Origin of the sequence: Micromonospora sp. CPCC 205558 (genome assembly GCF_036902955.1) — a bacterium.
Taxonomy (GTDB): domain Bacteria; phylum Actinomycetota; class Actinomycetes; order Mycobacteriales; family Micromonosporaceae; genus Micromonospora.
The window spans coordinates 55537-111906 of the sequence record NZ_JBAKHR010000013.1; the positions used below are offsets into that span (position 1 = coordinate 55537).

54 protein-coding genes (1 of these 54 only partly in view) are annotated in these 56370 nt (G+C 71.4%); 21 read left to right on the forward strand and 33 right to left on the reverse strand.

The window, feature by feature from the left end:
• Positions 1-293: 293 nt before the first annotated feature.
• Positions 294-854: an AMIN-like domain-containing (lipo)protein gene (locus tag V6U86_RS17295; RefSeq protein ID WP_334504480.1), complete on the forward strand. Its 561-nt coding sequence runs from the start codon at positions 294-296 to the stop codon at positions 852-854.
• 38 nt (positions 855-892) lie between these two features.
• Here the strand turns inward: V6U86_RS17295 and V6U86_RS17300 are convergent, their stop codons facing one another.
• On the reverse strand, positions 893-1240 hold the full coding sequence (locus V6U86_RS17300) for a hypothetical protein (RefSeq protein ID WP_334504483.1): 348 nt from the start codon (positions 1238-1240) through the stop codon (positions 893-895).
• A gap of 221 nt (positions 1241-1461) precedes the next feature.
• Entirely contained in the window at positions 1462-1776 is a 315-nt protein-coding gene (locus tag V6U86_RS17305) for an L-rhamnose mutarotase (protein WP_244236292.1), read from the reverse strand.
• 165 nt (positions 1777-1941) lie between these two features.
• On the opposite strand from V6U86_RS17305, the gene V6U86_RS17310 reads away from it, so the two are divergent.
• From V6U86_RS17310 to V6U86_RS17345, 8 genes are all read left to right on the forward strand, one after another.
• Positions 1942-2622 (forward strand): response regulator transcription factor, encoded by a 681-nt coding sequence (locus V6U86_RS17310; protein ID WP_334504488.1) that lies wholly within the window; start codon positions 1942-1944, stop codon positions 2620-2622.
• Positions 2623-2634: 12 nt separating this feature from the next.
• On the forward strand, positions 2635-4089 hold the full coding sequence (locus V6U86_RS17315; RefSeq protein WP_334504490.1) for a sensor histidine kinase: 1455 nt from the start codon (positions 2635-2637) through the stop codon (positions 4087-4089).
• Positions 4086-4985: a Gmad2 immunoglobulin-like domain-containing protein gene (locus V6U86_RS17320; protein ID WP_334504493.1), complete on the forward strand. Its 900-nt coding sequence runs from the start codon at positions 4086-4088 to the stop codon at positions 4983-4985. Before V6U86_RS17315 ends, V6U86_RS17320 begins: the two co-directional genes overlap by 4 nt.
• Before the next feature lie 373 nt (positions 4986-5358).
• Positions 5359-5541: a hypothetical protein gene (locus V6U86_RS17325; protein ID WP_334504495.1), complete on the forward strand. Its 183-nt coding sequence runs from the start codon at positions 5359-5361 to the stop codon at positions 5539-5541.
• Positions 5538-6884: a glycosyltransferase gene (locus V6U86_RS17330; protein ID WP_334504497.1), complete on the forward strand. Its 1347-nt coding sequence runs from the start codon at positions 5538-5540 to the stop codon at positions 6882-6884. Before V6U86_RS17325 ends, V6U86_RS17330 begins: the two co-directional genes overlap by 4 nt.
• Positions 6885-7012: 128 nt before the next feature.
• Positions 7013-7642, forward strand: coding sequence for a TetR/AcrR family transcriptional regulator (locus tag V6U86_RS17335; RefSeq protein ID WP_334504500.1), 630 nt, complete (start codon positions 7013-7015; stop codon positions 7640-7642).
• A 34-nt stretch (positions 7643-7676) separates the two neighbouring features.
• Complete coding sequence (locus tag V6U86_RS17340; RefSeq protein WP_334504503.1) at positions 7677-9170, forward strand: DHA2 family efflux MFS transporter permease subunit; 1494 nt, start codon at positions 7677-7679, stop codon at positions 9168-9170.
• Positions 9171-9279: 109 nt separating this feature from the next.
• On the forward strand, positions 9280-10071 hold the full coding sequence (locus V6U86_RS17345; RefSeq protein ID WP_334504505.1) for a maleylpyruvate isomerase family mycothiol-dependent enzyme: 792 nt from the start codon (positions 9280-9282) through the stop codon (positions 10069-10071).
• Between the two features lie 85 nt (positions 10072-10156).
• Here the strand turns inward: V6U86_RS17345 and V6U86_RS17350 are convergent, their stop codons facing one another.
• The 6 genes from V6U86_RS17350 to V6U86_RS17375 all read right to left on the reverse strand — a co-directional run bounded on the left by V6U86_RS17350 (position 10157) and on the right by V6U86_RS17375 (position 17647).
• The gene (locus tag V6U86_RS17350; RefSeq protein WP_334504507.1) at positions 10157-11356 is read right to left on the reverse strand and encodes an RtcB family protein; all 1200 of its coding nucleotides are present in this window, start codon (positions 11354-11356) and stop codon (positions 10157-10159) included.
• A gap of 391 nt (positions 11357-11747) precedes the next feature.
• Positions 11748-13748 carry a translation factor GTPase family protein gene (locus V6U86_RS17355; protein WP_334504510.1) on the reverse strand — a complete coding sequence of 667 codons (2001 nt, stop codon included), beginning with the start codon at positions 13746-13748 and terminating at the stop codon, positions 11748-11750.
• A 257-nt stretch (positions 13749-14005) separates the two neighbouring features.
• Positions 14006-15316: an RICIN domain-containing protein gene (locus V6U86_RS17360; RefSeq protein ID WP_334504512.1), complete on the reverse strand. Its 1311-nt coding sequence runs from the start codon at positions 15314-15316 to the stop codon at positions 14006-14008.
• A 175-nt stretch (positions 15317-15491) separates the two neighbouring features.
• Positions 15492-15998: a DinB family protein gene (locus tag V6U86_RS17365; protein ID WP_334504514.1), complete on the reverse strand. Its 507-nt coding sequence runs from the start codon at positions 15996-15998 to the stop codon at positions 15492-15494.
• 43 nt (positions 15999-16041) lie between these two features.
• Positions 16042-16884 carry a M15 family metallopeptidase gene (locus V6U86_RS17370; RefSeq protein ID WP_334504517.1) on the reverse strand — a complete coding sequence of 281 codons (843 nt, stop codon included), beginning with the start codon at positions 16882-16884 and terminating at the stop codon, positions 16042-16044.
• A 106-nt stretch (positions 16885-16990) separates the two neighbouring features.
• Entirely contained in the window at positions 16991-17647 is a 657-nt protein-coding gene (locus V6U86_RS17375; protein ID WP_334504519.1) for a TetR/AcrR family transcriptional regulator, read from the reverse strand.
• A 79-nt stretch (positions 17648-17726) separates the two neighbouring features.
• Between V6U86_RS17375 and V6U86_RS17380 the strand changes: the two genes are divergently transcribed.
• From V6U86_RS17380 to V6U86_RS17395, 4 genes are all read left to right on the forward strand, one after another.
• Positions 17727-18236, forward strand: a complete 510-nt coding sequence (locus V6U86_RS17380; protein WP_334504521.1) for a quercetin 2,3-dioxygenase — start codon at positions 17727-17729, stop codon at positions 18234-18236.
• The gene (locus tag V6U86_RS17385; RefSeq protein ID WP_334504523.1) at positions 18233-18760 is read left to right on the forward strand and encodes a DUF3558 family protein; all 528 of its coding nucleotides are present in this window, start codon (positions 18233-18235) and stop codon (positions 18758-18760) included. Before V6U86_RS17380 ends, V6U86_RS17385 begins: the two co-directional genes overlap by 4 nt.
• 150 nt (positions 18761-18910) lie before the next feature.
• On the forward strand, positions 18911-20395 hold the full coding sequence (locus V6U86_RS17390) for a hypothetical protein (protein ID WP_334504525.1): 1485 nt from the start codon (positions 18911-18913) through the stop codon (positions 20393-20395).
• A 319-nt stretch (positions 20396-20714) separates the two neighbouring features.
• Positions 20715-21752, forward strand: a complete 1038-nt coding sequence (locus V6U86_RS17395) for a LacI family DNA-binding transcriptional regulator (RefSeq protein WP_334504528.1) — start codon at positions 20715-20717, stop codon at positions 21750-21752.
• Between the two features lie 135 nt (positions 21753-21887).
• Here V6U86_RS17395 and V6U86_RS17400 read toward each other — a convergent pair whose 3' ends face one another.
• The 5 genes from V6U86_RS17400 to V6U86_RS17420 all read right to left on the reverse strand — a co-directional run bounded on the left by V6U86_RS17400 (position 21888) and on the right by V6U86_RS17420 (position 25947).
• Positions 21888-22736, reverse strand: coding sequence for a peptidylprolyl isomerase (locus tag V6U86_RS17400; protein ID WP_442934950.1), 849 nt, complete (start codon positions 22734-22736; stop codon positions 21888-21890).
• A 70-nt stretch (positions 22737-22806) separates the two neighbouring features.
• Complete coding sequence (locus V6U86_RS17405) at positions 22807-24015, reverse strand: D-alanyl-D-alanine carboxypeptidase family protein (protein WP_334504530.1); 1209 nt, start codon at positions 24013-24015, stop codon at positions 22807-22809.
• A gap of 47 nt (positions 24016-24062) precedes the next feature.
• On the reverse strand, positions 24063-24299 hold the full coding sequence (locus V6U86_RS17410) for a hypothetical protein (protein WP_334504532.1): 237 nt from the start codon (positions 24297-24299) through the stop codon (positions 24063-24065).
• Between the two features lie 167 nt (positions 24300-24466).
• Positions 24467-24886, reverse strand: a complete 420-nt coding sequence (locus tag V6U86_RS17415; RefSeq protein WP_334504535.1) for a protein-tyrosine phosphatase family protein — start codon at positions 24884-24886, stop codon at positions 24467-24469.
• A gap of 503 nt (positions 24887-25389) precedes the next feature.
• On the reverse strand, positions 25390-25947 hold the full coding sequence (locus V6U86_RS17420) for a hypothetical protein (RefSeq protein ID WP_334504537.1): 558 nt from the start codon (positions 25945-25947) through the stop codon (positions 25390-25392).
• An 805-nt stretch (positions 25948-26752) separates the two neighbouring features.
• Here V6U86_RS17420 and V6U86_RS17425 point away from each other — a divergent pair.
• Entirely contained in the window at positions 26753-27094 is a 342-nt protein-coding gene (locus tag V6U86_RS17425; protein WP_203149538.1) for a hypothetical protein, read from the forward strand.
• Positions 27091-27750, forward strand: a complete 660-nt coding sequence (locus V6U86_RS17430; protein ID WP_334504546.1) for a nucleotidyl transferase AbiEii/AbiGii toxin family protein — start codon at positions 27091-27093, stop codon at positions 27748-27750. The genes V6U86_RS17425 and V6U86_RS17430 overlap by 4 nt, the downstream gene beginning before the upstream one ends.
• A gap of 259 nt (positions 27751-28009) precedes the next feature.
• Here V6U86_RS17430 and V6U86_RS17435 read toward each other — a convergent pair whose 3' ends face one another.
• The gene (locus tag V6U86_RS17435; RefSeq protein ID WP_334504548.1) at positions 28010-28912 is read right to left on the reverse strand and encodes an SDR family oxidoreductase; all 903 of its coding nucleotides are present in this window, start codon (positions 28910-28912) and stop codon (positions 28010-28012) included.
• A 185-nt stretch (positions 28913-29097) separates the two neighbouring features.
• Here V6U86_RS17435 and V6U86_RS17440 point away from each other — a divergent pair, with 185 nt between their 5' ends.
• Entirely contained in the window at positions 29098-30888 is a 1791-nt protein-coding gene (locus V6U86_RS17440; RefSeq protein WP_334504550.1) for a bifunctional metallophosphatase/5'-nucleotidase, read from the forward strand.
• A 54-nt stretch (positions 30889-30942) separates the two neighbouring features.
• On the opposite strand, the gene V6U86_RS17445 is transcribed toward V6U86_RS17440, so the two are convergent.
• On the reverse strand, positions 30943-31116 hold the full coding sequence (locus V6U86_RS17445) for a hypothetical protein (RefSeq protein ID WP_334504553.1): 174 nt from the start codon (positions 31114-31116) through the stop codon (positions 30943-30945).
• 83 nt (positions 31117-31199) lie between these two features.
• Complete coding sequence (locus V6U86_RS17450) at positions 31200-32360, reverse strand: geranylgeranyl reductase family protein (protein WP_334504555.1); 1161 nt, start codon at positions 32358-32360, stop codon at positions 31200-31202.
• Positions 32361-32507: 147 nt separating this feature from the next.
• Here V6U86_RS17450 and V6U86_RS17455 point away from each other — a divergent pair, with 147 nt between their 5' ends.
• Positions 32508-32744: a hypothetical protein gene (locus V6U86_RS17455; protein WP_334504557.1), complete on the forward strand. Its 237-nt coding sequence runs from the start codon at positions 32508-32510 to the stop codon at positions 32742-32744.
• A gap of 85 nt (positions 32745-32829) precedes the next feature.
• Positions 32830-34269: an MFS transporter gene (locus V6U86_RS17460; protein WP_442934951.1), complete on the forward strand. Its 1440-nt coding sequence runs from the start codon at positions 32830-32832 to the stop codon at positions 34267-34269.
• 99 nt (positions 34270-34368) lie between these two features.
• On the opposite strand, the gene V6U86_RS17465 is transcribed toward V6U86_RS17460, so the two are convergent.
• The 4 genes from V6U86_RS17465 to V6U86_RS17480 form a co-directional block, all read right to left on the reverse strand.
• Positions 34369-34926 carry a hypothetical protein gene (locus V6U86_RS17465; protein ID WP_334504561.1) on the reverse strand — a complete coding sequence of 186 codons (558 nt, stop codon included), beginning with the start codon at positions 34924-34926 and terminating at the stop codon, positions 34369-34371.
• Between the two features lie 910 nt (positions 34927-35836).
• Positions 35837-36466: a hypothetical protein gene (locus V6U86_RS17470; RefSeq protein WP_334504563.1), complete on the reverse strand. Its 630-nt coding sequence runs from the start codon at positions 36464-36466 to the stop codon at positions 35837-35839.
• Positions 36467-36479: 13 nt separating this feature from the next.
• Positions 36480-38264, reverse strand: a complete 1785-nt coding sequence (locus V6U86_RS17475) for a DUF4012 domain-containing protein (RefSeq protein ID WP_334504565.1) — start codon at positions 38262-38264, stop codon at positions 36480-36482.
• Between the two features lie 98 nt (positions 38265-38362).
• The gene (locus V6U86_RS17480) at positions 38363-39610 is read right to left on the reverse strand and encodes a glycosyltransferase family 4 protein (RefSeq protein WP_334504568.1); all 1248 of its coding nucleotides are present in this window, start codon (positions 39608-39610) and stop codon (positions 38363-38365) included.
• Positions 39611-39778: 168 nt separating this feature from the next.
• Here V6U86_RS17480 and V6U86_RS17485 point away from each other — a divergent pair, with 168 nt between their 5' ends.
• Entirely contained in the window at positions 39779-40333 is a 555-nt protein-coding gene (locus tag V6U86_RS17485; RefSeq protein ID WP_334504570.1) for an arsenate reductase/protein-tyrosine-phosphatase family protein, read from the forward strand.
• On the opposite strand, the gene V6U86_RS17490 is transcribed toward V6U86_RS17485, so the two are convergent.
• Positions 40314-41777 carry a polysaccharide biosynthesis tyrosine autokinase gene (locus V6U86_RS17490; protein ID WP_334504572.1) on the reverse strand — a complete coding sequence of 488 codons (1464 nt, stop codon included), beginning with the start codon at positions 41775-41777 and terminating at the stop codon, positions 40314-40316. The two genes, V6U86_RS17485 and V6U86_RS17490, sit on opposite strands and share 20 nt — an antisense overlap.
• Before the next feature lie 337 nt (positions 41778-42114).
• Here V6U86_RS17490 and nhaA point away from each other — a divergent pair, with 337 nt between their 5' ends.
• Positions 42115-43473 carry a Na+/H+ antiporter NhaA gene (gene nhaA, locus V6U86_RS17495; RefSeq protein WP_334504575.1) on the forward strand — a complete coding sequence of 453 codons (1359 nt, stop codon included), beginning with the start codon at positions 42115-42117 and terminating at the stop codon, positions 43471-43473.
• A 143-nt stretch (positions 43474-43616) separates the two neighbouring features.
• On the opposite strand, the gene V6U86_RS17500 is transcribed toward nhaA, so the two are convergent.
• From V6U86_RS17500 to V6U86_RS17545, 10 genes are all read right to left on the reverse strand, one after another.
• Positions 43617-43814: a hypothetical protein gene (locus V6U86_RS17500; RefSeq protein ID WP_334504577.1), complete on the reverse strand. Its 198-nt coding sequence runs from the start codon at positions 43812-43814 to the stop codon at positions 43617-43619.
• Positions 43815-43818: 4 nt separating this feature from the next.
• Positions 43819-44142: a hypothetical protein gene (locus V6U86_RS17505; RefSeq protein ID WP_334504579.1), complete on the reverse strand. Its 324-nt coding sequence runs from the start codon at positions 44140-44142 to the stop codon at positions 43819-43821.
• On the reverse strand, positions 44139-44501 hold the full coding sequence (locus V6U86_RS17510; protein WP_334504581.1) for a DUF1622 domain-containing protein: 363 nt from the start codon (positions 44499-44501) through the stop codon (positions 44139-44141). The genes V6U86_RS17505 and V6U86_RS17510 overlap by 4 nt, the downstream gene beginning before the upstream one ends.
• A gap of 39 nt (positions 44502-44540) precedes the next feature.
• Positions 44541-45128 carry a TMEM165/GDT1 family protein gene (locus tag V6U86_RS17515; protein WP_334504583.1) on the reverse strand — a complete coding sequence of 196 codons (588 nt, stop codon included), beginning with the start codon at positions 45126-45128 and terminating at the stop codon, positions 44541-44543.
• 217 nt (positions 45129-45345) lie between these two features.
• Entirely contained in the window at positions 45346-46311 is a 966-nt protein-coding gene (gene egtD, locus V6U86_RS17520) for an L-histidine N(alpha)-methyltransferase (protein WP_334504586.1), read from the reverse strand.
• Between the two features lie 20 nt (positions 46312-46331).
• The gene (egtC, locus tag V6U86_RS17525; RefSeq protein ID WP_334504589.1) at positions 46332-47108 is read right to left on the reverse strand and encodes an ergothioneine biosynthesis protein EgtC; all 777 of its coding nucleotides are present in this window, start codon (positions 47106-47108) and stop codon (positions 46332-46334) included.
• A gap of 43 nt (positions 47109-47151) precedes the next feature.
• Positions 47152-48498, reverse strand: a complete 1347-nt coding sequence (gene egtB, locus V6U86_RS17530) for an ergothioneine biosynthesis protein EgtB (protein WP_334504647.1) — start codon at positions 48496-48498, stop codon at positions 47152-47154.
• A 20-nt stretch (positions 48499-48518) separates the two neighbouring features.
• Positions 48519-49754, reverse strand: a complete 1236-nt coding sequence (gene egtA / locus V6U86_RS17535; protein WP_334504591.1) for an ergothioneine biosynthesis glutamate--cysteine ligase EgtA — start codon at positions 49752-49754, stop codon at positions 48519-48521.
• 158 nt (positions 49755-49912) lie between these two features.
• On the reverse strand, positions 49913-50731 hold the full coding sequence (locus V6U86_RS17540; RefSeq protein ID WP_334504593.1) for a hypothetical protein: 819 nt from the start codon (positions 50729-50731) through the stop codon (positions 49913-49915).
• Between the two features lie 16 nt (positions 50732-50747).
• Positions 50748-51380, reverse strand: a complete 633-nt coding sequence (locus tag V6U86_RS17545; protein ID WP_334504649.1) for an RNA polymerase sigma factor — start codon at positions 51378-51380, stop codon at positions 50748-50750.
• 537 nt (positions 51381-51917) lie between these two features.
• On the opposite strand from V6U86_RS17545, the gene V6U86_RS17550 reads away from it, so the two are divergent.
• On the forward strand, positions 51918-53288 hold the full coding sequence (locus V6U86_RS17550) for a serine/threonine-protein kinase (protein ID WP_334504595.1): 1371 nt from the start codon (positions 51918-51920) through the stop codon (positions 53286-53288).
• A 48-nt stretch (positions 53289-53336) separates the two neighbouring features.
• Here V6U86_RS17550 and V6U86_RS17555 read toward each other — a convergent pair whose 3' ends face one another.
• Together V6U86_RS17555 and V6U86_RS17560 are read right to left on the reverse strand one after the other, a co-directional pair.
• Complete coding sequence (locus V6U86_RS17555) at positions 53337-55811, reverse strand: ABC transporter permease (protein WP_334504597.1); 2475 nt, start codon at positions 55809-55811, stop codon at positions 53337-53339.
• Positions 55812-55957: 146 nt separating this feature from the next.
• Positions 55958-56370, reverse strand: partial view of a response regulator transcription factor gene (locus V6U86_RS17560; protein ID WP_334504600.1) — the 3' portion only. 253 nt of this gene lie beyond the right edge of the window; the window shows 413 of its 666 coding nt (coding positions 254-666); its start codon lies off the right edge, out of view — the gene reads right to left on this strand; it ends in the stop codon at positions 55958-55960.

Below are 56370 nucleotides of genomic sequence, written 5' to 3' on the forward strand. Positions count from 1 at the left end.
GGTGTCCCAGCTGGTCAGACGGGCAGGCCGCCGACCTGAGTGGAGATCCACGATCGTATGGACGCAAGGTCCACATAGGTGGACGGGCCGGTGGCGCAGGTGGAGTTGTTGTTGCCGGCCCGACTCGTCGCACCGATCAGGTTCCATACTCCGTCATACCGCCAGGTCAGCGGCTGTTACCCAGCGGTTACGCCGCAGCGAAGCTCCTGTGCCGGGGCAGGACGACGGTGGCGGCAGAGGGTCACCGGCAGCACCGCCGCGACGTGGCCCCGACACCGAACGGAGAAACCACAATGAGGATCAGGAGCGCGGTGACCGCGTTGGCGGTCGTCCTCGCCGGGCTGGTCGCCAGCGCCGGCAGCAGCACGGCGGGCGGCACGACCGCGTCGCCGTACTGCGGGATCACCTGGGGCAGCGCGGACAAGTCGGCCGGCGCGCTGAGCGACGCCCCGCTGGTCGAGGTACGGACCGGCCGGCACGACTGCTACGACCGGGTGGTGTTCGAGTTCAACGGCCCGGTCGACGGCTACTCGATCGGCTACGGCGAGACGTGGACCGAGGGCGAAGGGCTGGCGCTGTCGCCGTACACCGCCGGGGGCGCGCTGCTGCGGGTCTCGCTACGGGCCCCCGCGTACGACGACGACCACCTGGGCACCGTGCCCTACGCGGTCGGCGAGCACGTGGCGAACGTGCTGCGCTACCCGACGCTGCGCGACGTGGTCTTCGGCGGCAGCTTCGAGGGCTACAGCACCTTCGCCGTCGGTGTACGGGCGCGGTTGCCGTTCCGCGTGCTCGTGCTCGCCGGCCCCGGCACTCACAGCCGGGTGGTGCTCGACGTCGCCCACCAGTGGTGAGAGGCGCCGTTGGCCATCCATCGGGTGAGGCGGGTCCGTCAACTGGCCCGGTAGCTGAGGTAGCGGCCCTCGGGCCAGCTGTGGAAGTTGTTGAGCTCGTACCCCGGCCCGGTGCAGTCGGCCGTCCGGTAGCCGGGGACGCTGCGGAAACCGCCGCTCCAGGGGAGCACCCAGGTCGCCTCGGCCGGAACCGGACGGCAGACGCCGTCGGGAGTGGCCTGCCTGCCGACCACTTCGGTGGGGTAGCTGGAGTAGAAGACCAGGCCCTTGTCGGGGCTCTGGACCGGCTCGCCAGCGGCTGCGGGCGACGCCGGCAGCGTCACGGTCAGCGTGGTGATCAGTGCGGCGGCGAGACCCGCGGCGACCCGATCGGCGGCTTTGCGCATGGTTGTCCTCCCGAGACGGATTCAATCGACCTGCGTCGATGCTCTGCCAAGAAGGTTTAGGTGTCAAGTAAAAGACATCACCGGGCGCCCGCACTGCGGAACGAGCCGGCAACCTCCCCGCCTCGCCGATCATGGAGTTGTGGTGGGCGACAAAATCGCCACAGACCAATCACATTGGGCACCACACCTCCATGATCGACGCCGGGAAGCGGCCCGGGAGGCTACGCCTCGTCGGCCAGGTGCCAGACCTCGCGCATCGGAGCCCACCAGTCCCCGGACCCGGGCTCGGCGATCGACTCCTGACACGGGTCGGTCAGCTTCCACCACTCCTGCGTCTGCGGGTCTGCGGCGATCAGCCGCTGATCGGCCTCGTAGTCGTCGCCGACGTACTCGTAGTAGCCGAAGAGCAGGTCGTCGTGGAGGAAGATGGTGTAGTTGCGGAAGTTCGCCTCGCGCAGCGTCTTCTCGACGCTCGGCCAAACCTCGGCGTGTAGCCGCAGGTAGTTCTCCCGCTGCTCGGGGCGGAGTCGGATCACGCAGCCATGACGTTGCACGTCGTGCCCTTTCGAGTGAGCTGATTCAGGGGTGCCGAAGGCACCTGACCGTAGCGGTTGGACGGTCGGTCAGGGGGCCAGCCGGGCCACCGATGCCGACCGTTTCGCCAGGACTACGTACGGTGGCAACGGGTCTACCCTCGGGTGATGGAGGGCCGCGTGTTGGTGGTCGAGGACGACTTCTCGATCCGGGAGGTCACCGCCCTCGGCCTGCGCCGCGCCGGGTTCCGGGTCGACACCGCGATCGACGGGCGGCAGGCACTGGCCGCGTTCCGCGCGCACCCGGTCGACCTGATCGTGCTCGACATCATGCTGCCGGTCCTGGACGGTCTGCAGGTCTGCCGGGAGATCCGGCGGAGCAGTCAGGTGCCGATCCTGATGCTGACCGCGCGCACGGACACCATCGACGTGGTGGTCGGGCTGGAGTGCGGCGCGGACGACTACCTGCGCAAGCCCTTCGACCTGCCCGAGCTGGTGGCCCGGGTCCGCTCGGTGCTGCGTCGGGTGAACGTGCCGGCCCCGTCGACCGTCATCGAGGTCGACGGCCTGGAGATCGACCCGGGTGGCTTCGTGGTCCGCCAGCACGGCCGGGAGGTGACGCTGACCTCCACCGAGTTTCGTCTGCTACTGGAGCTGGCCCGCCGCCCCGGCCAGGTCTTCACCCGGGAGCTGCTGCTGGACCTGGTCTGGAACCACGACTTCCTCGGCGACTCCCGACTGGTCGACGTTGCCGTGCAGCGGCTACGGGCCAAGATCGAGGACGATCCGGCGCAGCCACGGCTGATCCGGACCGTACGCGGCGCCGGCTACAAACTGTCGACGGGCTGACGGGGGGCGGCGATGGCCGGACGCGCGGTGCTCCCAGGCCGCCTGCGGCTTCGGCTGACGATCGCGTTCGTCCTGGTCGCCGGCGTCTCGGCCGGGCTGCTCGCCGGCGGGACGGGGCTGCTGCTGCGGCGGTCCTGGTTGGACGCGTCGCTGCACGAGGCCGCCGCCGACGCCCGCTACCAACTCGTGCTCGCTGGGCAGTTCCTGCCGCTGACCGAGCAGCGCAGCACCGAACTGCTCACCAGTTTCGAGGCCAGCGGCCGGCACGTGGTGCTCGTCGACGGCCCGACCCGCGCCTCGCACCCCGCGTACGCCCCGGTGCTGGGCACCCGGTTGCGGGCCGTCGTCGCGGACGGGCGGCTCGGCTACCAGCGCTCCGCGCCGGCGGAGCGTCCCCGACTGCTGGTCGTCGGCGGGCGGATTCCCGGCTCGACCGCCGAGCTGTACGTCCTCACCGTGGAGAACGACGTCGCCACCGACCTGGGTCAGCTGGGCACCGCGTTGGTGGCCGGCTGGGTGCTCGTGGTGTTGCTCGCCGCCGCCGTGGGTCACGCGTTGGCCCGCCGCACGTTGGAGCCGGTGGGCCGGGCCAGCCGGGCCGCCCGAGCGCTCACCGAGGGCCTGCTCGCCACCCGCCTGCCGGTACGCGGGCGCGACGAGTTCAGCGTCTGGGCGTCGACGTTCAACGAGATGGCCGAGGCACTGGAGTCGAAGATCGCGGCGTTGTCGGCCGCGCAGGCCCGCGAGCGGCGGTTCACCGCCGACGTCGCGCACGAGCTGCGTACCCCGGTGACCGCGTTGGTGGCCGCGGCGTCGTTGCTGCGCGAGCACCTCGACCAGCTGCCCGACGCCGCCCAGCCGTCCGCCCGGCTGCTGGTCGGCGACGTGGTCCGGCTACGCCGGCTGGTCGAGGACCTGATGGAGATCTCCCGGCTGGACGCCGGACGGGAGCAGTTGGTCGTCGGGCCGGTCGACGCGTTGGCGCTGCTGCACGGCATCGTCGCGACACGCGGCTGGGCGGCGCGGGTGCGGGTCACCGGTGATCCGGTCGCGTTGCGCACCGACCCGCGTCGGCTGGAGCGGGTGCTGGCCAATCTGGTCGCCAACGCGGTCGAGCACGGCGGTGGAGAGATCACGGCCAGCGTGGCGGGCGCGGGCCCCCTGGTCGTCTTCGAGGTCACCGACCAGGGGCCCGGCATCCCGGCTGAGCATCTGCCCCGCGTGTTCGACCGGTTCCACCAGGTCGACGCGTCCCGCTCCGCGCCGGGAAGTGGGCTCGGGCTGGCCATCGCGCGGGAGCACACCGACCTGCTCGGCGGCGCGCTGGCAGTGCGCAGCGAACCGGGCGAGGGCACCCGGTTCCGGCTGGAGTTACCCGCTGACGGGCCGGCCGGTCCGCCCGGTGACGGGCCCGCCGACCCGGGTCCGCGCGGACGCGCCGCTGACCCGGTGGGCGGTGTGGGATGAGCCGCCTCGGCCCGGTCAGGCTGGGCATACCGGCGCTCGTCGCGGCGCTCCTGCTCGCCGGCTGCGGCACTCCCCGCTCCGGCGACCTGGGCCCGGCACCCACCGCGCCGCCGACGAGCGCCGCACCCGCCGACCGCCCGGAACCCGCCCCGACCCGGGCCCCGGAGCCGACGCCACCAGCCACAAACCGACCGCCGGGTCCGTCGGCGGCGGCGTCCACCGGCGCGCGCCGGCCGGACCTGGTGACCATCGAGCTGTGGTACGTCCGCGCCGGGCTGCTGGTGCCGACCCGACGCACCCGGCCGGCCACTGTCGCGACGTCCCGGCTGGCGCTGACCGAACTGGCTGCCGGGCCGAGCCGGGCCGAGGCCGCCACCGGGATGACCACCCTGCTCCCGGCCGGCGTCGAGGTCACCCGCATCGCCGACGGCGTGGCGACGCTGCGGGTGCCGTCCGGCGGCGACCCGGTCACGCGGCGGCTGCGCGAGGCGCAGGTGGTGTGGACGCTCACCCAGTTCCCCACCGTGCGGCAGGTCCGCCTCGACGGGGAGGCGCCGGTCGACCGGGCGGACTACGCGGATCTCCTGCCACCGATCGTGGTCACCGGGCCGATCGTCGGCGAACGAGTGACCACCCCACTCGTCGTCACCGGCACCGCCGACGTGTTCGAGGCCACGGTGAGCGTTCGGGTGCTGGACGCCGCCGGCCGGGAGGTGGCCACCGGCTTCGGCACCGCCAGTTGCGGCAGCGGCTGCCGGGGCGGCTACCGGGTGCAGGTCGGCTGGCGCACGACCCGGGAACAGAAGGGCACGATCGAGGTGTACGAGGTGTCCGCGCGTGACGGCTCGCGGATCAACACGACGGTCGTGCCGGTGATCCTCACCGCCGCCGACTGACCGCCTCGCCCGAGCGGGTGTTAACCCGATGCGTCATCGGTTTGTCGAGCGTGACGTGCGGCCCTGACGTCTACCCGACAGCGCAGATCGTCGTCGGCATTTTCCGAGCCGACCCGGTCACGCGGTGAAAGCGCAGGCCAGACGCCGTGGGCCGGTACGAACGTCGCCGACACGCCGGTGACGGGGACGCCGGTCGGGGCTGGCCGGACGACGGTTCGCGGGACCTTCGCGATTGACCTCGACAGACATGTTTGCGAACGTGAGCGCGTCGTAGCGCACAGTCACATTCGCTGCTCAGTCCGGTGGTGAACCGGCGACAGTGGAAAGCGGTCGCCGCGACAGCCTCACATCCCTCACAGAGCGGAGATACATCATGTCCGGTGGCAGCCTTCCCCGTACCGGTATGGGCGTTGTCACGATCGGCGGCGCGGCCGGTATCGGTAGCTACACCCTCCCCCTGCCGCTCACCATCGCCATCACCGGAGCCGCCGCCGTGCTCGTCGGCTTCATCATGATCCGGATGACGTTCCGTCGTCAGCAGTCGGTCGGCCAGTGACCGCGAGCGTCACCAGGGGTCGTGTCCTGTTCGCCGCGGCGGTCGTCCTGGCCGCCGCGGCGGCGTGGACCGCCCATCACGTTCTCGCCGTGATCGGCGCCATCGACGGAGGCGGTCACCGCTTCACCTTCGCGTACGCCGCCATGTTCCTCCTGCTGATCTGGCAGCTCGGCACCTCCTACCTGGAGAAGCCGGTTGTGGTCACCGACCGGATGCAGGGGCACCTCGACGCTCTGCACGTGGTGGGCATCGTGCCGGCGTACAACGAGGATCCGGGCGCTCTGCGCGCCTGCCTCGAATCCATGATCTTCCAAACACGCAGACCGAACACCATCTACGTGGTGGACGACGGGTCGAAGCTGACCGAGGGCTACCAGCCGATCAAGCGGTGGTTTCTCGACGTCGCCCCCGTACACGGCATCATCGCCGCCTGGCACATCCAACCCAACGCCGGGAAACGGCACGCCCAGGCGGCCGCGGTGCGCTCGACTCCGTCCGCCGACGTCTACTGGACGGTGGACTCGGACACCATCTCGGACCCGAACGCCCTGCGGGAGTTGTTGAAGCCCTTCGCCGATCCGGCGGTGCAGTCCGTCGCGGGCGTGGTGATGGCCGCGAATGTCCGCAGCAGCTTCCTCACCCGGTTCACCGACCTGTGGCTGGTGACCGGGCAGCTCACCGACCGGTCGTCGCTGTCGGTGTTCGGGTGCGTGTGGGTGAACTCGGGCCCGATCGCCGCCTACCGCGCGGAGGTGGTTCGCGACAACCTCGGCGCGTATCTGACAGAGACGTTCTTCGGCCAGCGGGTGCCCTTCTCCGACGACTCCCTGCTCACCCTCTTCGCGATGATCCGGGGGCGGACCGTGCAGCAGCCGTCGGCGTTCGCGTTCTCCCTCATGCCGGAGAACGCCGGGCACTTCTGCCGGATGTTCCTACGCTGGATGCGCGGCAGCTTCATCAGGACCTGGTGGCGGGTCCGCTACCTGTCGTTGCGGTCGATCGCGTGGTGGCTGCACCTGCTGCGCTGGGCGGCCACGGTGGTCGCGACGGTGCTGTTCGTGGCGGTGGCGATCCTGTCGCCGATCATCGACCCCGATCCGCGGGCACTTCCGTGGCTGGTGGCGGTGCCGTTGATCGTCGGGTACGGGCAGGCGCTGCGCTACCTGACGGTACGACGATCGGACCAGTCGACGGCCTACCAGTGGGGCACCTGGCTCCTCACGCCTGTCGCGGTGGTGTTCGCCCTGGTCGTGCTGCGGGCGATCCGCTGGTACGGCATCGCCACCTGCTGGCGCACCGGCTGGGGCACCCGCAAGAAGGTGGAAGTGGCCCTGGGCTCCTGACCACCGGGGCTGACGCCATGTGAAACGTGATCGTTTCGTCGACTGAGTGCGAGGCAACTCACGAAAGCCTGCACGATCAGCGAACCGCGAACTAGTGTCAGTACGACATCGTTTCGCGGGGGGTCGGGGTGCTGGATAGTCAGCAGGTGGACGCGGGCGCCGGGGTGCCGGTTGCCCGGGCTCCGCGCTGCACCGACAGCGACCTGTTCACCGTCGTCATCGAGACCCTGCGCGAGGTCGGCTACGACCGGATGACCATCGACGCCGTCGCCGCCCGCGCCCACGTCAGCAAGGCCACCATCTACCGGCGCTGGGACGGCAAGGCCGAGCTGGTCATCGCCGCCCTGCGCGACCGGCACGTGGGTGTGCACAACCCGCCCGACACCGGCTCCCTGCGCGGGGACCTGGTCGAGTTGCTGCGGGCCACGGCCGCGATCTGCACGGCCGACTGCGACCTGATGCAGGCGTTGACCTTCGCCATGCGGACCAACCCCGAGCTGGAACGCCTGGTGCGCCACCAGGTGCTGCCGGCCGGGCGGGTGGCCAGCACCGCCATCCTGGTCCGGGCCGCTGCCCGCGGGGAGATCCCGCCGGAGGCCGGCGAGCGGGAGATCTTCCACGATCTGGCGCCCGCGCTCACCTTGTCCCGCATCGTCGCGCACGGCCTACCCGCCGATGACGCGTTCCTCACCCAGGTCGTCGACCAGGTGCTGATCCCGGTGCTCCGGTATCAGCACGACCGTCCGTCGCCGGCCTGATTCACCGAATTTTCGCAACACGGAAGGCTTCACCATGCCCGGAACCACCTCGACCGCGCCCGGCGCGCCCAACGCCGGGGCGTCGACAGGCGCACCGCATCCGCGGCGCTGGATCGCGCTGGCGGTCATCGCGGTCTCACAACTGATGGTCGTCCTGGACGCCACCATCGTGAACATCGCGCTGCCGCAGGCCCAGGCCGACCTGGGGATCACCGACGCGAACCGGCAGTGGGTGATCACCGCCTACACGCTGGCCTTCGGTGGTCTGCTGCTGCTCGGCGGTCGCATCGCCGACTTCTGGGGGCGCAAGCGCACCTTCCTGGTCGGCATGACCGGTTTCGCGCTCGCCTCCGCCCTGGGCGGTCTGGCCACCACCGGTGAGATGCTCTTCGCCGCCCGCGCGTTGCAGGGCGCCTTCGGTGCGCTGCTCGCCCCTGCCGCGCTGGCGCTGCTCACCGTTCTCTTCACCGAGACCACCGAACGGGCCAAGGCCTTCGCGGTGTATGGCGCTATCGCCGGCGGTGGGTCCGCTGTCGGCCTGCTGCTCGGCGGGGTGCTCACCGAGTACGCCGACTGGCGCTGGTGCCTGCTGGTCAACATCCCGGTCGCCGCCATCGCCATCGCCTTCGCGCTCCCGCTGGTGCCCGAGAGCCGGGCCCACGGCAACACCCGCTACGACGTACCCGGTGCGATCGTGGTGACCGCCGGCCTGGTCTCCCTGGTGTACGGCTTCACCAAGGCCGCCGAGGATGGCTGGGACGCCACCGCGACGCTCGGTTTCATCGCCGCGGGCGTGGTGCTGCTCGTCGCCTTCGTGATGATCGAGCTACGCTCCAGTCACCCGCTGCTGCCGCTGCGGATCCTGCTGGACCGCAACCGGGGCGGGGCGTTCCTCACCTCGACGCTGATCGGCGCGGGTCTGTTCGGGGCGTTCCTCTTCCTGACCTTCTACTTCCAGGTGGTGCTGCAGTACAAGCCCCTGGAAGCGGGTCTCGCCTCCCTGCCGGTCACCGCCGGTGTGCTGATCGCCGCGGGCGGAGCCAGCCAGCTGATGCCCCGGTTGGGTGCCAAGCCGCTGATGGTCGCCGGTGCGGCGCTCGCCGCCCTGGGCATGCTGGTGCTGACCCAGATCGACGTGGACACCCCGTTCCTCACCCACCTGCTGCCCGCGCAGGTCATCCTGGGCCTGGGGCTGGGCTTCACCTTCGTCCCGCTGTCCAGTCTCGCCCTGGTCGGGGTGCCGGAGCACGACGCCGGCGCGGCCAGCGCGACGCTCAACGCCACCCAGCAGATCGGTGGCTCGCTCGGCACCGCCCTGCTGAACACCTTCTACACCAGCGCGGTCGCCGCCTATCTGGTCGGCCGGGCGCCGAACCCGGTCAACCAGGTCGAGGCACTGGTGCACGGCTACCGGGTGGCCTTCGCCTGGGGTGCGGCACTGATCGTGCTCGCCGGGCTGGCCACCCTGATCCTGGTGAGGGTCCGCAAGGAGGACATCCCGACCGGCAACACCGTGCACATGGGTTGAGCTGACCGACGTGGCCGCCGGCCGGAACGCCCCGACCGTGGGGTGGGCCGGCCAATGGCCACGTCCGGTAGCGTCCCGACCATCGTCGAAAATCCGTTTGAGGAGATTCATGCCGACCCCTGCTGACCAGATCATCACAGCTCTGCGCGCGGGCCACGAGGAGCTCGCCGCGCTCGTCCGGGACCTCAAGGAAGACGACCTGCTCCGCCCGTCGGGGGCCAGCGAGTGGCAGGTGTCGCAGGTGCTGAGCCACCTGGGCAGCGGTGCCGAGATCAACCTGGCGACGCTGGACGCCGCCCGCACCGGCGCGCCCGGCCCGGACGGGGACTTCAACCGTGGCGTCTGGGCGCGCTGGGACGCGATGTCCCCGGCCGAGCACGCCGCCGGGTTCCTCGCCAGCAACGAGCGGCTGGTCGAGGCGTACGAGGCGCTGGACGCCGACAGCCGGGCCTCGATGCGGATCGACCTCGGTTTCCTGCCGGAGCCGGTCGACGTGGCCACCGCGGGTCGGTTCCGGCTCAGCGAGTTCGCCCTGCACCAGTGGGACGCCGAGGTGGCGTTCAACCCGTTCGCGGCGGTGACGCCGGGGGCGGTGGCGCTGCTGCTCGACCAGATCGGCGGCATGCTGGCCTGGACCAGCCGACCGCAGGAGCTGGCCGGCCGGGAGACCACCCTGCTGGTCCGGCTGCACGCGCCCGAGCGGACGTTCGGGCTGCGGCTGGGCGAGAAGGTCGAGATCGTCGACGCGCCGGAGCGTCCCGATGGCGAGGTGGTGGCCCCGGCCGAGGCGTGGCTGCGGCTGGCCACCGGACGGCTGGGCCCCCAGCACACGCCCACCGGGGTGCAGGCAACCGGCGCGGTGACCCTCGACGACCTGCGCAGGGTCTTCGTCGGCTTCTGAGACGACGCCGCGCGGGCCGGTGGCACTGAACCGGTGCCATTGAGCCGGTGCCGCGCGGGCCGGTGAACCCGGCCCGCGCGGCCTCTCAGCCCTTCACGCAGACCACCTGCTTGAGGTGCGCGACCACCTCGACCAGGTCCTCCTGCTGGGCCATCACCTCGGTGATGTCCTTGTACGCGCCGGGAATCTCGTCGACCACCCCGGCGTCCTTGCGGCACTCCACCCCGGCGGTCTGCGCGGCCAGGTCCTCGGTGCTGAACGTCCGCTTGGCCTGCGCCCGGGACATCCGACGCCCCGCCCCGTGCGACGCCGAGCAGTACGCGTCCGGGTTTCCCCGCCCCCGCACGATGTACGACCCGGTGCCCATCGACCCGGGGATGATGCCCAGGTCACCCCGGCCGGCCCGGATCGCGCCCTTGCGGGTCACCAGCACGTCCACCCCGTCGTAGCTCTCCTCGGAGACGTAGTTGTGGTGACACGAGATCGGCTCGTCGTAGCCGACCTGCGGGAAGTGCTCGCGCACCACGCCGCAGAGCAGGGCCAGCATGACCGCCCGGTTACGCCGCGCGTACTCCTGCGCCCACCACAGATCCCGCCGGTACGCGTCCATCTCCGGCGTTCCGGCGAGGAACACGGCCAGATCCCGGTCCGGAAGGTCGACGTTGTGCGGCAGCCCTCGGGCCACACTGATGTGCCGCTCGGCCAGCTCCTTGCCGATGTTGCGGGAGCCGGAGTGCAGCATCAGCCAGACCCGCCCCTCGTCGGCGCCGCCCTGCTCCAGGCACACCTCGATGAAGTGGTTGCCGCCGCCGAGGGTGCCGATCTGCCGCTGCGCCCGCGTCTCCAGCTGCGCCACCCGCCGGTCCAGGCCGGCGAACCGACGCCAGAAGTCATCCCAGCCGGCCTGCTCCAGGCCCCGGATCCGCCGCGTGTCGACCGAGTCGGTGCGCTGGGCGAAGCCGACCGGGATGGTGGCCTCGATCGCGGAGCGCAGCGCGGCCAGGTCGTCCGGCAGGTCGGCGGCGGTCAGCGAGGTGCGTACCGCCGACATTCCGCAGCCGATGTCGACGCCGACCGCGGCCGGCGAGACGGCCTGCCGCATCGCGATCACCGACCCGACCGTGGCGCCCTTGCCGAAGTGCACGTCGGGCATGACGGCGACACCCTGCACCCAGGGCAGCGCGCCGATGTTGCGCAGCTGCTTGGCCGCCTGCGGTTCGATGGCGTACGGGTCGGTCCAGACCCGGACCGGTGCCCGGGTACCGGCGAGCGGGGTGAATCCCATCATGGTCTCCTTGTGTCGTGCCGTGTCACCGCCGAGCGGTGACCGGACGTGATCGCACGCCGGGCAGCCGGGTGCGCAAGCTCGTCGGATACGAAAAGGCCGCCCGAACCTCAGGGGGTGGGCGGCGGCGCCTGACGCGCTGGCGTCAGAGGTGGCGCCGCCCGTGACCGGGCCGGCCGAGACTGCGGTACCGCACGCCGGAGGGCAATGCGGCACACGCACCTGGCGTCAGCCAGGTGGCTTCGGTGCGATTGCGCTGCGACACGGCGTACTCCCCGGAATCTGTCCATTGACCTTGCGCCCCACCGTCCGGGCGCCGGCCCTTGCGCCGATGACGCTAGGCGGGCCGGGCCGGCTCCGCAATGGATATCGCGCGGCCCGGCCGCGCCGGCTACCGGCCACCGACGACCCTGCGGGCCACCGCCAGCAGGTAGTTCCTGCGGTCCAGCGGGTTGTGGTCCCAGCGTGCCCGGGTGGGTGCCGGGCCCCGCACCGGCAGGTACCTGTCGAATGCGGTTTCGAGCACGCCCTCGCCCCGGGTCAGCGACGGCAGGCGGCGCTCCAGCGCGTGCACCCGGCCCGCCGGGATCTCCCCCTCCACCAGGTACGAGGTGCCCTGCCCGGTGGTGTCGGTCGGTACCGCGTCGAGCCGGGCGAGCGCCGGCAGCAGAGTGCCGAGGACGTCGCCCGGCGCCTCCAGCCGGAACCGGTGCACCGGCTCGTGTACCCGGGTGCCGGCCCGGGTGAGCGCGGTCATCAGCACCAGCGGGGTGAGATTGCGGAAGTCCCCTGCGGTGCTGGACATGCTCTTGTCGAAGGTGCCATGGGAGTGGCTCTGCCGGGCCCAGTAGCCGGCGCGGGTCATCGTCACCTCGCAGTCGGGGATCTGCCAGCCGTACAGCCCTTGGCGCAGCGTCCGGTGCACGGTCTCCTCGACGGCGGCGAAGAACGCCGGTGGCATCGAGCCCAGTTCGACGCCGAGTCGGAAGCTCACGCCCATGCCGACCGGCGCCGGCGCCACCCGCAGCCCGACGGTTGCCAGGAACGGGTTGGGCGCCACGGCGATCACCTCGACCGCCTCGCCCACGCCGCAGACCCGCTCCACGTGCACCGTGCTGGTTTCCCGGAAGGTCACCGCCACCCCGAAGTCCTCGGCCAGGGTGGCCTGGATGACCTCCTTCTGCACCTCGCCGTAGAGCGAGACGCTGACCTCGTGCTGCCGGTCGTCCTGCCGGAGGTTGATCAGCGGATCCTGTTCGGCGAGCTGGCTCAGGGCGGCGTGCATCGTGACCCGGTCCGCGGCACGGGCCGGGACCACGACGGTCTCCAGGGTGGGCGGCGCGAACTGGCGATCCGCGCCGGCACGCTCCGGGGGTACGCCGACCGGGTCACCGATCCGCGCCCGGGTGAGGCCCCACAGTCGCGCGATGTGACCCGCGCCGACCGATGACGCCGCGACGTCGGTCCCGTCGGCGACGACGCGTACCGCGGTGACCACCGAGGCGCCGGTCGCACCGACCCGGATCCGGTCCCGAACCCGGATGGTGCCGACGAAGAGCCGGACCAGCGCGATCTTCTCTCCTGCAGGGCCGCGCTCGATGGCGAACACGGTGCCGGAGACCGGAGCCTCGGCGTCGCCCTGGGCCGTGGGCAGCAGTTCGGTGATCCCGGCGATCAGCGCGTCCACTCCGACGCCGGTGATGGCCGAGCCGGCGAACACCGGCTGGACCTGCGCCCGCCGGGTCCGCTCGGCCAGCGCCCGGCGCAGCCGTGGGTACGGCAGCGCCGCGGGGTCCGCCACCCAGTCGGCGAGCAGCGCGTCGTCCTGAGCGGCGAGCAGGTCGAGCAGCCGGTCGGTGAAGCCGACGTCGGCGGGACCGTACGGCGCGCAGTGGGCGTCCCGGGTGCCGGTCCGCGCGACCGACCCCATGGCCACCACGGACGCGGTCAGCTTCTCCGCGACGGCCCGCACCACCCGTTCGGGGTCCGCCCCCGCCCGGTCGACCTTGTTCACGAAGATCAACGTGGGGATGCGCAGCCGGCGCAGCGTACGCATCAGCACCCGGGTCTGCGGCTGGACGCCCTCGACCGCGGAGATCACCAGCACCGCACCGTCGAGGACGCCGAGCACCCGCTCGACCTCGGCGATGAAGTCCGGGTGACCGGGCGTGTCGATCAGGTTGACGGTCACGTCGTCCAGCACGAAGGAGACGACGGCCGAGCGGATGGTGATCCCCCGTTGCCGCTCCAGTGCCAGGGAGTCGGTGCGGGTGCTGCCGGCGTCGACGCTGCCGAGCCGGTCGGTCACGCCGACGGCGTACAGCAGTCGTTCGGTCAGGCTGGTCTTACCGGCGTCGACGTGCGCCAGGATGCCGAGATTGAGGGTCTTCACGAAGCGTCGTGTCCTTCAGGTAGGTGACAGGTCCCTTCTGGCCGGACATCGACGCAGCTCGCATTACTACTCCCTCAATCTGGTGGTGGTTTCGGGTAGCTCATCAGCCCTCGTCTGAGCGAGCAACCGATTAACCAGGGCATCGGAGGTCGGGCTGGTCTCCGGCGGACTGGCCGCCATGGTGGAGACCTGCTCGCGCCGTCAGCACCGCGCCGGGGCGGGTCGCGGATCACCCCGGCGCGGACGCGGCAGTGGAGCTATGACTGCGGCACCAGCCGGAAGGACTGCGCCGCGGTGCCGTTGCAGGTGTACTGGATGAGCTGGACGCTGTCCGCCGTGGCGGCTCCCGGCACGTCGAGACACTTGCCACTGTTGCGGTTGACCAGGCGGTAGTAGCCACCGCCCTCGGGCTCGGCCCGCCACTGCTGGTTGTTGCCGCCGCTGTAGGACCAGAGCTGGATGCGCGCCGAGTCGGCGGTCGACCGGTCGGTCACGTCGAGCACCTGGGCGCTGTTGTTGCGGTTGTTGATCCGCAGGTACCCGCCGCTGGTCGGCACGAACTGGTACTGCTGCGCGGCGCTGCTGTTGCACGCGTACTGCTGGATGGCCGTGCCGTTCGCGCTCGCCGCGGCCCGCGCGTCCACGCACTTGCCGTTGCCCCGGTTGACCACTGTGTGCCAGGCGGTCGGCGAGATCGTGCCGTCGGACGGTGGGGGCGTGGTCGGGGGGACGGTGCCCACACCGGCGAGCCAGTGCAGTCCGTCGATCAGCAGCTTGTTCTGCTGAGCGCTGTCGAAGGTGGAGGACAGCCCGGTGTTGGTGCTGTAGTTCATCGCGTTGTGGCCGAAGTTGACGTAGAGCATCTTGTACTGCCGGTTGCTCCAGACCAGCGGGTAGTACCCGCCGTACCAGGACTGGTTGGGGTCGGTGCCGACCGGGAAGCTGGATGGATCGACCGAGGCGAGGATGTCGATGTTGGGGTTCTGCCGCAGGTCGTTGCTCCAGGAGTACCACTCACTGATCGACGACGGGAAGGTCGCCGGGAGGTTGCGGGTGGCGGCGTGGGTGCGGTTGTCGGCGCGCATCGTGACCCGGGTGGGCCCCCAGGTGTTCGTCTGGAACGAGCCGGTGCCGAGGAAGGTGTTGTAGTACCAGCTCCAGCTCGACGGGTTGTCGGTCCACGCGCTGACGTGGAAGCCGAGCCACGCCCCGCCGTTCTGCATGTACTGCTGGAAAGCGGCCCGCTGCCCGCTGGGCGGCGCGTCGTCCAGGAACATGATGACCTTGTACTGGGCCAGGTTGGCGGTGTTCAACAGACCCCAGTTGTTGGTGGCCTCCCAGGAGAAGCCGTACTGGGCGGCGGCCTGCGGGAACCAGGCCCGGGCGTCCTTGACGAAGTCGATGTGCGCGGCGTCCCAGGTGCCGTTGTAGAAGGCCAGCACCTTGAACGTCGGCGCGGCCTGGGCGCTGCGCGAGGCGCTGACCGCGACACCGGCGGTCACCGCGACGATCAGAGCGACGAACAACGACAGGATTCGTCTGGTACGGGAGGAGAGTTCTGCGATCACCTGATCGTCCCTTCGGTCGGGACGCGCGCCGCCGCGTCGAGATACATCTGTTCACAAGGTTTACAGATAGATGAGAGGTTATTCCTCCGGTTGGGCGTCGTCAATCGCGGGGCGGCCGATCGGGTCGACGGGGTGCCGAACCCCCTACTCGACCTGACCGCGCCCCTTTTGCGGGCTAGACGCCGACGGTCCCGTCGATGCCCTCGCGCAGAAAGTCGGCGTGGCCGTTGTGCCGGGCGTACTCGTGGATCAGGTGCAACATCACCAGCCGCAGTGACACGGTCTCGCCGGAGCGGACGTTGACGCCGGTCACGTCGAGCGACGCGGCCGCCCGCTCGATCCGGCGGGCATGCTCGACCTCGCGCTGCCAGGCGTCGAACGCTTCGGCGCGAGTGGTCGAGCTGGCGTCGTACGCCTGCTGGAAGTCGCCGGTCTCCGACCACACCAACCCAACGTCCTCGCCATCGATGACCCGGCGGAACCAGGCGCGTTCCACCTCCGCCATGTGGCGCACCAGGCCGAGCAGGGAGAGCGTGGAGGGCGGCATGGACTGCCGGCGCAGCTCCTCATCGGAGAGACCCTCGCACTTGAGGGCCAGCGTGGCGCGGTGGAAGTCCAGGAACGCGCGTACTGTCTCCCGCTCGTCGCCGGTAACCGGGGGGCCGATCCGTTCGGTGGTCATTGAAATGATCATGCCGGACGGCGGCTGCGGGGTCGGGCCGGGGTCAGCCGACCGAGGATCGGGCGACCGGGGCGGCGAAGAACGTGTCCGGGTACGGCTCGTCGCGCAGGCTGTAGTGCCACCACTCGCGGTCGTAGTTGACGAACCCGGCGTCGGTCATCAGCCGCTGCAACAACCGACGGTTGTCGCGTGCCGTCCCGGTGATCCGGGGGTCTGCGGTGTGCGCCCGGGGGTCGAAACAGTCGAAGCCCGTCCCCATGTCGATGCTGTTGTCCGCGAAACGCTGCCCGCGCGGCGCGGTGCAGGCGACCAGCGGTTGCCCGACCCGGTACGGAGGTTGGCTGGCGGCAGGCTCGTCGACCAGGGTCAGGTCCAGGGTGCTGCCGCGACTGTGCGCGGTGGGCGCCCCGATGTAACCGTCGGCGAAGAGCCGGTTCTTCGCCAGGTCCGGGTAGAACTCGGCCTTCGTCTGCTGCTCATCGGGGCGCTTCGACCAGGCGACGAAGTCGTCCACCGCCGGTTGCGGGCGGTAGCAGTCGTACACCTTGAGGCTGTGCCCACCGGCCAGCGCGGCATCCTGTACGCGGCGCAACGCCTCGGCCGCCTGCCGGGTAAGCAGGCACAGCGGCTCACGGTAGCCGGCGATCGGCCGGCCGACGAAGTTGTGCGGCGTGGCGTAGCGGATGTCGGCGTGGATGCGCGGGTCGAAGTCGGTCAGCACCACGAACCCCGGCAGCGGGGCCGCCACGGAGGTCGACGGAGTCGGCGCGGGGGTGGGGCTCGCCGACGTCGGCTGCGGCGCGGCGGACGTGGGGCGGGGTTCCGGCCGTGAGCATCCGCCGAGCAGCGCGACGAGCGCGAGCACGACAGCGAGGCGGTAGCGCACGAGTCCTGTCTATCAGCCCCGGCCAGGCCCCGCGCCGGATCAGCCGTCGGGCAGTTCGGCAATGCTCGCCGGAGGAACAGCACCTCACCGACAGGACCCAACCGGGTCAGCGGACCAGCAGCGCGTCCTGCATACGTTCGGACAGCCAGTCGCTGAACGAGTCCTCGGTCCAGCCGCAACGCAGCACCAACGCGTCATAGTGGGCCGGGTCGTTGAAGATCCACAGCGTGTCGACCGCCCGCTCGACGTCGGAGCCTTGGCGCAGCGGGCCGAGCGAACGACCTCGTTCGACCACCATCCGGGCGCCCGCGCGACGGTTGCGCAGCAGCGTCTCCCAGACGTCGGCGACCTCCGACGCCTCGTCTGCCGCCCGCCGCACGGTCTCGAAGATCCGCGCCGCGCGCCTGCCGATCAGGGTGCACACACCGGCGTACGCGTGCAGGACGCCGGCCTGCGTGTCGGCCTCGAAGACCGGCCGGAACCAGGGCCGTTGCGCGACAGGTACCGGTTCGTCGTCGCCGGCGAGCGCCTCGTCGAGGACCTGTCGCAGCAGCGCCGGCTTCGACCCGAACGCGGCGAACACGGTCGGACGCGCGACGCCTGCGGCGGCCGCCACATCAGCCAACGAGGTGCCGGCGTAACCACGTTCGACGAACAACTCCGCAGCCGCGCCGACCACCGCCCGCCGGGTGCGCCGCGCACTCTCCTCACGCACCGCGGAGCGGTAGCGCCGAGTCGGCTTTCCGTCCTTGACATCGTCCATGACTTCGCCATACTAGCAACATATTCGCTATACGCTGGCTAGTGAATAGACATCATCTATCAGTTGGAGAGGCGACGACATGTCCGTCCGCCCGTATCTGCGCCGCGCCGGCGAGGGAGAAGCCCACTGGTTCGTCGGCAGCCTGATGACCGTCAAGGCGACCGGCGAGCAGACCCGCAGCCGTCTCACCGTCGTCGAATTCATCAATCCACCCGGCTTCGCCGCGCCTCTGCACCGGCACCAGCACGAGGACGAACTTTTCTACCTACTGGCCGGCACCGCCGAGTTCCGCTGCGACGGTGACGCCTTCACCGCCGGGCCTGGCGATTTCGTCCTACTGCCCGTCGGGCTGCCACACACCTTCCTCGTCGGACCCGACGAGCCGCTGCGTGCCCTGCAGATCACCACCCCGTCCGGGTTCGAGCAGTTCGCCGCCGAGGCCGGCACCCCCGCACACGATCGGCGTCTGCCCGACCCGGCACCGATCGACCCCGCCGCACTCGGCCATGCCGCCGCCCGGCACGGCATCGAGCTGCTGGGACCGCCCCCAGCACGGAATGAATCGACAGCACAGGAGGCCAGCACATGACGAACGGAGAGAATCGATGGCGAGGTCGGTGGTGGGCGTGCGCCGCCGCCGCAGTCGTGCTCAGCGGCGTGGCGGCCTGCGGGTCCACCCAGGCGGAGCAGTCGGCGGCGGGCGGTGATCCACCTTCCTCGGCCGGCGCGACGGAGGCCGAAGCGAAGCCGGTCGACGCCTGCGCGCTGTTATCCCTCAACGAGGTCAGGCAGGTGATCGGAGCCATCGGCGACAGCGGCCCTCAGGCCGGCGGCTCCGGCGACGGGGGCAGCTCCTGCGCCTGGGAGAACCCGGATACCTACCACTCGATCACCATCGAGATCGGCAGCGCTGGCACCGCCGTCGGCGGCAACCTGCCGGCCGAATCCGCGTACGGACCTACCGAGCCCGGCTCCGATGGCATCCGCTTCGCCTCGGGCGGCGTCGCCGAGTTCGCCCTGCGGGACCGCGCCTGCCAGATCCAGGTCGTCACCAAGGTCACCGACCGGTCCACCGCGGCACGACTGATCGGCCTGGTGCGCGACCGCGCCTGAGATGCGACGCAGACCGTCCGACGAACAGTGTCCGGGCCAAAACCGGCCACGGAGACAACGGCTGCAGCCGATCAGAAAGGTGTACTCATGCGACGACTGCTGGTTCAGGCGGCGGGAGGCCGTTCTGGTGCGGGACGCGGTGGCCCGGTCATGGATCCCACGACGCGGCGCACCCGTCGGGTCATCGCTGCCGCGACCGTGCTGCCCGTCCTGCTCGGTCTGACAGCATGCGTGGGCGCAAAGCCGTCCACGCCCGGCGATGACGGCGACGATCTGCGCTACGGCGCCGCGCCGGTCGTACACCCGGACGTGACCCTCGACCGGGACGTCGTCATCGTCTCCGGTGGCAGCGGCGTGGTGCGTTCGGTCACCGACGGGGGCCTGACCTGGCGGCTCGACCCCGACGCCGGCAACGCCGACCTGCTGGCCCCGGGCAAGGTCATGTTCGTCACCGGGCGCGGGGTCGGGCGGGTCATCGACGCCCGACGTGACGGCCAGGACCTCGCGGTCACCATCGGCCCCGTGGACATCACCGACGTGATCCAGGACGGCGAATTCACCTCCGAACAGCCCGTCTCCCTGGCCGATGCAACCGCCTACCAGTTCGACGACACATTCTGGGGCCACCCGAGCACCGAGACACCCCGATCCGAACCAACCACGACCACGACCGTGGGCCGGGCCCCGGCCGTGACCGTCAACGCGGCGACGCTGGCCGACACCCGGTCGGCCACCGCCGCCGCGCCGCTCAGCATGGCCGCGGCTCAGCCGAACGAGCTGAAAGTTCAGGGCCTCTGCTGCGCCGACGGTGTTGGCGCCCGCTTCTCCTACCGTGACAGTGGGCTCGACCTCTCCGGCACCATCGCGTTCGTGATGAAGAGGCCCTCGGCGAAGTTCCACCTGGAGATCGACGGGTCCACGATCACCGTGGCCGAGTTGCAGATCAACGGCACCGCCGGCGTCCGGATCCAGGTCGACGCCACCACCACAACCGGCCAGAACGTCCATCCCGTTGCCTTCGTCCCGGTCAACTTCAGCGTTCCCCTCGAATCCATACTGGGCATCCCGCTATCCGCGACCGTTCGGCAGTCGATCGGCATCCGCACCGGCTTCAGCGCCGGGCACACGACAATCAAGGCCGACGGTGAGTACTCGCTCGGCGGCACCATGGGCTTCGGCTACGCCAACGGCAAGTTCGGTCCACGCTGGCCCGGCGGTCTGCAGGTCAAGCGCAGCCTCGTCGACTCCGTCGACGGCATCTCGGTGGGGGCGAACGCCCTGCTCGTCGACTACGACGTGAAGTTCTTCATCGGCCTCGGCGCGGTCGTGTTCAGCGCCGGACTGTACGCCGGGCTCACCACCACTGTGGGGATCACCCGAGGATCGAGCATCGGCTTCGGTGGTCTGCAGGGCCTCGCCAACCGTGAGGGCTGCAACCGCGCCGACCTCACCATAAACGCGAGGTACGGCATCGGCTACACCATCCCGGCCCTGGTCGCCAAAGTGATCAACTTCTTCCTGAAGATCTTCAACGCCACACCCATCGCCGCCGAGGGCGGCATCCCCGACCCGCCGCCAGTCATCAACCTGGTCAACCAGCACTGGGTCACGAACCGGCCGGTGTGTCAGCACTGAGATCGCGATCAACCGCGTCGTCCCTCGTACACCAGGTGTCGTACCGGGCGGTCGCAGGGACCGTGGTCGAGCACGAGAGAGCCCCCTCCCGGCGGCGGAAAGCCCGGCCGCCACGGCTCTGCCGCAGGCGGGTGCGACGGAAGGTGCCCGAAAGATGTCCGAAAGGTTTCCGCAACTTCATCGCGCGCCGGCATCGGCCTGGCATGTCGTCAACCCCGTCTGTGAGGCAAGATAACGCGTGGAACGGGCACGCAATTTCGGGACACACGGTGGGCGACGTCTGGGCAGTCGTTCCTCCGGCTCGGTGAAGGAGACGCGGGTGGGCGCGGACGACGGACGCAGGGTGACCATTACCGCGATCGCACGGGAGGCCGGGGTGTCGGTGCCGACCGTGTCACGGGTGCTCAACGGTCGCTCCGATGTGGCCCCGGACACCCGCGAGCGGGTCGAAGAGTTGTTGCGCCACCACGGCTACCGGCGTCGCACCAGCCGCAGCGTTCGCCGCGCCGGCCTCGTCGACCTGGTCTTCAACGACCTGGACAGCCCTTGGGCCGTGGAAATCATCCGCGGCGTGGAGGATGTCGGGCACAGCGCGGGTGTCGGCACGGTGGTCTCCGCGATCCACCGGCAGCCCACCGCTGCCCGGCAGTGGTTGCAGAACCTGCGCACCCGGGCCACCGACGGCGTCATCTTCGTGACCTCGCACCTGAGCCCGCCGCTGCACGCCCAGCTGCGTCGCCTCAACGTGCCGGTGGTGGTCGTCGACCCGGCCGGGGTGCCGGCCATGGAGGTGCCGACGATCGGCGCGACCAACTGGGCCGGCGGGCTCGCCGCAACCGAACACCTGCTCGCCATCGGGCACCGGCGCATCGGTTTCGTGGCCGGGCCGACGCACCTGCTGTGCAGCCGGGCCCGACTCGACGGGTACCGGGCCGGGCTGGAGGCCGCCGGAGTGCCAGTGGACGACGCGCTGATCTACCCGGGCGACTTCTACCACGCCTCCGGGTTCGCCGGCGGGACCGCGCTGCTCGACCTCGCCGACCCACCGACCGGCATCTTCGCCGCCAGCGACCAGATGGCCTTCGGCGTCTACGAGGCCATCCGCCGCCGCGGGCTCCGCGTCCCGGACGACGTGAGCGTGGTGGGTTTCGACGACCTGCCGGAAGCCCGCTGGGCCTCCCCGCCGCTGACCACCGTTCGCCAACCGTTGGTCGAGATGGGACGGTTGGCGGCCCGGACCGTGCTCCGCCTGGCCCAGGGCGAGGGCATCGACTCGCCCCGGGTGGAACTCGCCACCGAGTTGGTCGTACGCGACAGCACCGCCGCCCCGCCGACCGGGTCGCCCGCCTCGGCGTGACGGCCGGAACTGCGTCGGAAACCGGTTGGACCAGTTTCGGTCCGTTCCCGGAAATTTCGGCCAGGCCGGGGCCGACCGAGCGTCATCCACGGTCGGCGCGGTGAGCGACAGACGGTCACCCACCGCGCCGTACGGTCAGTGGTGGTGGTGCCAGCGGACAGCCTTACGGATGGTCACCGGCAGTGCCGGCGCACCGTCGACCGGTGCCGGGTCCTCGGCGGTCGGTGCCACTCCCCCGGCGGCGATCCGATCCAGGGTGGCCAGGCCGGCCGCGTCCACCTCACCGAAGATCGTGTAATTGGGGCGCAGCGCGGAGTTGGCGTAGACCAGGAAGAACTGGCTGCCGTTGGTGTCCGGCCCGGCGTTGGCCATGGCCAGCACGCCCCGGGCGTACACCCGGCGCTCCCCGGTCGGGTCGGTGGGCGCGGGCGGCAGGTCGGTCGGCAGTTCGTCGCGGTACCGGTAGCCCGGGCCGCCCTCACCGGTTCCGGACGGGTCACCGCACTGCAGCACGCTCAGCGTCGGATACGCGGTGAGCCGGTGGCACCCGGTGCGGTCGTAGAACCGCTTGCCGACCAGGTGCAGGAAGCTCTGCACCGTGCACGGCGCGGCGGCCCGGTCCAGTGTCAACCCGATCGGCCCGTGGTTGGTCGCCAGGTTCACCCGGACGCTGCCCCGGGCCGGGGTGCGTCGCGGGTCGGGTGGCAACGGCACCGGCCGGGCCGCGGGTTCGTCCGGGGTCTCGGTGTACGCGCACGGACCGTGGGTGGTGCGCGGCGGTCGGGTGGCGGGGTCGACAGCGGTGGGCGGCGCGGCGGACACACGCACCGCGTCGGCCGATGGGCCCGGCGCGGCGAGCGCCGTGGCGGACGCACCGACGACAAGCGCCCCGGCGAGCGCGGTCACCCCCGCGAGGCGGGTCAGGGCGCGCACCGGCCGGCGGGGTGCCGCCTCTGCGGGGCGCGGTTCGAGTTCACTCGACACAGGGATCCTCCTGGACTGGTGGTGCCAGAAAGACCGGAGTCTATGGAGGGCAGCGCCCGATGTCGATCCGTCAGGGCAGCCGACGGCGACGCCGCCACAGCAGACCGCCCAACAACGCCACCACCGTCGCGCCGCTCACCGCGGTCACCGACCAGAGCCACCCCGAGCCGGTACGCGCCGGCGCGCTGGCCGCCGCCGGCCGAGGCGCGCCGGGTGCCGCCAACGCGGACGGCGCCGCCGACGGGGTGGCGGTCAGCTCTCCGGGCTCGACCAGCCGGCCCACGGCCGCGTCCCGGGGCAGCGTGAAGCCCCAGTCCAGCAGGGCCGCGCCCTGCTCCCAGCCGCGTACCGGCGCCGACTCGGCACCCAGCAGGGTCACCACCAGCCGCCGCCCGCCGCGCTCCGCAGCCCCCACGTAGGTGTGCCGGGCCAGGTCGGTGAAGCCGGTCTTGCCGCCGAGCGCCCCCGGGTACCGGTAGATGAGTTGATTCTCGTTCTGGATCTCGAAACCCTTGGTACGTTGCGCCGGCTGGGCCGGAATCGACGTCTGCTCGGTCAGCGCGTACCGGCGGAAGGTCGGTTGGGCGAAACAGGCCCGGGCGATCAACGCCAGGTCGTACGCGCTGGTGAACTGCCCCTTGCCGTCCAGCCCGGACGGGGTGACCGCGTGCGTCTGCAGCGCGCCGAGGTGGTGCGCCTGCTCGTTCATGGCGCGTACGCCGGCGGCGCTGTCCGTCCCGCTGCCCAGTCGGGCCAGCGCGTTGGCGGCCTCGTTGCCGGAGTTCAGCAGCAACCCGAGCCAGATGGTCTCGATGGTGTACCGGCCGCCCGCGACCAGGCCCACGGCCGAGGAGCCGGGCTCGATGTTCATGTCCGCCTCGGTGACGGTCACCGTCTGCTTCGGGTCGAGCTTGGGCAGCATCGTGGCCGCCAGCAGGAGCTTCTGCACGCTCGCCGGGGTGCCGTACTCGTGCGGGCCGCAGCCACCGAGCACCTGGCCGCTGTCCAGGTCGGCGACCAGCCACGACGTTGCGGTGATCTTCGGCGGCGCGGCGACGCCGGCCGGCACGACCAGACCGGCCGTGTCGAGCGCCGCGCCGCCGACCATCCGCTGCTCGGGAACGGCGGGCGGCGGCGACGGCCGGGGTGGGCGGGCCGCCCCCGGCACCGGGACGCGGGGGCAGCGCACCGTCGGCGCGGCGGAAGCCCCCGCAGCACCGACCGGCACGGGAGCGAGCAGGACGGCGGACGTCGTGGCCGCCAGCAGCGCACCTCTCATGTGCCCGACCCTAGTCACGGAGATCGCCCGATGGGACGGGATGGCGCTCAACACGCGTCGCCGCGACCCCGCAGGTAGTCGTGCAGGGCGGCACTGCCCCGCAGCCGGCGCAGGCTGCGGGTGTGCAACTCCTGCTCACGGCGGGCCAGTTCGGCGCGGACCCGCTGAGCGCTGCCGGTGGTCCACAGCTCTCCCAGCACCGCTGCGATGACCCCGAAGGGGTACGCGCCGCGCCGCAGCAACGCGATCACCTGCGCGGCAGGTAGCTCCGTCTCGTCGTACACCCGGTAGTTGGTGCCCGGGGCCCGGCCCAGCCCCAGCAGCTCGCGCCGGCGTGGCGGGGGCGTGGCGGCGGCGTGGCGGGGGCGGCGTGGCGGCGGCGTGGCGGGGGCGGCGTGGCGGCGGCGATCTGGCCGGCGCCAGCCGGCGGCCTTCTGGGCGGCGGCGGTGTTCAGCTGACGCGGCGCAGCCAGTGCCGCTGCCAGGGGGTCTCCACCGCCTTCGGGTGATAGCCGGCCCGAACCCACGGCACGGCCCGCTCGACCGGCAGGCCGTCGAGGATCGCCAGGGCGGCCAGCGCCGTGCCGGTGCGGCCCATTCCACCTCGACAGGCCACCTCGACGCGTTCACCGTCGTGCGCCCGCCGCAGCGCCTCCCGCAGGGCGTCGAGGGCTTCGGCGCGGTCGAGCGGTACCCAAAAATCGGGCCACCGGATCCGCCGGTGCGGCCAGGCTGGCTCCGGACCAGGGGCCAGCAGCACGGCGAAGTCGGCGGGCGAGGTCGCGGCGGCGATGCGGCGTCCGCGCACCGTCGCCCCACTGGGGAGTACGAGTACGCCCGACTGCTCGGACCACGGCTGCGCGTCAGTCACCCGCACATTGTGCCGCCACGCTCTGACTGAAGAGCACAGACAGTGCCGCCCCCGGCCTTGTGGGCTGGGGGCGGCACTGGTGTCGGTGTGCAGGTCGCCTCTCGGCGAGTGGCACGACGCGGCTCCAGCCGAACGGTATTCCGCGAGGGCGATATTAGGTGAGGCCCGGGGACACTGAGTCACACCGACACCCTCCACAACCAGCCGGCCCCCCACCTTGTTCCCCGCTCTGCCGCGCCCGCCCACCCTCGCACGGCGTTTCGGCCATGTCCCGGCGAGATCTTGGACAGTTTCCGTTCGCGCAGAACTGTTCGCGCAGAACGGAAACTGTCCAAGATCTCCTGGCAGCCACCGACCGAAGCGCACCATCCGCCTCCGGCGGGCACCCGGCCGCGGGCAACGCTGCCCCGCGGAAACGGAAAGGCCGCTGGCCGGCACCCCGGGTTGCGGGTGCCGGCCAGTGGCCTTTCGTCCTGCGGTCTTGCGGTGGGGTGGTGCGGTGGTCAGCTGTTCCAGTACTGGGCGACGAGGTCGGTGGCCTGCTGCTCCCACTGGGCGTAGGCGTCCGGGTAAGCCGACACCTGCACGGTCTGCGCGGCCTGGGTCAGGGGCATGTCCTGCCACCCGTCGACCTGCTTGAGACCCTTCAGGAACGCGGTCGTGGAGTATTCGGGGTTGGTGATCTGCTCCGGGGTGCCCCAACCCGAGCTCGGGCGCTGCTGGAACAGGCCCAGCGAGTCGTGGTCGTTCATGTCGCCGAGGTGGCCGAGGTTTTCCAGCTTCGACTCCTGCAGGCTCGTCGCGATCGAGATGACCGCGGCCCGCTCGGGCAGGCCGGCCTTCTTCGTCGCGGCGATGATCGCCTTCACGTTCGCGGTCTGCTCGTCGTTCAGGCTGATCCGGGACTGGTCGCCCTGCGGCTTCGGCGCCGACTGCACGGCCACCGCAACGGGCTTGGCATCGGCCGGGTTGGCGTGGGCGGCGATCGGGCCGGCGAACACACCACCGGCGAACGCGAGACCAGCAACGGACAGCATGCTCTTACGGATGATCGTGTTCATGGGGGTAGCTCCTTCGGGGGTAGAACACCCGCGCCGATCGGGGGAACGGCAATCACGGGTGCGAGCACCTCGTCCGGCGCTGCACAAACAAAAGGGGGAAAAGTCTGGGGGGTGACACCTCAGCGGGCGTCGGGGTCGGCGACCTCACGGGCGGAGGGCTCGTGGCGCCGGGTCCCTGTGTAACGACCGCCGGGCCGGGGTCATTCCGGGGTTGGCCCATCCCATCGGGCACCCGAATGGAAGCGGTGCCGTGGTCGGTCGTGGGGGTTGCAACGACCGGGGGGCCGGGGTCATTCCGGGGTCGGCCCATCCCGTCGGGCACCCGAAGGTGCCTGCGGTCGGTCGTGGGGGTTGTAACGACCGGGCCGTGGCTGGCATTCCGACCTGCGTGACCAGCCCTCACGAGCGTGCTGGCGGCAGTCGGTGGTGCTGCGATCCTCAGGGGATGTAACGACCCCGACCCGGCCATGATTCCGGCCCACGAGTGCACCCGACCACACCCCACAAACACCCACCACCGAACAAACCACCCACACGCCACCGGGCCTACGGCATCGAACCGCCCCTCACGAGGGCGATCCACTCGGGTTCACGGAAACCGGGGCATCCAGGACGCCCGGACACCCCGACTTCATGAAACCCGAGTCGATCACGACCGGCCGCGCCGCACAGATCGCGCGAACCGGGCAGGCATCGCGCGAACCGGACAAAAATCGCGCCGAACGGAGGCGAGCAATTACGTCTGGAACAGCGCGCTGGGATCAGGCTGAGCGACACCGGCTCTGGCGGGCGTTACCCTGACACCATGCAGGCCGTCTCCCCCACCGCGACCGGCGTGGCTTTCCTGGCCCGCCCGGGCCGCCCCGCTGTGGTGGCGCGGACGCTCGCCGAGCTGGCCGGCCCCACCCGGGGTGTGGTGGAGCTGCCGGTACGGCTGATGTGGAACGCCGAGCGCACCTTCGACCTCGGCGACCCGGACCAGCTGCTCTGGATGTACGAGAACGTGCTTCGCGAGACCACCCGGGCCGAGGATCTGCGCTCCCTGATCAACGGGCGGACGCTGCGTCGGGTGTGGCGACTGCTCAACCTGCCTCGGGGCGTACGCCAGGCGTGGGAGAGCCGGCACCGCGGCCTGCGCGCGGCGTGATCGGCCCTCACCTGCACGAGTTCTACCGGGAGGTGGCCCGGGTGGCGCTGACCGCCGCCGGGCCGTACCGGTTCGTTCTGGGTGGTGGGGTGGCGTGGGCGGCGCACGGGCTGGTCGCCCGCCCGACGGAGGACGTCGACCTCTTCGCAGACGTGGAGGGTGCTGCGGCAGCGGCGTCCGCGGGGGTGCGCGGGGCCCTGGAGCGTGCGGGGTTCATCGTGACTGACGCCGACCCGGACAGTGAGCTGGCAGAGCTGTTCGACGGGTACGAGCAGGACATGAAGGACTTCGTGGTGAGCCGGGACGGACGGCAGATCCGGCTCAGCCTCGCCCGGCTGGACCGCCAGCAGAGCCCGGTGGTGATGGACCTGGGCCCGGTGATGGACGTCCGTGACCTGGTGGCGAACAAGATCGCAGCGTTGGTCAACCGGCGGGAGGTCCGCGACTTCATCGACGTGGCCGCGGCCCTCGACCACTACGACGTGACCGAGCTGTTGGTGCTGGCACGGCAGGTCGATCCCGCGCTGGACCCGGACGACGTGCGCGCCGCCGGCCGTTACCTGGACCGTCTCTCCGACCAGCGCTTCGGCCGGTACGGCCTGGGCGCCGCCGACGTCGCCGCGATCCGGGAACGCTTCGCCGACTGGCCCCGCTGACCAGCGGGCCGAGCGAACAAGCCGCACCACCATGGGCCGCGCGAACAAACCGCACAACAACGGCCACGCCGACAAGCCGCACCACCAACGGGCCGCACCACCAACGGGCCGCGCGAACAAGCGACGCGAACGAGCGACGCGAACGAGCGACGCGAACGAGCGACGCGAACAAGCGACGCGAACGAGCGACGCGAACAAGCGACGCGAACGAGCCACAGCGCCGGGTGGGCATCGCAGCGGACGCCCAACCGGCGGCAGGTCACTTGGTCGGTCGACCGCCGGTGACCCCCAGGATCTCGCCCGTCACGTAGCTGGATTCCTGCGAGGCGAAGAAGACGTACGCGGGCGCCAGCTCAGCCGGCTGCCCGGGGCGCCCCTGAGGGGTGTCGGTGCCGAACTGCTTCACCTTCTCCTCCGGCATGGTGGCCGGGATCAGCGGCGTCCACACCGGGCCCGGCGCGACCGCGTTGACCCGGATGCCCTGCTCGGCCAGGTCGGCGGCGAGGGCCTTGGTGAAGTTCGCGATCCCCGCCTTCGTGGTGGCGTAGTCCAGCAGTTGCGGCGACGGGTCGAACGCCTGGATCGACGACGTGTTGATGATCGCCGACCCCTCGGCCAGGTGCGGAATGGCGGCCTTGCAGAGCCAGAACATCGCGTACAGGTTGGTCTTGAACACCCGGTCGAACTGCTCGGTGCTGATCCCGAGGATCCCCTTGTCCTGCGACATCTGGTACGCCGCGTTGTTGACCAGGATGTCGAGGCCACCCAGGTCGCGCACCGCCCGGTCGACCAGTTCCTGGCAGTGCTCCTCGTCGGTGATGTCACCGCGTACCGCGATGCCCCGACGCCCGGCGGCCTCGACCAGTCGGATGGTCTCCCGGGCGTCGGCGTCCTCCTCCTCGCCGAGGTAGGAGATGAGCACGTCCGCGCCCTCCCGGGCGAACGCGATCGCGACCGCCCGGCCGATCCCCGAGTCACCGCCGGTGATCAGTGCCCGCTTGCCGTCGAGTTTGCCGCTGCCCCGGTACGACTCCTCCCCGTGGTCCGGTCTCGGGGTCATCTCCCCGGTCGATCCCGGCGCTGACTGCTGCTGTGCGGGCTGACCGGACTGCCCGCCGTACTGGGTGGTCGGGTCCTGCTGGGTGTGCTGGTCCTCGCTCACTGACATCTCCTCGCTGCGCACGGGAAGGGGGGCTCTCCCGCGAATGTCGTCACTGATCGCCCTACCCCGCGCCGAACTGTGGAAACCGCTGCACCCGTCGGGGCTGGCGTGGCAGGAGCGCCAGCTGCTCGTTATGGTGCGCAAGGCGCTCACGAGGCGCGTCCACCCCCATGGAAAGGCATGTCATGACCTCTTCCTCCGGCCCGTCGCGCCGTCAGGTGCTCGTCGCCGCAGCGGCCGCGGCGACCACCCCGCTGATCGCCGCCGCGCCCGCCCAGGCGGCCGGCAAGCCGCAGCCGCGCACCTGGGACCTCACCCTCCTGGGCACGTCGGACACGCACGGCAACGTCTACAACTGGGATTACTACCGAGACGCCGAGTACGACGACAGCAAGCAGAACGACATCGGCGTCGCCAAGCTGGCGACCCTGATCAATCAGATCCGTCGGGAGCGGCGCGGCAAGGCGACGCTGGTGCTCGACGCCGGCGACACGATCCAGGGCACGCCGCTGGCCACGTACTACGCCAAGCAGGAGCCGATCACCGCCACCGGGGAGAAGCACCCGATGGCCCGGGCGATGAACGTCATCGACTACGACGCGGTGACGCTGGGCAACCACGAGTTCAATTACGGTCTGCCGTTGCTGGACCTGTGGATCCGTCAGCTCGGCTTCCCGGCGCTCGCCGCGAACGCCGTCAACGCCAAGACCGGCAAGCCGGCCTTCCTGCCGTACATCATCAAGAAGGTCTCGCTCGGTTTCGCGGCGCCGACCCTGCGGGTCGGCATCCTGGGGCTGACGAACCCCGGTGTGGCCATCTGGGACAAGGGCAACGTCGAGGGCAAGCTGCGCTTCGATGACATGATCGCGACCGCCGCGAAGTGGGTGCCGATCATGCGGGCGCGCGGCGCGGACCTCGTGCTGATCTCCGCGCACGGCGGTGACAGCGGCACCTCCAGCTACGGCCCCGAGCTGCCGAACGAGAACCCCATGGCGCTGATCGCCCAGCAGGTGCCGGGGATCGACGCGATCCTCTTCGGTCACGCGCACAACGAGGTGGTCGAGCGTTTCGTCACCAACGAGCGCACCGGCACGCAGGTGCTGCTCTCCGAGCCGTCGAAGTGGGGCCAGCGGCTCACCCGGATGGACTTCACCCTCGCCCGTGAGCGGGGTCGGTGGACGATCACCAAGAAGGCCGCCACCATGCTGAACACCAACACGGTGGTCGAGGATCCGAAGGTGCTCGCCGTCGTGCGGGCCCAGCACCAGAAGACCGTGGCGTACGTCAACCAGGTGGTCGCACAGTCCACGGTGGAGTTGTCGGCGGCGGAGTCGCGGTACAAGGACACGCCGATCCTGGACTTCATCAACCACGTGCAGACCGAGGTGGTCGGCGCGGCGCTGGCCGGCACCGCGTACGCGGACCTGCCGGTGCTGTCGATCGCGGCGCCGTTCAGCCGGACCGCGGTCTTCCCCGCCGGCGACGTCAAGATCCGCGACGTGGCCGGCCTGTACGTGTACGACAACACCCTTGAGGCGGTCGTGCTCAGCGGGGCCGAGGTGCGGGCCTACCTGGAGTACTCGGCGAAGTTCTTCCGCACCCTGGCGCCGGGCGCCCCGGTCGACCCGGAGCAGATCAGTGACCCGGCCGTGCCCGACTACAACTACGACGTCTTCTCCGGCCTGGACTACGACATCGACATCTCCAAGCCGGTCGGGCAGCGGATCACCCGCCTGGTGCTGGCCGGCACCGACACTCCGGTGGCCGACAACGCGCAGTTCGTGGTGGCGGTGAACAACTACCGGCGCAGCGGCGGCGGCAACTTCCCCGGCATCGTGAAGACCCAGGTCTACAACGCACAGCAGGAGATCCGCCAGCTGCTCATCGACTGGGCGCAGGCTCGGGGGGCGATCGACCCGGCCGACTTCTTCCAGCCCAACTGGCGTCTGGTACGCGAGGGCGTGCCGGTCTTCTGATCGCAGACCGTCGACGGGCCGTGGGTGGCGACACCCGCGGCCCGTCGCGCGTTCTCAGCCCTGCACGTTCCAGCGGATCGGGTCCTCGGACTCCTCCGGCCGGTCGCGACCGGGATCGGTCTCGGTCAGGGCCACCCGCTCGTCGGGACGGACGGCGGGCGGCAACTCCCCGAACCGCACGTGGCGGAGAAACGCATACTCGTCGTCGGTGAACGGCTGCTCGTCCATCGGCGCCTCCTCCTGCTCCGCTGCGATTGTCCGCCAGCCGAAGAGTTCGGCGCCAGTAGCCGCGCGCACACCCGTAAGGCGTCCTAGGATCCTGGGTGAGTGACGGTGGCCTGGCGGGACGGACTGGACAACCGGTCGAGCACCGCGAGGGCGGCCCGGATGGGGCGGCGGCGCAGCATCTCGTCGAAGCTCGCCCGCCCCTGGCAGAACTGAACGAACATCCGCCAGCCCGGCGGGGTCGCCAACAGGGCGTGGAACACCTCCGGACGGCGGGTGAAGACGTCCAGCAGCCGGAACCCCGCCCGCATCTCCGGCAGCAGACGCTCGGCCACCGCCCGCTCGTACCCCGCCAGATCACCGCCCGCGACCGCCGCACCGGCCAGCGCGCCGGAGCGCAACGCGAAGCTGATGCCCTCCCGACTCCACGGCTCCAGCAGCCCGGCCGCGTCCCCCACGACCAGCACCCGACCGGTACGCAGCGGCGAATCCTCCGCGCGACAACGGGTCAGGTGACCGGAGTCGTGCTCCGTCGGCAAGCCGGCCAGACCCAACCGGTCGACGAACCGCCGCAGGTAGTCCCGGGTCCCCTCCCCCGCGCCCCGAGCCGCAATCACACCCACGGTCAATTTGTCGTTTTTGGGGAAGACCCAGGCGTACGAGCCCGGCATGGCACCCCAGTCCAGCAACAGCCGCCCCCGCCACCGCTCCTGCTCCGCCGGCGGCACCGGAATCTCCAACTCCAGACCCAGATCCACCTGCCGGTACCGAACCCCGACGTGCCGGGCGGTCACCCCCGACGAACCGTCCGCCCCGATCACGGCACGAGCCGCGATCGTCGTACCGTCGGCCAACCGCAGGCGTACCCCCTCGGGGTCCTGCTCGATCCCGCGGACCGCGACCCGCTCCCGCAGCTGCGCGCCGGCGGCGACCGCCGCCGCGCGCAGCCGGTCGTCGAACTCCTCGCGGCGCACCATCGTCACCACCGGACTGGCGTTGCGGCGGGTGAACTCCCGACGGCCGTCGCGGGTGAATGTCACCCGGTCCACCCGGTCGTGCGCGGGCACCTCGATCCGATCCTGAACGGCCGCCAGGGAGGTGCCGATCAGACCACCGCCGCAGGTCTTGTAGCGCGGGTGCACGGCCCGCTCGACGACAAGTGTGGAAACGCCCGCACTGGCAGCGGCGTGGGCCGCGGACAGCCCCGCCGGGCCAGCGCCGACGACGACGAGATCCCAAACGATCACGGAAGCAGCCTAGGGCACCACCGGTGGTCGACCGGCGGACCCGCCCGCCGTCGCGACCGCCCGATCGGGTGCGCATCTTCGGGCACCGAGGGGGTAACCGGCGCACGGCAACCGCCACCGCAGTGGCGGACGAGCAAAGGAGGAACCATGCAGCAGGTGCAACTGTCGGAGGCCGAGCAACGGGTATACCAGGCGGTCACCGTCCTCGAGGCACGCGGACAGGTGCCCTACCCGGACCTGATCGCTGAGGAATCCGGATTCACCGAGGAGCAGGTGGGCAGCCCCCTGCACCTGCTCACCGAGAAGGGCCTGCTGCACCGCGAGGACTCACCTATGGCCGGCCTCGACTTCGGTCCCCGGTTCTGCGCCCGCCAGATGGCGTGATCCGCGGAGCCAACCGGCACGGTTCGCCCCCCGAAGATCCGGGTAGCGGTCGACAATGCATGACCGAGGGTCGACGGGGGGCACGATGAGCGCGGCGCAGCCGCCGCAGCCGGTGAGCCCGGCCGAAAACCGACATCGCTGGCAGGCGGTCGGCGTCGGACTGGTCGCCGCGTTCATGACGCTGCTCGACGTGAGCATCGTCAACGTCGCGGTGCCGTCCATCGACCGGGCGCTGCACGCGTCGTCGAGCGACCTGCAGTGGATTCTCTCCGGGTACGCGCTCACCTTCGGCCTGGCGCTGGTGCCCGCCGGTCGCTTCGGCGACGCCCGCGGTCGGCGCAACGCGTTCGTCTTCGGCATCGCGCTGTTCACCATCACCAGCGCGCTCGCCGGCCTCGCCACCTCCCCGACGTGGCTGGTCATCGCCCGACTACTGCAGGGCGCCGCCGCCGGCATCGTCAACCCCCAGGTCATCGGGCTGATCCAGCAGCTGTTCCGCGGCCCCGAACGCGCCCGTCCATTCGGGCTGCTCGGCGCCACCATCGGCATCTCCACCGCCGTCGGGCCGCTGCTCGGCGGCCTGCTCATCGCCATCGGCGGCGAGGAGCACGGCTGGCGCTGGGTCTTCTTCGTCAACGTGCCGGTCGGTGTCCTCGCGGTGATCCTCGGCTGGCGGTTGCTGCCCGGCCGCCCCACCGGTCAACCCGGCTGGCGGCGACTCGACCCCGTCGGCGTCCTGCTGCTCGGCATCGGTGTGGTCCTGGTTCTGTTGCCACTCGTGCAGGAACAGCAGTGGCGGACCCCCTGGAAGTGGGCGCTCATCCCCGTCGGCCTGGCCGTGCTGGTCGCCTTCGGGCTCTGGGAGCGACGGTACGCACGCCACCACGAACCCCTGTTCGACCTTCGACTGTTCAACTTCCAGTCGTACACCCTGGGCTCGCTCCTGGCGCTCGTCTACTTCGGTGGCTTCACCGCGATCTTCTTCATCTTCACCCTGTTCCTGCAGATGGGTCTCGGCTACAGCGCGCTCGTCGCCGGCCTGGCCATCACCCCATTCGCCCTGGGATCGGCTGCCGCCGCCGTGCTCGGTGGTCGCATCGTCAACCGCTTCGGCCGACCACTGGTCGCCATCGGTCTGCTCACCGTGGTGGTCGGACTGGCCGCGACGGTGATCGGGCTGCACCTCGCGCCGGACGCCCCAGCGCCCTGGGTCACCGCCGGCCCGCTCCTCGTCGCCGGCATCGGCAGCGGGCTGGTAATCGCCCCCAACCAGACGATCACCCTCTCCGAGGTGCCGGTAGGGCAGGCCGGCAGCGGCGCGGGCATGCTCCAGACCGGCCAACGGATCGGCGCCGCAGCTGGCATCGCCGCCGTCGGGTCGCTGTTCTTCTCGTCGCTGTCCGACAGCCGCGGCGACTGGACCACCGCCTTCGAACGGTCCCTGATGCTCGCCACCGGCATCATCGCGCTCGCACTGGCCGTCGCGCTGATCGACATCGGACGCACCCACAAGCACAAGAGCTGACCGGGGTGCCGGCCAGCGGCGTTTCGTCCTGCGGTCTTGCCGTGCTGCCGTGCGGTGGTGCTGTCGTGCGGTGGTGCGGTGGTGCTGTCGTGCGGGTGGTCAGCTGTTCCAGTGCTGGGCGACGAGGTCGGTGGCCTGCTGCTCCCACTGGGCGTAGGCGTCCGGGTACGCCGACACCTGCACCGTCTGCGCGGCCTGGGTCAGGGGCATGTCCTGCCACCCGTCGACCTGCTTGAGACCCTTCAGGAACGCGGTGGTGGAGTACTCGGGGTCGGTGATCTGCTCCGGCGTGCCCCAACCACTGGACGGGCGCTGCTGGAACAGGCCCAGCGAGTCGTGGTCGTTCATGTCGCCGAGGTGGCCCAGGTTCTCCAGCTTCGACTCCTGCAGGCTCGTCGCGATCGAGATGACCGCGGCCCGCTCGGGCAGGCCGGCCTTCTTCGTCGCGGCGATGATCGCCTTGACGTTGGCGGTCTGCTCGTCGTTCAGGGTGATCCGGGACTGGTCGCCCTGCGGCTTCGGCGCCGACTGCACGGCGACCGCAACGGGCTTGGCATCGGCCGGGTTGGCGTGGGCGGCGATCGGGCCGGCGAACACACCACCGGCGAACGCGAGACCAGCAACAGACAGCATGCTCTTACGGAAGATCGTGTTCATGGGGGTAGCTCCTTCGGGGGTAGAACACCCAACCGCCCAACACGGGGGACAAGCGGCCGGGTGTGAGCACCTCGTCCGGCGCTGCACAAACAAAAAGGGGGAAAAGTCTGGAGGGTGACACCTCAGCGGGCGTCGGGGTCGGCGACCTCACGAGCGGGAGGCTCGCGGCGCCAGGTCCCTGTATAACGACCGCCGGGCCAGGGTCATTCCGGGGTTAGCCCATCCCGTCGGCACCCGAATGGAAGCGGCGCCGTGGTCGGTCGTGGGGACTGCAACGACCGGGTGGAGGCTGGCATTCCAACCTGCCGGACCGCCGTCCCGCACCCGTGAAGGCCGGGCAGGCGATCGGTGGTGCTGCGATCGTCAGGGTGTGTAACGACCCCGGGCAAGCCATGATTCCGGCCCACCGGTGCACCCCGTCACACCCCACAACCACCCCTGACCGGACAAACCGCCCAGCTCAGGTCGGACCGGCGGTGCCAAATCGACCCTCGCCCGGGTGATCCACTTGGATTCATGAAAGCCGGGGGATCCGGGACGGGCCGGGACAGCCCGACTTCATGAGACCCGAGTCGATCACGAACGGGCTGGCCGCACGAAGTCGCGCAATGCGGACAAATTTCCCTGGGCCGCCTGGAAACGCCGCCTCATAGGAAGGCCGGCGCTCGACGGCCGCGCTGAAGGCCGCGCTGAAGGCCGGCGCAGGAAGTCGGCGCAGGAAGTCGGCGCAGGAAGTCGGCGCAGGAAGTCGGCGCAGGAAGTCGGCGCTGGAAAGACCTTCGCAGGCACGGCCAGCGCTGGCACGACCGGCGCAGGCACGACCGGCTCTCTCTGGACGGGCTGGCGCCCGTCGGAGTGTTCCGACGGGCGCCAGCTTCCGTGCGATCCGGGCACAGCCCGGTGGTGTTGACTAGTGCGCCGCACCACCGAAGCGCTGGCGGCGACGCCAGGCCAGGGTCAGCAGCAGCATGACCGCTCCGGCGCCGACCAGGCCGCCGCCGAGCTTCATGGGTGTGCCGAGGCTGTCACCCGTGACGGGCAGCGGCTGCTTCTTGTGCAGCACCTGCAGCTCCGTGCTGGCGCGCCGGTCGGAGTCCCGACCGGTGGCGGTGAAGGTCAGCAGACCCGTCACCGACGGCTTGTAGCTCTTGGTGAAGCGGCCCTCGGCGTTGGTGAACGCCGTGAAGTTCAGGGGCGCGCTCGCCTGGTACGCCACCGGCTTCATGGCGACGGTGGTGCCGTCGCTACGACGCGCCGGCGCCTGACCTGCCGCCGGGGCGGCCAGCGGAGCCACCGTCACCGAGATGTCGACGATCTCGTTCGGGCCGAAGTTGGTACCGGTCAGCAAGACCGTCTCGCCGAGGAAGATCGCCGGTCGGTTGACGGTCAGCGACGCGACGGTCGGCGTGTACGGCGGCGGTTGGGTCGGATCGGTGGTCGCGCTGGGCGTCGGCTGCGGCTGTGCCGCCCCCGCTGCCGTCGGCACGGCTACCACGGCCAGGCCGACCGTGAGCGCCATGATGATGCGGGATAGCCGCATGATTGGTTCCCTCCTACTGATCACAGCTTGGTGCGGAATGAACTTGGGTGGTCCATGGGCTGGCGGTGGGGGTCAGCCACAGCTCGGCCTGCCCGACGCCGGTCTTGGCCGTCAGCACGGTGACCTCCAGCGCCCTCTCGGCACCGGGGCCGACATCCACGCTGGCCGTCGCCACCTGACGGCGGCGTTCGGTGCCGCTGCCCAGCGCCGTCTCGACCCCATCGAGCCGGGCTTCGAGCACCGCTCCACCAGCCGGGCTGAAGATCGACACCAACGTGCGTACGGTGTACGGATCACCGGCCAGGCCGAGGCCGAGGACCGACTTGCTGAGGCCGGACTTCGGCGCCGTCGAGCGGAGGGTCACCCGCAGCCGGAGCTCACGGCGGCCGTCGGGCCGGCATTCGCCGACCGTCAGGTTCGCCGCCGGCCGCAGGTAGTAGCCGAGCTTCGCGCCGCTGCCGTCGTTGAGGAAAACGCCGACCGTCGGCACGGTGTCCTGTTCTGGAAGCGTCCCGGCCATCCGGCTGTCGCCGAATGTCCGCTGTTCCTCAGGTCGGGCACTCCAGAACAATATCCGGCGTTCGGTGATAGCACGGTCAAATGCGGACAACAACACCTTCGGGTTGACATTCTTCTTGAAAAAGGCGTCGAACACCGCTGCCGCCGAGGCCGCGAAGAACTCGTCCTGCTGCTTGATGTCCAGCCGCTGGTAGCTGTCGTTCAGCAGGGTCTGCACGACCTTCTCGCTGGCGAGCGGCACACCACCGGGCACCAGCACCGGGCCGGTCGCCTTGAGTAGGTAGGACAGCACCACCGGATCGACTGCGAGCACGCCGTCGACAGTGATGCTGGTCTTGCGCCGGAACATCTCGCGGTACAACTTGGCGGCGGTCGGGAAGTGCGGAGACAGATTGACGTCGGCCGGGTAGATGCCGGGCAGGTCGGTCCAGAGGGCCCGAGTCTCGGCGGGCACCTCCAACGCCGGGTTGAACAGGCCAAGCGCGGCACTGCTGCCCTGCTTGCCCATCTTCACGGTGCCGTTGTCGGCCTCGATCATCGCGTACGCGCCGAACATGCCGCCGGTCGCGCGCAGTTCGGCGAGATTCTGCGAGACGAGCAGGTAACGGCGTGGACCGTTCGCGCCGAGCAGCGGCGGCAGCAGACGGGCTCCCTGGTCGGCGGCCGTGGTGAGGCTGGCCAGCCGGTCGATCTCGGCACGCAGGTCGGTCAGCGCCTGCCGAATCTGGCTGACCAGCCGGTCGGCGGGCACCGCAGCCAGGTCCCGGCGGGTGCGCTGGACCGACTCGTGCACCTGGGTCAACTCGGCGGAGACGGCGGTAAGTCGGCCCAGGTCCAGCCGGCCACCGGTCGGCACCAGGCTGGTCAGGTCCGTACGGAGCAGGGTCGGGAACGCCTTCCGGGCCAGGTCGTCGATGGCGATGGCGATCTGCCGGACGGCGTCGAGGTCGTCGCCGGCGATCGGCGTAAGCCGGCCGAGCCGCCAGCTCGGGTCGGCCGTCGCGGCTCGGGCGGCACCTGCCTGCTCCTGAAGCGCGGCGAGGGTCCGCAGCGCGCGGTCACTGTCCCCACCGACCACCTGGGCGCTCAACTCCCGCGCCAGCCCAGCGGCGTTGAGCAGGTGAGCGCGCGCCTGCCAACCGCGGAAGCCGATCCATCCGCCGGTCGCCAGCAGCAGTGAGCCGACTACCAGGACGCCGAGGAGGGCCCGTCGCAGTCGGGCACGCCGACGACGCCGGGACCGGCTTCGCCGCCGGGTCGGTCGTTCGCTCTCCGTCACACCACACTCCCGTTCGCGGAATCGGACAGAAGGTCGATTCCCTGACGTTCTTAGCACGCCTTAGGGAAATTCGTACCGTTATTGGGGTCGTTGCCCTTTTAATGAGCCTTATTCGCGGTTCCGTGCAGACTGGGCGCGGCTCGTCCGGCCGCCTCGTGCAACAGCCGTTCGATCTGGTCCACGCCAGCGGGCAGTGACATCTCCCGCAGGTACGCGGCCCGCCCTCGACGCCCCATTTCGGTGCGGGTCGGCGGCGCGATGGTGGCGGCCAACCAGAACCGGTCGGCCAGCGCCGCCCAGTCCTCCGGTGGGCAGGACAACCCAGCCCGAGCCCGTTCGACCAGCTCGGCCGTGTCCCCGCCGGCCGAGGCGATCACCGGCGCGGCGCAGGAGAGTGCGGCCTGCAGCTTGCCGGGCACCGTGCCGCGCAGCTCCGGAAGGTCGCGCGACATGACCAGCTGGTAGTCGGCGGCGGCGTACAGCTCGGGCATGTCGACCGGCGACCGCCGCTCCAGGAAGCGGACATTGTCCGCGCCCAGCTCGGCGGCGAGCCCCCGCACCCGCCGCTCCGCCGCACCCGAACCGACCAGGACCAGATCCATCGTCCGGTCCAGCGCCGCGGCCGCCCGGACCGCGGTTTCCAGCCCCTGCCGCGCCCCGATGGTCCCGGCGTGCATCACCACGCACCGACCGTCCCGACGGACCAACTGGCGGGCCGCCGCGCCGGGCGTCGCCGGGTGGAAGATCCGCTCGTCGGTCCAGTTCAGCACCAGCTGGACCCGGGCCGGGTCGGCGCCGGCGGCGACCACCAGGTCCCGCATCGACGGCGCGGCGACCGCGATACGCGCCGCGGTCCGGTAGATCCGGGTCATCGTGCTGCCCAGCCGTGCCACCCAGCGCCCTTCGCTCCCCTCTTCCGCGCCGTCGCGAGCCCAGACGTCCTGCACGTGCAGGACCGCCGGCACTCGCCCAAGCAACCGGAGCACCCCGGCTGCGGCGAACGTCGTCGCCGGGAGTTGAAAGACGTACAGCGCGTCGATGCCGCCCAGGAAGCGGCGGGCGACCAGCCCCGCGCTGCCGGCGAAGGAGAGGTAGTTGGCCATCCGGCCACCGACGGACGCGGCGCCCCCGGGGTAGCGGGGCACCCGCCGGACGCTGAGCCGTTGACTGTGCGTCTCGTGGTGCCACCGCTGTCGCCAGCCGGGATAGACGTGCCCGCCGGGGTAGTCCGGAAAGCCGGTGAGGACCCGTACCTCGTGCCCGCGCGCAGCCAGCTCCTCGGCGAGGCTCCCGGGGATGAACGCCGGCTCGGGCGGAAAGTGGTACGACAGGATGCCGATCCTCACCGGTTCACCCCCGTCCGACGCGGATCGGCGTCGGCCGGCGCGGCACCACGGCCGGTGGGCGTGCGGCCCGCGTACGATGCCGACAACCCCTCCCCGCGCGGCCACCGGCGTCGACGCACCGACCTCGCGGTGCGAGCACCCCGGTCCGCACCGATGAGAGGGGCACCGATGCCTGATCGCGTGTTGTTCGTCTGCCACGCCAACCTGTGCCGGTCGCCGATGGCCGAGTACCTGGCCCGTCGGTTGCTGGCCGACCGACCCGTCGAGGTGGCCAGCGCCGGCACCGACGCGATCGACGGGCTGGGGATGCACCCGTACGCCATGGAGGTCGCGACCGAGAGCGGCGCGGACCCGGCGGCGTTCCGGACCCGGGTGCTGCGCCCCGAGTATCTGGTCGACGCCACGCTCGTGCTGACCGCGACCCGACGCCAACGTTCGGTCTGCACCTCGTTGGCGCCGGGAGCGCTGCACCGGACGTTCACGCTGCGCCAGTTCGGCCGGCTGGCCGCCGCGGCCGAGCCGCCCGCCGAGTTGGCCGACGACCCACTGGGGGCGGCGATCGCCGCCGCCGCCCAGGCCCGGGGACGGCTGCAACCGGCAGCCCCGGACGCGGACGATCTTCGAGACCCGATCGGCGGCACCGCAGCCGACTTCCGACTCTGCGCCGAGGAGATCGAACGGTCGCTGCGACCCCTCGCCGCGCTCATCGGGGCAGCCGGGTGAGTTCCTGGGTATGGTCGGCGACGCCGTTGACCCCGGTGCTGGTCTCGCTGTGCCGGCCGGACGCGGCCCGGTCGGCCGGCACCGACGCTCCGGCCGTCGAGGCGACCACCCGGTAGGCCTCGTACTGGTACGCCTCGGTCTTGGCCACCTTGGCCATGTTCAGCACACAGCCGAGCAGCCGGACCGAGACCGAGTGCAGTGACCGGGCCGCCGCGGCGACCTGGGCCCGCGAGGTACGGCCCTGCTGCGTCACCAACAGAGCGCCATCGGCCTGCACGGCCACCACCACGCCGTCGGTCACCGCGAGCAGGGGCGCGGTGTCGATGATCACGATGTCCGCCGACTCGCGCAGGGCCAGCAGCAGGTCCGACATGGCCTTGGAGCCGAGCAGCTCGCTCGGGTTCGGCGGGGCGGACCCGCTGGGCAGCACCAACAGCGACTTGTCTCCCCAGCGCTGCACGACGTCGCCCACCTTCACGTCGCCCACCAGCACGTCGGTGAGGCCGACGCCGGCGTCCAGGCCCAGGTAGTCGTCGACCTTCGGGCGACGCAGATCCGCGTCGACCAGCAGCACCCGCCAGCCCGCCTCGGCCAGCGCGATCGCCAGGTTGCAGGAGAGCGTGGTCTTGCCCTCGCCCTGCAGGGCACTGGTCACCGCGATGACCCGGGCCGGCTCGTGGACGTCGACGAAGCGCAGGTTGGTCCGCAGCTTGCGGACCGCCTCGGCGCGCGCCGAGGTCGCGGCGTCGCCCACGATGAGTGGGGCGCTGCGGGCGTTGCCCTCGAACGGAATCTCACCGAGCAGCGGGCTGCCGGTGGCGCGTTGCAGTCCGGCGGCGTCGCGCAGTCGGACGTCGGCGACGCCCCGCAGGATCGCCAGACCGATGCCGAGGATCAGGCCTGCCAGGCCACCCAGGGTGAGGTTGCGGACCGGCTGCGGCGAGACGGGGTTGGCGCTGACCCGCGGGCCACTGACCACTTCGATCTTGACGGGCGCCTTGCCTTCCGGCGTCGTCTCGACCTTCTGGACAAGTTCGACGAACTTGTTGGCGAGGGTCTCCGTCACCCGCAACGCGCGGGTCTGATCGGTGTCGGTGACCGACGCCCGCAGCAGAACGGTGCCGGTCTCGGTGGAGGTGCTCACCCGGCGCTGCACCTCGTCCGCGGTGAGGCCGACCGGAGTCTCGGCCACCACGCTCTGCGCCAGCCGGTCGCTGCTGAGCAGGTCGGCGTACGACTTGACGCGCTGTTGGAGGAAGAGCCCGCCCTGGTAGGCGTCGGTGACGCCTGAGTTGGGGGTGGTAACGAAGAAGGTCACCGAGGCGACATACCGGGGTTGGGCCCGTACGGTCAGGAACGCCGAGATGCCCAGGGCCACCATGACCGTGACCAGTGCGACCCACCAGTGCCGACGCACGTGGCGCAATTGGCGGAGCAGGTCCATCAGGAGCGCCTCCGTGTCGGTCCGGTTACGCCAAAGAACTTCACGAAAACCCCCAAGGTCGTCTCTAAACTCGTGAAACCATTAAAGCGGCTCATACGGCTTATGTCCGGAGTTATGTGTTTTCCGGTGGCGTGATGTGCACCCGCATGACCAACCCGACAAACACCCATTCGGCTGCGGCGACAACGGGGAAAAAGTCGGAGGCCGATCGGATGGCATCCGATCAGCCCAGCGGTCACGCCGACCGAGCCACCGGATAGGGTCGACAGCGGTGTGCCGGGAAGCCTGGTCGGCGAGTGGATTTTTGCCATCCCGACTCCCCTAGGTGAGCCCACAGATGACCCGCCACACCCCACCATCGGGGCCGCGTCCGCCGAAGCTCCGACTGCTCTCCCGCTCGTCCTGGCCGGAGGCCCGGCACCTGGCCGACGTCCTGCGTACCGAGACCGTCGGTGGCGCCCTGCTGCTGTCGGGCGCCGTGATCGCGCTGATCTGGGCCAACTCCCCGTGGTCCGACTCCTACAACCGGCTCGGCCACGTCGTGCCCTGGCCCGGCGCGCCCTGGCACCTCGACCTGGACGTGGCCACCTGGGCGGCGGACGGCCTGCTGGCCATCTTCTTCTTCGTGGTGGGCCTGGAGCTCAAACGGGAGTTCATCGCCGGTGAACTCCGCGACCCGCGCCGGGCCGTGCTGCCGGTGGCGGCCGCACTCGGCGGGATGCTGCTGCCGGCGCTGATCTACCTCGCGGTGGTGCTGAGCGCGGGCGGGGACGGCCTGCGCGGTTGGGCCATTCCAACCGCCACCGACATCGCCTTCGCGCTCGCCGTGCTCGCCGTGGTCAGCTCACATCTGCCGCAGGGCCTGCGCGCATTCCTGCTCACCCTCGCGGTGGTCGACGATCTGTTCGCGATCACCATCATCGCGATCTTCTACACCGCCGACTTCCATCCCCTTCCGCTGCTCGCCGCGTTGGCGCCGATCGGGCTCTTCGCGGTGCTGGTGCAGCGCGGGCGTACCTGGTGGTGGGCGCTGATCCCCCTCGCGGTCGCCGCCTGGACGCTGGTGCACGCCTCCGGCGTACACGCCACGGTGGCCGGTGTCCTGCTCGGCTTCACCGTCCCGGTGCTCGCCCGCCGACCGGCGGGCGGCGACCAGGCGGCCACCGGCGACGCGGAAGCGGGCGAGGGTGGCCTCGCCGCACAACTGGAGCATCGCTGGCGGCCGGTGTCGGCCGGCCTCGCCGTGCCGATCTTCGCCCTGTTCGCCGCCGGGGTCACCCTGCGCGGCACCGACCTGGGCGCCCTGTTGAGCGACCCGATGGTGATCGCCATCGTCGCCGGTCTGGTGTTCGGCAAGAGCGTCGGCATCTTCGGCTCGACGTACCTGCTGGCCCGGTTCACCCGCGCCGAACTGGACGAGGGCGTCACCTGGACCGACCTGCTCGGAATCGCCCTGCTGGCCGGCGTCGGGTTCACCGTCTCGCTGCTCATCGGCGACCTGGCCTTCGGATCCGGCAGCACGGCCGACGACCGGGTCAAGGTGGCCGTGCTGCTCGGCTCGGTGATCTCCGCTGGGCTGGCCGCCGCGGTCCTCACCCGCCGCAACGCGGCGTACCGGAGGATGGCGGATCGGGAGCGGCTGGACGCTGACGGGGACGGCGTACCCGACGTCTACCAGCACCCCGACGGCCGATGACGGCGCCGGCGCGGGCCGAGGTGGACGCGAGCGCCGAAGGGCCGGCGCGGCCCGACCAGCCGCGCCTGCACCGCACTGCTCCCGGTCGGCCCATCGGCGGCCAGCGCGGGTTCGCCGTCGCGCCACACCGCGCGGGCCTGTGCTCAGTGGCGACGTTCGGCGGGCGGTAGGTCCTCGGTCTCCTCGACCAACGCCTCGGCGGCCGGCTCGGTGAGGTCGTCGCCCGGCACCGCCACCGCCTCGACGCGATCCTGCTCGTCGGGCTTTCCGCGAGGCGGCGGCTCCGGGGCGGTGGCACCGCCGGCGAAGCCGTACTCGTTCGGTTCGTCGTGCCGGCCCATGTGGTCATCCTCCCGATCTACCGATTTCACCTGTCGACGCCAACGGTAGGTGGTGATCGTCGTCGGCGCAGCGGGCCCGGGATTGTCGGCCGGACCACGGCGGTGGCGTGCTCAGCGCCGCCCCGAGCAGCTGGCGCAGGGCGATGATCGCCACCGCGCCGGCCAGGCCGCTCCAACCCGGGTCGCCGGCGAGCCGGAGCAGACCGGCCGCGATGAGCAGGTCCAGCAGGACGCGGACGCCGCTGCGCAGCGCCCGGCTGCTGAGCACCGTGACCACCCCGGCGACCAACGCCAGGGCGGTGACCGCCGTGACCAGGGCACCCGTCATGGCCGACGCTCCCCCTCGGCCACCTGACGTTGCTCCTGACGGATCTCGCGGCCCAGGAAGTAGTTCAACGCCGTTCGGATCGTCGCGATCGCGGCCAGTTGGCCGATCTGCGTGAACGACGGGGACACCGCCGTGCGCAGCACGTCGGCCGCCAGCTGGAATTCCAGGCCGAGGGTCAGAAAGCGACCCAGCGAGAGCCGGATCGGCGTGAAGCGGGCGGCGGTGCGGTGTCGCAGCCCTTCGACCACGAACCGCACCGCCGCCCACACCGCGCCAACGAAGATCACCAGCGCGCCGGCCACCTCCACCACCGCAACCAGCACCTGGTCGCCCTGGCGCAACAACTCGGCCGGGTCCACCCCGGGCCGTTACCCGTCCACGCGGCGGCTAGTCGGCGCTCAGGTCAGCTCGTTCACCGCCTCCAGGATCAGCCAGAGACCGGAGATGGCGAAGAGGATCGCGGCACCGTACTTGATGGCTTTCTCCGGCAGCCGCCGACCGAGCATCCGGCCGACCATGATGGCCAAGGCGTCCGCGGCCACCATGCCGATGGTGGAGCCGAGCCAGGTGCCGAACCAGCCGTACTTGGTGGCGAGCGTGATCGTGGCGAGCATCGTCTTGTCGCCCAACTCGGCGAGGAAGAACGCCACCGACACCGCCACCAGCGCGGTCTTGTTGGTCTTCTCCGCCTTACGCTTCTCCTCCTCGGTGAGTTTGTCCCCGCGCAGCGTCCACGCACCAAACCCGAGGAACGCCACACCAGCCACCAGGGAGATCCACTCGGTCGGCAGCACCGCCCCGAGACCCGCGCCGATGGCGACCGAGGCCAGGTGCACCACCGCGGTGGCGACCGTGATGCCGATCAGCACCGGAATCGGTTTGAACCGCGTGGCGAAAGTCAGCGCCATCAGCTGGGACTTGTCCCCCAGCTCGGCGACGAAGATGACGCCGAAACTGACGACCAGCGCGGCGAAAAATCCCTCCATGACGTCCTTCCCGTTCACGCCGGGAGGAGGTACAGGGGTGCCCTCGACCCGGCTGCAACAGCCTGAGTCGAAGGTCTCGCCCGCCCCGAGAAAACCGGGGCCGCGTGGCCGGATGCGGAACGCACCAGTATGTCGACCACGACATTGGGGGCTACTCCCCTTCGCGTGATCAGCCTATCGGATCACCCACGGGCACGGCCGAGTCGGGTGAACAGGCTCACCGCGCCCGCGCCAGCGTGACACCGAAGAGCGCGTCCGGATCGGTCCAGAACTCCGCGGTGGCGAAGCCGGCGCTGGCCAGCTCCGCGGCGATCCCCTCCGGGTGGAACTTCGCCGAAACCTCGGTACGCAGCTCCTCCCCCGCCGCGAAGTCGACGGTCAGCCCCAGCACCCGCACACTCATCGGCCGGGTAGCCCGCAACCGCATCTCGACCCACTCATTGTCGGAATCCCAGACGGCGACGTGCTCAAAGGCGGCCGGGTCGAAGTCAGCGCCCAACTCGCGATTGATCACGTGCAGCACATTGCGGTTGAACTCAGCGGTGACCCCGGCGGCGTCGTCGTACGCGGGCACGATCACCGACGGGTCCTTCACCAGGTCCGTGCCGAGCAACAGCCAGTCGCCGACCTCCAGCGCGGCGCGCATCGCCGTGAGGAACTCGGCCCGCTCGGCGGGCAACAGGTTGCCGACGGTGCCGCCGAGGAACACCACCAACCGCCGGCCGCCGGTGGGCAGCCGGTCCAGTTGCCGGGTGAAGTCCCCCACGATGCCCCGGACCCGCAGGCGGGGATAGTCGGCGGCGATCTGGGCGGTGGACCCGCGCAGCGCGCTGACCGACACGTCCAGGGGGACGAACGTGCCCAGCCCACCCCGGCGGGTGAACGCGTCCAGCAGCAGCCGGGTCTTCTCCGACGAACCGGAGCCCAACTCGATGAGCGTCTTGGCACCGGTCAGCGCCGCGATGTCGGCAGCGTGCGCGGCCAGCACGGCCCGCTCGGCCCGGGTCGGGTAGTACTCGGGCAGTCGGGTGATCTCCTCGAACAGCTCGCTGCCCCGGGCGTCGTAGAACCACTTCGGCGGCAGCCACTTCGGCCCGGCGCTCAGCCCGGCCCGGACGTCGTCGCGCAGGCCGCGCTCCAGGTCACCCTCTTCGAGGTAGATCTCCAGCGGTTCCGCGGTCATCGGTTCGCTCCTCTGTTCGATCAACCGTTGCGTGTCTGCCCGGCGAGGCGCACCCGGGCCGGCAGTGGACGTACCCGCACCTCGCCCACGGTGGCGACGACAAGGTGCCCCTCCGGCACCGACCGCCACCCGGGCTCCTCGTCATGTGGCTCGGAGGCGAGCAGCACCGAACCCGGTGTCTCGCGGACCGACAACGCGTGCCCTGCCGCGCTGGCCACCACCCGGTGCCCGTCGGTGAGCAGCAGGTTGAGCCGCGAACCGGGAGCGGCGGCGGCGACGTCGGTCACCGTCCGACCGACCGCCTCGGCCGGGTCGGCGCCAGCACGCAACCGATGCCGCACCAGCGCCCAGAGCAACGCCGAGTCGGTGGTGGCGTCCAGGGTGAGCAGATCGCGCACCGGCAGACCGGCGGCGAGCGGCACCACGGCGTCCGGCCAGCCGCGGACCACACCGTTGTGGCTGAACAACCAACGCCCCTCGGCGAAAGGCGCCGCCGCGCCGTCGAGCACCGCCATCCCGACCGTTGCCGAACGCACCGCCGCCAGCACCGCCGCGCTGCGGGTCACCGCAGCGAGCTGGGCGATCGTCGGGTCGCTCCAGATCGGCTGCGCCCGCCGGTACCGCACCGGCTCACCCTCACCCGGGTACCAGCCGACACCGAACCCGTCGGCGTTGATCGTGCCGCCGCCACGCATGTCGCGGGGCGCCCAGGACTGCCGCACCAACGAATGCGGAGGGTCGAACAACAGCTCGGCAAGGGTGACCGGCGGCCCCAGATAGGCCAGGTGACGGCACATCAGCGCTCACGGCCCGCCGCCGGGCCACCGGTCGCGCGGCCACTCACCGGTACGACTCGTCCGGTCGCACGTCCCGGGCGCAGCGGAAACCGCTGAAGATCTGCCGGCGGATCGGATAGTCCCAGTTGCGGAAGGTGCCCCGACAGGCAGAGCGGTCGGTGCCGAACGAGCCACCACGCAGCACCCGGTAGTCGCCGCCGAAGAAGACCTCCGAGTATTCGCGGTAGGGGAACGCGGTGAACCCCGGATGCCCGTCGAAGGCGGTCGACGTCCACTCCCAGACGTCGCCGATGAGCTGGTGCACACCCAGCGGCGAAGCGCCCTCCGGGTAGGCGCCCACCGGCGCCGGCCACAGATGACGTTGGTCGAGGTTGGCGTGCGCCTCGGTCGGGTCGTCGTCCCCCCAGGGGTAGCGGCGCGACCGCCCGGTCGCCGGATCCCAGCGGGCCGCCTTCTCCCACTCCGCCTCGGTCGGCAGCCGCTTGCCGGCCCACGCCGCGTACGCCTGCGCCTCGTACCAGCACACATGCACCACCGGCTCGTCGGAGCGAACCCGAGCCCACCGACCGAAGCGCCGATAGAACCAGTCGTCGCCGTCGCGGCGCCAGTGCATCGGCGCGCTGAGCTGCTCCCGAACCCGATGCTCCCAACCGGCCGGGCTCCACCAGCGCTGCTCCGTGTAGCCGCCGTCGGCGATGAACGCCGCGTACTGGCCGTTGGTCACCGGGGCGGCATCGATGGCGTACGCCGGGAGGTCGACCCGGTGCGCGGGACGTTCGTTGTCCAACGCCCACGGATCGGTGTCGGTGCCCATGCTGAACTCGCCGGCCGGCACCAGCACCTCCGCGCCGACCCGGACCGACGGCTCGGGCGGCGGCGGGGCGTGCAGCACCGCCGGCCCCGAGCGCAACTGGTGGGTGGCGAGCATCGTCTCGTCGTGCTGCTGCTCGTGCTGCACGATCATGCCGAAGGCGAACCCGTCGACGACAAGCGGCCGCTCCGTGAAGGCCACCGCGTCGAGCAGGTCGTGCACCTTGTCCCGAACGGTGGCCAGATAGGCGCGCGCCTCCGCGGGCGGCAACAGGGGCAGCGCTGGGCGGTCGCGGCGCGGCTGCTTGAACGCGTCGTACAACTCGTCGATGTCACACCGGACCGGCTCCCGGCCCCCGACATCACGGACCAACCAGAGCTCCTCCTGGTTACCCACATGGGCAAGGTCCCAGACCAGCGGCGACATCAGCGGTGAGTGCTGGCGGGTCAGATCGGCGTCGTCGACCACCTCGGTCAACAACGTGGTCCGGGCACGGGCCCGCGCCAACTCCGTCGCGATGCGGTCGCGCAGCTGCTCCCCGTGGACGCCGCCATCCGTTCGCGACTGCGAGGCTCGCAAACCCGGCTCACTCCTCGCGCTCACTGGTCTCTCCTCTCTGCGGCGGCCAGCCGACGGCGTACACCTCGCCGGATCTCGTCGTGGGTGCTGGTCGGCAGCTCCAGTCGGGGTAGGGCGGTAAGGGCCAGGTCGAGCAGGGCCGCCGCGGCGGCGGCCAGCGCCGGGTCGGCCAGACCGTGCCGGGCGGCGGCCGACCAGCGGTGCGCCACCGGGGTGGCGATGGTGTACGCCTGACGCACGGTGCCCGGGTCGCTGAACAGGGCGGTCAGCACCGCCAACGGCAGCCGCCAGTCCCGGTCAGGTTGGGCGTCCAGGTAGCGCAGCTCCAGGTAGCCGCGCGGTCGCACCGGTGGGAAGAGGGTGCTGACGTGGTAGTCGAGGTCGTCGGTGGTGGGCGAGTGCGGCAGCGCGCCGTCGAGCCAGTCGGCGAAGGTCACGCCGGGCGGCGCGGCCCAGTCGGCGTTGCGCCGGCGCAGACAGAGCAGCGGCGCGGCGAGCACGTAACTGACCCAGGCGTCGATCGGATCGTCCCCGGCGCGGGCGGGCGACCAGACCGGGCGGGTCCGGGCCGGGTCGATGGCGAGCCAGGCGGCCATCCGGGCGGAGGCCCAACCGGTGCGCCGCCCGGCGTGTCGAGCGGCGGAGGCGAACGCCGCGAGCAGTGGTGGCCCGACCGCGTGGGCGGCGGCCCAGCGGTCACCGACCTGGTCCGCCTCACCGGCATCGAGGCAGATCTGCAGGCCGGCGGTGCTGTACATCATCGTGCGGCCGGCCGGGCCTTGGCGATCGAAGGCTCCGCGCATCGCGCGGTAGCGGGGGGTGTCCACCACCGGGCAGGGCCGTCGGTGTGGGTCGATACCGCTGCGGCCCAGGATCAGCCCGGCGGCGGCCAGCAGGTCGGTGACCTGGGCGATATCGGCCTCGGTGGCGCGTATCAACGCGGCGACCGAGGGGGCGGGCGGGGTGGAGATCTCCAACTGGCCACCCGGCTCCAAGGTGACCGTGCCGCCGTTTCGCAGCGGCTCGGCCGGGCTGGTGGCATCCAGCGTGGCGGGGGTGTGCCGCCCCAGCGCCGCCCGCAGCCGCGTCGCGTCGACGGGGCGGGCGGGATCGGCGGCGTCGTGCACGGTCCATTCCAGTTCGACGCCGGTGTGGGTCGGCGGGCCGGTCTTGAAGCAGATCCGGACGAGGTGTCGGACTGCGGCTGCGGACTCGCGCAGGATGCCGCTGCGGTCCAGGTCGGGTGACGTCACCAAGGGTCGGACCCCCTCTCCGTGCGCCGGTTCCGGCACTCTGTGCCACCGTAAACCCACCCGCCGACACCGTCGGTGGGCGTGCGCGGCGCCACCAACCTCTGTCTAACAGACGAATATCCGACGCAGGGCGGAACCAGAGCGGCCCAGCCGCCGACCGGTCAGCTGACGACGGCGTGACCCGGTGGCGGTGGTGACGGCCGGCCCTTCGCCGCTGGAGACGGCTTGGCCTTCGCCGACCCGGAGGGTATGACCTTCGCCGAACCGCTCGGCTTCGTCTCGGGCAGCAGACGCTGGCAGTACGGCTCGACCTCGGCAGGGCCGCCGGCGGCGGTCACCAGCGTCTGGAAAGCCGGCGTACGCAGTGCCTTCTGCCGCTGGTCGGGCTTCTTGGCCCGCCACGCGCGGCACAGTCCGGGCAGCTGTTCGGCGCGGGCGGGACTGGCCTCCCGGGTGCCGGCCGACGGCGCGACCTGCGACGGGGCGCCCGGGGCCACCGACCGGCCGGGCTCGGCCGATCGGGGCGCGTCCTGCTGTGGCGAGGGTGACGGGCGCGACGGGGCCGGTGCGACCGGGTCTGGCGCCCGGTCCCGGGTGACCGCGGCGAAGGCGGCCCCCGCGGTGGCGGTAGCGGCCACCGCGCCGATCCAGGCCACCGCGCCGGTACGCATCCGACGAGGGCGTGGCCGCTGCGGCACGGCCGGCGTCGGATCGGCCCGGGCGGCCCGGAACGCCGCCAACGCGGCCTCCTCGCCGGCCAACTCGCCCGCGCGGACGGGGCCGGCCGCCGCGGCGAGCAACGCGGCGACCGGCTCGGCCGGGCGCAGGTTCGGGGCTTCCAGGTACGCGTCAACTGATGTCGCGTCCGCAGCCGCTGGCGTGGCGGAGTGACCCTGGTCCGGCGGAGTTTCCATCCGGGCGTGGGCCGAGTCGAGCAGCCGCTCGGTGTCGGCGTGGTCGGCCCGCCGGAACGGGTTCATCGGGAGTCCTCTCACGTCAGCCGTCCGCCGGTTCGGCGTGCGGTGCCCGCAGAGCAGGGCCGCCCCCCGCGCGCGGTGGCGGCGTCCCCTCGGCCCCGACTGGCGACTCGGCCGGACTCTGCCGCTCCAACAGGGCCGCCAACCGCCGTAGACCCCGGTGAGCGGCGGTCCGCACGGCACCGGCCCGGCGGCCCAGCACCCGGCCGGCGGATCCCGCGTCCAGCCCGATCACAGCCCGCAGCAGAACAGCTTCGGCCTCCCGGGGCGGCAGGGTGGCGATCAGCGCGAGGGCGGTCTCGGTACCGATCGTCTCGCTGGCTCGCTCGGCGGTGTCCGAGTCACTGGCCAGATCGACGAGCGCCTGCACCGGGACCGGGAGCGAGGGGCGGCGGCGCATCCGGCGCAGATGGTCCATCGCGCGGTTACGGGCGATGGTGACCGTCCAGGCCCGGAACTCGCCCCCGGTGAAGCCGGGCAGATCGCGGGAGATCTGAAGCCAGGTCTCGGAGGCGACGTCCTCGGCGTCTGCCCCGACGATGGCGCTCAGGTACCGCAGCAGCCCAGGCTGGAGGCTGCGGTAGAGGAAGCGGAACGCCTCTTCGTCTCCGGCCTGCGCGGCGCTCACCACCTCCGACAGGTCGGCGGTCATTCGCGGCCCACGCATCGCTCAGGGCGTGCCGGCCCGACCCATCGCGCCGGCACACGCAACGTGGTACGAGAAGTCCGCCCGTTCAGCACCGCACCCGCACCGCCCTCCGCCGCTCTGGTTTGCCCGCGACCACGATTGTCGGGGCGGCGTGTCCGGGGCCAACGCCAGGGGGGTCGATCGGCGCGCTGCCCGCCGAGGCGGCCGGGAGGGCCCGAGCCGGGGCTAACGCTAGGAGGGGGCTCACGACGCGACAAGTCGGCGTCGTGTCACGGAAGAGTGACAATTATCAGCACTGCGGGACGGCGCGTCGTCGTAACGGCCGGTGAGCAGGGGACACCAACCGGGCCTGAAGTCGGTTTCTTGCCACCATCGAGGACCTGAACGACGAAAATTGTCGCTTTTCGTGACACCGCAGATCCGCTGCGTGACCACTGTCGGGCGTCCACACAGGCCACACCGGATCAGTCAAGCTGAACCAGCCACCCGGCTGCCCTGCCACGGCGCGCCGGCCTGAACCACGCTAGGTACGGTAATGCCGTGCTGTCATCGGAGGTCGTGCTCAGCGGTCGCTACCGCTTGGACGAACGTGTCGCCACGGGCGGCATGGGCGACGTTTGGCGTGCCTCCGACCTGATCCTCGGCCGACAGGTCGCGGTCAAGGTCCTGCTGCCGGCGCTGGTCTCCGACCCCGATTTCATCGCCCGGTTCCGCGCCGAGGCCCGGATCATGGCGGCGCTGCGGCACCCCGGCATCGTGCAGGTCTTCGACTGCGGCGAGGACGACCTCCCCGACGGCGGCCGGGCGGACTACCTCGTCATGGAGTTCGTCGCCGGCGAGCCGTTGTCCAAGCGGATCGAGGCGGCCGGGCGGCTCGACGTGGCCGAGACGATGTCGATCGTGGCCCAGGCGGCGGCAGCGCTCAACGCGGCGCATCGCGGCGGCATCGTGCACCGCGACGTCAAGCCCAGCAACCTGCTGGTGCAGGAGGACGGCACTGTCGTCCTGGTGGACTTCGGTGTGGCCCGCTCCACCGACATCACCAGCATCACCAGCACCAACGCGGTGCCGGGCACCGCGCTTTACATGGCTCCCGAGCAGGCCGCCGGCCGGCCGGTCAGCGGCGCCACCGACATCTACGCCCTGGGCGCGGTCACCTACTGCTGCCTGACCGGCAGTCCGCCGTTCACCGGTGACAATCCCCTCCAGGTCGCCGTCCGGCACCTGGACGACGAGCCGCCGGAGCTGCCGCACGACATACCGGAGGCGGTCCGCGCCCTGGTGTCGCGGGCCCTGGCCAAGGATCCGCTGGAGCGGTTCTCCAGCGGAGCGGCGATGGCCGAGGCCGCTCGGACGGCGGTCACCGGCGGCGAACCGCCGACAGCGATGGCCACACCGGTCGCGCTGCGCAACGCCGGGCCGGGCACCCGCACGGACGTGACGGTCGGCGCGGCGGTGGCGACCGGGTCACGGGCCGAGCGACGGCGGGGCCCGCTGGTCGGCGCGGCAGCGGCCATCCTGGTCGCGCTGGTCGGGCTCGGCGCGGCACTGGCCGCCGAGCGCAACGCCGGCGAGGACCCCGCGGTCCATCTGCCGACCAACGCGCCGACGGTGGCGCCGAGCGGCCCCGTCGACCTGCCCGCGGCGAACGAAAAGACCACCAGCGTCGACCCGGAACGGCCCGACCGCCCGCGCCCGCCCGACGACGCCCCGTCGGCCTCGATCTCCGCCACGCCGAGCCTGGAACCGAGCCAGACCCCCACCTCGCCGACGCCGACGGCGGTCGTCACCAGCGCGCCGCCGACCAGCCCGCCGCCGACCAGCGCGCCCGCGACTGAACCCACGCTGCCGTCCACTCCACCCACGACCACGAGCGCGCCGGCCGATCCGGAGGTGCCAGCCGGCGGCTGAGCCGCCAGCCGGTGGATGTCCGTCCGGCCGATCCGGGGCGAGACCGGCCTACTGGTCGGCGAGCGCCTCGACGACCGGGCGGGACAGCGCCCGGCGGGCCGGCAGCACCGAGGCGAGCAGGGCGGCCAGCACCGCGACGCCGAGGATCAGCCCGAGCTGGCCGAGCGGCAGCACCACGTGGAAGTCGCCGCCGAGGCGGTCCAGCAGGGCCATCGTGGACGCGCTGACTCCGGCGCCGAGCCCGACGCCGAGCACCGCGCCGACAAGCGCCATCAGCACCGCCTCGATGGCGAGCACCGCACGCATCCGTCCTCGGGTGAGCCCGACCGCCCGCAGCACGGCGTTCTCCCTGGTCCGTTCGAGCACCGACAGGCTCAGGGTGTTTGCCACGCCGACCAGGGCGATCACCACGGCCAGGCCGAGGAGTGCGGTGACGAGGGCGAGGAGCATGTCCACCGTGCTGGTGAGCATCTTCTTGTACGCGCCCTGGTCCATCAGGTTCACCGTGGGATAGCGGCTGAGCACCGCGGCGATCGCGTCGCGGGCGCGCTCGGGGCTCACTCCGGCGGCGGGGTCGATCTCGGCCAGGTAGCCCCGCTGGGCGGGGAACAGCGCGGCGAAGTCCTGGTCGGACAGGTCGATGACGTGCCCGGTGGGCGCCTCACGGCCGAGGGTGTCGTCGGTTACCACTGCGGCCACTCGCAGCGGCCTGCCCGCGACGGTCACCTCGGAACCGACCTGCCAGCCGCGTGCCCGTGCCAACTCGCGGTGCACCAGCACCTGCCCCGGCCCGACCCGGTCGGCGTCGCCGGCCAGCACCCCGCTCAGCGTCCGGGAGACCAGCGCCGGGTGGGCCGCGCGGATCTCGACGTCGTCGACGACAGTGCTGCGCTGCTCGTGCACCACACCCAACTCGGGGCGGGAGGCGAGCTCACCGACGAGCGCGGCCGGCAGGTTCTGTCCGATTCCGCTGACCACGAAGTCGGTGCCGATCTGGGCATCGACGCTGCGTTCGATGCCGTCCTTGGTGCTGCGCGCGCCGACCATGAACGCCGAGACCAGTCCGATCCCGATCACCAGTGCGGTGGCCGTCGCGGCGACCCGCCGCGGATTGCGCACCGTGTTGACGACCGCCAGCTCGCCGGCAGCGCCGAGCAGGCGTCGTGCCGGCCAGCCGAACACCCGGGCCAGCGCCGGGACGAGCACCGGCCCGAACAGCACGATCCCGAAGAAGGTGAGCACCCCACCGGCCGCCACCAGCAGCAGTTGGCCGGCGCTGGCGGCGCCGGCCAGCGCGGCGACACCGACGGCGAGCACCACCGCGCCGGCGGTCAGCCGAACTCGACCAGCACCCCGGCTGGGCTGCACCGCGGCGTCGGTGAGCGCGGCCACCGGGGCGATCCGCGTCCCCCGCCAGGCCGGGAGCAGGGCGGCGCACACGGTGAGCCCGGTGCCCAGTAGCAGGCCGGTCAGCACTGTCGAGCCGGTCACGGTCAGGCCACCGGTGACCGGCACGTCCAGTCGGGGCAGCAGCAGCCGCATTCCGCCGGCGAGGGCCACCCCGAGCAGCACCCCGAGCGCGGAGGCGACCAGCCCCAGCACGGCCGACTCCAGCACCGTCGACCGGAAGACCTGTCCCCGGGTGGCGCCGATCAGACGCAGCAGCGCGGTCCGTCGGGTGCGCTGCGCCAGCACGATCGCGAAGGTGTTGGCGATGACGAAGCCGGCCACCACGATCGCGACCCCCACGAAGATCAACAGCAGCATGCGGAACTGTTCCGCGTTGCGGACCGCGTCCTCCACGGCCTCGTCGAGAATCTGCTGGCGACTCTTCACCGTGGCCTCGGCGCCAGCCACGGCGCGTACCCGCTCGGTCAGCGCCGCGAGATCGGCACCCGGTCGGGCCGCCACCATGACGCGGCCGTAACCCCGCTCTCCGCTGAGAGCCAGCGCGTCCGGCCCGACCAGGCCGACGAACGGACCGCCGATGTCGCGAACGGTGCCGGCCACGTCGACGGTGCCGACCAGGGTGTACGGGCGGGCCGCCCCTCCGGTGGCACCGATCCGGACCTCCGCGCCGAGCCGGAAACCCTGGTCGGCCGCCGTCGGCGCGTCGAGGACCACCTCCCCGGCCCGGTCGGGCAACCGGCCGGCCACCACGTCGTACGAGCGCAGCGTGTCCTCGGTGGGGATGGCGACGAGCATGGTGAAGCCGAGCACTGGTCGACCGTCGGCTCCGACGACCCCGGCGGTGTTGGTCAGCTCACCGGCTGCGGCGGCCACCCCGTCGACCGCCCGCACCCGATCGACCAGGGCCGGGGGCAGCACCTCGTCGCCGGCCGGGTAGACACCCAGGTCGGTGTGGCGGTCGAAGGTGCCGGCCCGCTCGTACGCCCCGGCCCGCATCCCGTCGACGAAGATCATTGTGCCGGCGACGAACGCGACGCCGAGCACGACGGCGAGCGCCGAGAGCAGCATGCGCAGCGCCTCGGCACGCAACGAGCGCAGGGTCAGGCGGATCATGCGGGGCTCCCGGTGCAGGTGGCGGATCGGACCACCCGACGCTATGGCCGGCACCGCTGTGTTGATCTCCACCTGCGCGCTCGACCTGCCTGCGCCTCGGGTCGCGGTGCGCCCGCCGGCCGCTACGACCCAGGTCGTACGCGGTGTCATCCGCCGGGCGTGACAAGCCCGCTCTCGTACGCCAGGACCACCGCCTGGACCCGGTCGCGCAACTGGAGTTTCGCGAGGATCCGCCCGACGTGGGTCTTCACCGTCGCCTCGGCGACGTGCACCCGGGCGGCGATCTCCGCGTTGGACAGCCCCTGGGCGACCAGCAGCAACACCTCCCGTTCCCGTTCGGTGAGCTGCGCGAGCCGAGGGTCGGCGCTCGGGGCGGCGCCGAGCTGCCCGGCGAACCGGTCCAGCAGACGCCGGGTGATCGACGGGGCCACCACCGAGTCGCCCTGGGCCACCACCCGGATCGCGGCCAGCAACTCCTCCGGCGGGACGTTCTTGAGCAGGAATCCACTCGCCCCCGCCTGCAACGCCGCGAACGCGTCCGCCTCGGTGTCGAAGGTGG

Bases quoted from the DNA above. Each gene is read 5' to 3' on its own strand.
- V6U86_RS17295 (WP_334504480.1), top strand. From the start codon at position 294: ATGAGGATCAGGAGCGCGGTGACCGCGTTGGCGGTCGTCCTCGCCGGG.
- V6U86_RS17300 (WP_334504483.1), bottom strand. From the start codon at position 1,240: ATGCGCAAAGCCGCCGATCGGGTCGCCGCGGGTCTCGCCGCCGCACTG.
- V6U86_RS17310 (WP_334504488.1), top strand. From the start codon at position 1,942: ATGGAGGGCCGCGTGTTGGTGGTCGAGGACGACTTCTCGATCCGGGAG.
- V6U86_RS17315 (WP_334504490.1), top strand. From the start codon at position 2,635: ATGGCCGGACGCGCGGTGCTCCCAGGCCGCCTGCGGCTTCGGCTGACG.
- V6U86_RS17320 (WP_334504493.1), top strand. From the start codon at position 4,086: ATGAGCCGCCTCGGCCCGGTCAGGCTGGGCATACCGGCGCTCGTCGCG.
- V6U86_RS17325 (WP_334504495.1), top strand. From the start codon at position 5,359: ATGTCCGGTGGCAGCCTTCCCCGTACCGGTATGGGCGTTGTCACGATC.
- V6U86_RS17340 (WP_334504503.1), top strand. From the start codon at position 7,677: ATGCCCGGAACCACCTCGACCGCGCCCGGCGCGCCCAACGCCGGGGCG.
- V6U86_RS17345 (WP_334504505.1), top strand. From the start codon at position 9,280: ATGCCGACCCCTGCTGACCAGATCATCACAGCTCTGCGCGCGGGCCAC.
- V6U86_RS17350 (WP_334504507.1), bottom strand. From the start codon at position 11,356: ATGGGATTCACCCCGCTCGCCGGTACCCGGGCACCGGTCCGGGTCTGG.
- V6U86_RS17365 (WP_334504514.1), bottom strand. From the start codon at position 15,998: ATGACCACCGAACGGATCGGCCCCCCGGTTACCGGCGACGAGCGGGAG.
- V6U86_RS17375 (WP_334504519.1), bottom strand. From the start codon at position 17,647: ATGGACGATGTCAAGGACGGAAAGCCGACTCGGCGCTACCGCTCCGCG.
- V6U86_RS17380 (WP_334504521.1), top strand. From the start codon at position 17,727: ATGTCCGTCCGCCCGTATCTGCGCCGCGCCGGCGAGGGAGAAGCCCAC.
- V6U86_RS17385 (WP_334504523.1), top strand. From the start codon at position 18,233: ATGACGAACGGAGAGAATCGATGGCGAGGTCGGTGGTGGGCGTGCGCC.
- V6U86_RS17390 (WP_334504525.1), top strand. From the start codon at position 18,911: ATGGATCCCACGACGCGGCGCACCCGTCGGGTCATCGCTGCCGCGACC.
- V6U86_RS17405 (WP_334504530.1), bottom strand. From the start codon at position 24,015: ATGAGAGGTGCGCTGCTGGCGGCCACGACGTCCGCCGTCCTGCTCGCT.
- V6U86_RS17420 (WP_334504537.1), bottom strand. From the start codon at position 25,947: ATGAACACGATCATCCGTAAGAGCATGCTGTCCGTTGCTGGTCTCGCG.
- V6U86_RS17425 (WP_203149538.1), top strand. From the start codon at position 26,753: ATGCAGGCCGTCTCCCCCACCGCGACCGGCGTGGCTTTCCTGGCCCGC.
- V6U86_RS17440 (WP_334504550.1), top strand. From the start codon at position 29,098: ATGACCTCTTCCTCCGGCCCGTCGCGCCGTCAGGTGCTCGTCGCCGCA.
- V6U86_RS17445 (WP_334504553.1), bottom strand. From the start codon at position 31,116: ATGGACGAGCAGCCGTTCACCGACGACGAGTATGCGTTTCTCCGCCAC.
- V6U86_RS17455 (WP_334504557.1), top strand. From the start codon at position 32,508: ATGCAGCAGGTGCAACTGTCGGAGGCCGAGCAACGGGTATACCAGGCG.
- V6U86_RS17460 (WP_442934951.1), top strand. From the start codon at position 32,830: ATGAGCGCGGCGCAGCCGCCGCAGCCGGTGAGCCCGGCCGAAAACCGA.
- V6U86_RS17465 (WP_334504561.1), bottom strand. From the start codon at position 34,926: ATGAACACGATCTTCCGTAAGAGCATGCTGTCTGTTGCTGGTCTCGCG.
- V6U86_RS17470 (WP_334504563.1), bottom strand. From the start codon at position 36,466: ATGCGGCTATCCCGCATCATCATGGCGCTCACGGTCGGCCTGGCCGTG.
- V6U86_RS17485 (WP_334504570.1), top strand. From the start codon at position 39,779: ATGCCTGATCGCGTGTTGTTCGTCTGCCACGCCAACCTGTGCCGGTCG.
- V6U86_RS17490 (WP_334504572.1), bottom strand. From the start codon at position 41,777: ATGGACCTGCTCCGCCAATTGCGCCACGTGCGTCGGCACTGGTGGGTC.
- nhaA (WP_334504575.1), top strand. From the start codon at position 42,115: ATGACCCGCCACACCCCACCATCGGGGCCGCGTCCGCCGAAGCTCCGA.
- V6U86_RS17500 (WP_334504577.1), bottom strand. From the start codon at position 43,814: ATGGGCCGGCACGACGAACCGAACGAGTACGGCTTCGCCGGCGGTGCC.
- V6U86_RS17505 (WP_334504579.1), bottom strand. From the start codon at position 44,142: ATGACGGGTGCCCTGGTCACGGCGGTCACCGCCCTGGCGTTGGTCGCC.
- V6U86_RS17515 (WP_334504583.1), bottom strand. From the start codon at position 45,128: ATGGAGGGATTTTTCGCCGCGCTGGTCGTCAGTTTCGGCGTCATCTTC.
- egtD (WP_334504586.1), bottom strand. From the start codon at position 46,311: ATGACCGCGGAACCGCTGGAGATCTACCTCGAAGAGGGTGACCTGGAG.
- egtC (WP_334504589.1), bottom strand. From the start codon at position 47,108: ATGTGCCGTCACCTGGCCTATCTGGGGCCGCCGGTCACCCTTGCCGAG.
- V6U86_RS17540 (WP_334504593.1), bottom strand. From the start codon at position 50,731: ATGAACCCGTTCCGGCGGGCCGACCACGCCGACACCGAGCGGCTGCTC.
- V6U86_RS17545 (WP_334504649.1), bottom strand. From the start codon at position 51,380: ATGACCGCCGACCTGTCGGAGGTGGTGAGCGCCGCGCAGGCCGGAGAC.
- V6U86_RS17555 (WP_334504597.1), bottom strand. From the start codon at position 55,811: ATGATCCGCCTGACCCTGCGCTCGTTGCGTGCCGAGGCGCTGCGCATG.